Annotated in this window: 56 protein-coding genes and 1 tRNA gene (2 of these 57 cut by a window edge); 21 read left to right on the forward strand and 36 right to left on the reverse strand. The window is 58.6% G+C overall.

Going from position 1 to position 55,204, the window contains the following annotated elements; genetic code table 11:
- The 3 genes in view from QZ268_RS06120 to QZ268_RS06130 are tightly spaced (at most 3 nt apart) and all read left to right on the forward strand, a layout consistent with a single transcriptional unit that may run on beyond the window.
- A protein-coding gene (locus QZ268_RS06120) for a glycosyltransferase family 2 protein (RefSeq protein ID WP_295449625.1) crosses the window boundary here: on the forward strand, positions 1-649 show its 3' portion. Its footprint begins 338 nt before the window's first position; the window shows 649 of its 987 coding nt (coding positions 339-987); its start codon lies off the left edge, out of view; it ends in the stop codon at positions 647-649.
- Positions 646-2,349 (forward strand): beta-1,6-N-acetylglucosaminyltransferase, encoded by a 1,704-nt coding sequence (locus QZ268_RS06125; protein WP_295449628.1) that lies wholly within the window; start codon positions 646-648, stop codon positions 2,347-2,349. The genes QZ268_RS06120 and QZ268_RS06125 overlap by 4 nt, the downstream gene beginning before the upstream one ends.
- Before the next feature lie 3 nt (positions 2,350-2,352).
- A complete protein-coding gene (locus tag QZ268_RS06130) occupies positions 2,353-3,786 on the forward strand; it encodes a sulfotransferase family 2 domain-containing protein (RefSeq protein ID WP_295449632.1) in 1,434 nt (477 codons plus the stop codon).
- Positions 3,787-4,259: 473 nt separating this feature from the next.
- Here the strand turns inward: QZ268_RS06130 and QZ268_RS06135 are convergent, their stop codons facing one another.
- The 9 genes from QZ268_RS06135 to QZ268_RS06175 form a co-directional block, all read right to left on the reverse strand.
- Entirely contained in the window at positions 4,260-4,724 is a 465-nt protein-coding gene (locus tag QZ268_RS06135; RefSeq protein WP_295449635.1) for a PTS sugar transporter subunit IIA, read from the reverse strand.
- Positions 4,725-4,769: 45 nt separating this feature from the next.
- Positions 4,770-5,339 carry a ribosome-associated translation inhibitor RaiA gene (gene raiA / locus QZ268_RS06140; protein WP_295449639.1) on the reverse strand — a complete coding sequence of 190 codons (570 nt, stop codon included), beginning with the start codon at positions 5,337-5,339 and terminating at the stop codon, positions 4,770-4,772.
- A gap of 321 nt (positions 5,340-5,660) precedes the next feature.
- Positions 5,661-6,422, reverse strand: coding sequence for an LPS export ABC transporter ATP-binding protein (gene lptB, locus QZ268_RS06145; protein WP_295449642.1), 762 nt, complete (start codon positions 6,420-6,422; stop codon positions 5,661-5,663).
- Positions 6,422-6,934 (reverse strand): LptA/OstA family protein, encoded by a 513-nt coding sequence (locus QZ268_RS06150; protein ID WP_295449645.1) that lies wholly within the window; start codon positions 6,932-6,934, stop codon positions 6,422-6,424. Before QZ268_RS06150 ends, lptB begins: the two co-directional genes overlap by 1 nt.
- A 3-nt stretch (positions 6,935-6,937) precedes the next feature.
- Positions 6,938-7,534 (reverse strand): LPS export ABC transporter periplasmic protein LptC, encoded by a 597-nt coding sequence (gene lptC, locus QZ268_RS06155; protein WP_295449648.1) that lies wholly within the window; start codon positions 7,532-7,534, stop codon positions 6,938-6,940.
- A gap of 17 nt (positions 7,535-7,551) precedes the next feature.
- Positions 7,552-8,520, reverse strand: coding sequence for a KpsF/GutQ family sugar-phosphate isomerase (locus QZ268_RS06160; RefSeq protein WP_295449651.1), 969 nt, complete (start codon positions 8,518-8,520; stop codon positions 7,552-7,554).
- A complete protein-coding gene (locus tag QZ268_RS06165) occupies positions 8,517-9,131 on the reverse strand; it encodes a ribonuclease D (protein ID WP_295449654.1) in 615 nt (204 codons plus the stop codon). Before QZ268_RS06165 ends, QZ268_RS06160 begins: the two co-directional genes overlap by 4 nt.
- A 398-nt stretch (positions 9,132-9,529) precedes the next feature.
- Positions 9,530-9,616, reverse strand: a tRNA-Leu gene (locus QZ268_RS06170).
- A 121-nt stretch (positions 9,617-9,737) separates the two neighbouring features.
- On the reverse strand, positions 9,738-10,169 hold the full coding sequence (locus QZ268_RS06175; protein WP_295449659.1) for a globin: 432 nt from the start codon (positions 10,167-10,169) through the stop codon (positions 9,738-9,740).
- Positions 10,170-10,413: 244 nt separating this feature from the next.
- Here QZ268_RS06175 and QZ268_RS06180 point away from each other — a divergent pair, with 244 nt between their 5' ends.
- Positions 10,414-11,403 (forward strand): complex I NDUFA9 subunit family protein, encoded by a 990-nt coding sequence (locus QZ268_RS06180; RefSeq protein WP_295449662.1) that lies wholly within the window; start codon positions 10,414-10,416, stop codon positions 11,401-11,403.
- Positions 11,404-11,593: 190 nt separating this feature from the next.
- Here the strand turns inward: QZ268_RS06180 and QZ268_RS06185 are convergent, their stop codons facing one another.
- Together QZ268_RS06185 and QZ268_RS06190 are read right to left on the reverse strand one after the other, a co-directional pair.
- Positions 11,594-12,517: a hypothetical protein gene (locus QZ268_RS06185; protein ID WP_295449665.1), complete on the reverse strand. Its 924-nt coding sequence runs from the start codon at positions 12,515-12,517 to the stop codon at positions 11,594-11,596.
- An 826-nt stretch (positions 12,518-13,343) separates the two neighbouring features.
- Positions 13,344-14,150, reverse strand: a complete 807-nt coding sequence (locus QZ268_RS06190) for an undecaprenyl-diphosphate phosphatase (protein WP_295449668.1) — start codon at positions 14,148-14,150, stop codon at positions 13,344-13,346.
- 252 nt (positions 14,151-14,402) lie between these two features.
- On the opposite strand from QZ268_RS06190, the gene QZ268_RS06195 reads away from it, so the two are divergent.
- From QZ268_RS06195 to QZ268_RS06230, 8 genes are all read left to right on the forward strand, one after another.
- Complete coding sequence (locus tag QZ268_RS06195) at positions 14,403-15,848, forward strand: NAD(P)-dependent oxidoreductase (protein ID WP_295449673.1); 1,446 nt, start codon at positions 14,403-14,405, stop codon at positions 15,846-15,848.
- Between the two features lie 33 nt (positions 15,849-15,881).
- Positions 15,882-16,322 (forward strand): GFA family protein, encoded by a 441-nt coding sequence (locus QZ268_RS06200; protein ID WP_295449677.1) that lies wholly within the window; start codon positions 15,882-15,884, stop codon positions 16,320-16,322.
- A gap of 26 nt (positions 16,323-16,348) precedes the next feature.
- Positions 16,349-17,185 carry a hypothetical protein gene (locus QZ268_RS06205; RefSeq protein ID WP_295449680.1) on the forward strand — a complete coding sequence of 279 codons (837 nt, stop codon included), beginning with the start codon at positions 16,349-16,351 and terminating at the stop codon, positions 17,183-17,185.
- 12 nt (positions 17,186-17,197) lie between these two features.
- The gene (gene gltB, locus QZ268_RS06210) at positions 17,198-21,730 is read left to right on the forward strand and encodes a glutamate synthase large subunit (protein ID WP_295449683.1); all 4,533 of its coding nucleotides are present in this window, start codon (positions 17,198-17,200) and stop codon (positions 21,728-21,730) included.
- Between the two features lie 152 nt (positions 21,731-21,882).
- A complete protein-coding gene (gene mtgA, locus QZ268_RS06215; RefSeq protein ID WP_295449686.1) occupies positions 21,883-22,623 on the forward strand; it encodes a monofunctional biosynthetic peptidoglycan transglycosylase in 741 nt (246 codons plus the stop codon).
- A 69-nt stretch (positions 22,624-22,692) separates the two neighbouring features.
- The gene (locus QZ268_RS06220; protein ID WP_122074534.1) at positions 22,693-23,358 is read left to right on the forward strand and encodes a glutathione S-transferase family protein; all 666 of its coding nucleotides are present in this window, start codon (positions 22,693-22,695) and stop codon (positions 23,356-23,358) included.
- A 102-nt stretch (positions 23,359-23,460) separates the two neighbouring features.
- Positions 23,461-24,513, forward strand: coding sequence for a tRNA epoxyqueuosine(34) reductase QueG (gene queG, locus QZ268_RS06225; protein WP_295449694.1), 1,053 nt, complete (start codon positions 23,461-23,463; stop codon positions 24,511-24,513).
- A gap of 69 nt (positions 24,514-24,582) precedes the next feature.
- Positions 24,583-26,589, forward strand: a complete 2,007-nt coding sequence (locus QZ268_RS06230; protein WP_295449697.1) for a hydantoinase/oxoprolinase family protein — start codon at positions 24,583-24,585, stop codon at positions 26,587-26,589.
- 70 nt (positions 26,590-26,659) lie between these two features.
- On the opposite strand, the gene msrA is transcribed toward QZ268_RS06230, so the two are convergent.
- From msrA to QZ268_RS06265, 7 genes are all read right to left on the reverse strand, one after another.
- The gene (gene msrA / locus QZ268_RS06235; RefSeq protein WP_295449700.1) at positions 26,660-27,169 is read right to left on the reverse strand and encodes a peptide-methionine (S)-S-oxide reductase MsrA; all 510 of its coding nucleotides are present in this window, start codon (positions 27,167-27,169) and stop codon (positions 26,660-26,662) included.
- On the reverse strand, positions 27,166-27,615 hold the full coding sequence (msrB, locus tag QZ268_RS06240) for a peptide-methionine (R)-S-oxide reductase MsrB (protein WP_295449703.1): 450 nt from the start codon (positions 27,613-27,615) through the stop codon (positions 27,166-27,168). Before msrB ends, msrA begins: the two co-directional genes overlap by 4 nt.
- A gap of 133 nt (positions 27,616-27,748) precedes the next feature.
- On the reverse strand, positions 27,749-28,621 hold the full coding sequence (locus QZ268_RS06245; RefSeq protein WP_295449707.1) for a DMT family transporter: 873 nt from the start codon (positions 28,619-28,621) through the stop codon (positions 27,749-27,751).
- A gap of 218 nt (positions 28,622-28,839) precedes the next feature.
- Positions 28,840-29,133, reverse strand: a complete 294-nt coding sequence (locus QZ268_RS06250; RefSeq protein ID WP_295449710.1) for an HU family DNA-binding protein — start codon at positions 29,131-29,133, stop codon at positions 28,840-28,842.
- Positions 29,134-29,275: 142 nt separating this feature from the next.
- Positions 29,276-30,760 (reverse strand): AMP nucleosidase, encoded by a 1,485-nt coding sequence (locus tag QZ268_RS06255; protein WP_295449713.1) that lies wholly within the window; start codon positions 30,758-30,760, stop codon positions 29,276-29,278.
- On the reverse strand, positions 30,757-32,571 hold the full coding sequence (gene ade / locus QZ268_RS06260; protein WP_295449715.1) for an adenine deaminase: 1,815 nt from the start codon (positions 32,569-32,571) through the stop codon (positions 30,757-30,759). Before ade ends, QZ268_RS06255 begins: the two co-directional genes overlap by 4 nt.
- Before the next feature lie 127 nt (positions 32,572-32,698).
- Positions 32,699-33,628 (reverse strand): LysR substrate-binding domain-containing protein, encoded by a 930-nt coding sequence (locus QZ268_RS06265; RefSeq protein ID WP_295449718.1) that lies wholly within the window; start codon positions 33,626-33,628, stop codon positions 32,699-32,701.
- Between the two features lie 114 nt (positions 33,629-33,742).
- Here QZ268_RS06265 and QZ268_RS06270 point away from each other — a divergent pair, with 114 nt between their 5' ends.
- Positions 33,743-34,498, forward strand: a complete 756-nt coding sequence (locus QZ268_RS06270; protein ID WP_295449721.1) for a class II aldolase and adducin N-terminal domain-containing protein — start codon at positions 33,743-33,745, stop codon at positions 34,496-34,498.
- Between the two features lie 64 nt (positions 34,499-34,562).
- Here QZ268_RS06270 and QZ268_RS06275 read toward each other — a convergent pair whose 3' ends face one another.
- Positions 34,563-35,519, reverse strand: coding sequence for a helix-turn-helix domain-containing protein (locus QZ268_RS06275; RefSeq protein WP_295449730.1), 957 nt, complete (start codon positions 35,517-35,519; stop codon positions 34,563-34,565).
- Positions 35,520-35,597: 78 nt separating this feature from the next.
- On the opposite strand from QZ268_RS06275, the gene QZ268_RS06280 reads away from it, so the two are divergent.
- The 4 genes from QZ268_RS06280 to QZ268_RS06295 are packed head-to-tail and all read left to right on the forward strand — an operon-like array spanning position 35,598 to position 39,916.
- Entirely contained in the window at positions 35,598-36,761 is a 1,164-nt protein-coding gene (locus tag QZ268_RS06280) for an acyl-CoA dehydrogenase family protein (protein ID WP_295449759.1), read from the forward strand.
- A gap of 6 nt (positions 36,762-36,767) precedes the next feature.
- Complete coding sequence (locus QZ268_RS06285) at positions 36,768-37,076, forward strand: SelT/SelW/SelH family protein (protein ID WP_295449762.1); 309 nt, start codon at positions 36,768-36,770, stop codon at positions 37,074-37,076.
- A gap of 6 nt (positions 37,077-37,082) precedes the next feature.
- Positions 37,083-39,119 (forward strand): acetate--CoA ligase family protein, encoded by a 2,037-nt coding sequence (locus QZ268_RS06290; RefSeq protein ID WP_295449766.1) that lies wholly within the window; start codon positions 37,083-37,085, stop codon positions 39,117-39,119.
- An 11-nt stretch (positions 39,120-39,130) separates the two neighbouring features.
- Positions 39,131-39,916: a carnitinyl-CoA dehydratase gene (locus QZ268_RS06295; RefSeq protein WP_295449981.1), complete on the forward strand. Its 786-nt coding sequence runs from the start codon at positions 39,131-39,133 to the stop codon at positions 39,914-39,916.
- Between the two features lie 195 nt (positions 39,917-40,111).
- Here QZ268_RS06295 and QZ268_RS06300 read toward each other — a convergent pair whose 3' ends face one another.
- From QZ268_RS06300 to QZ268_RS06340, 9 genes are read right to left on the reverse strand one after another with little or no spacing between them, the layout of a single operon-like run.
- Positions 40,112-40,636, reverse strand: a complete 525-nt coding sequence (locus QZ268_RS06300) for a flagellar basal body-associated protein FliL (protein ID WP_295449771.1) — start codon at positions 40,634-40,636, stop codon at positions 40,112-40,114.
- An 8-nt stretch (positions 40,637-40,644) separates the two neighbouring features.
- Positions 40,645-41,385 (reverse strand): flagellar basal body L-ring protein FlgH, encoded by a 741-nt coding sequence (gene flgH, locus QZ268_RS06305; RefSeq protein WP_295449774.1) that lies wholly within the window; start codon positions 41,383-41,385, stop codon positions 40,645-40,647.
- Positions 41,385-41,801 carry a flagellar basal body P-ring formation chaperone FlgA gene (gene flgA / locus QZ268_RS06310; RefSeq protein WP_295449777.1) on the reverse strand — a complete coding sequence of 139 codons (417 nt, stop codon included), beginning with the start codon at positions 41,799-41,801 and terminating at the stop codon, positions 41,385-41,387. The genes flgH and flgA overlap by 1 nt, the downstream gene beginning before the upstream one ends.
- Positions 41,801-42,586, reverse strand: a complete 786-nt coding sequence (flgG, locus tag QZ268_RS06315) for a flagellar basal-body rod protein FlgG (protein WP_295449780.1) — start codon at positions 42,584-42,586, stop codon at positions 41,801-41,803. Before flgG ends, flgA begins: the two co-directional genes overlap by 1 nt.
- Positions 42,587-42,596: 10 nt before the next feature.
- A complete protein-coding gene (locus QZ268_RS06320) occupies positions 42,597-43,313 on the reverse strand; it encodes a flagellar hook-basal body complex protein (protein WP_295449783.1) in 717 nt (238 codons plus the stop codon).
- Positions 43,313-43,585: a flagellar biosynthetic protein FliQ gene (locus QZ268_RS06325; RefSeq protein WP_295449786.1), complete on the reverse strand. Its 273-nt coding sequence runs from the start codon at positions 43,583-43,585 to the stop codon at positions 43,313-43,315. The genes QZ268_RS06320 and QZ268_RS06325 overlap by 1 nt, the downstream gene beginning before the upstream one ends.
- Positions 43,586-43,589: 4 nt before the next feature.
- A complete protein-coding gene (gene fliE, locus QZ268_RS06330; protein WP_295449789.1) occupies positions 43,590-43,889 on the reverse strand; it encodes a flagellar hook-basal body complex protein FliE in 300 nt (99 codons plus the stop codon).
- Between the two features lie 23 nt (positions 43,890-43,912).
- On the reverse strand, positions 43,913-44,305 hold the full coding sequence (flgC, locus tag QZ268_RS06335; RefSeq protein WP_009810217.1) for a flagellar basal body rod protein FlgC: 393 nt from the start codon (positions 44,303-44,305) through the stop codon (positions 43,913-43,915).
- 15 nt (positions 44,306-44,320) lie between these two features.
- Positions 44,321-44,707 carry a FlgB family protein gene (locus tag QZ268_RS06340; RefSeq protein ID WP_295449984.1) on the reverse strand — a complete coding sequence of 129 codons (387 nt, stop codon included), beginning with the start codon at positions 44,705-44,707 and terminating at the stop codon, positions 44,321-44,323.
- A gap of 88 nt (positions 44,708-44,795) precedes the next feature.
- Between QZ268_RS06340 and QZ268_RS06345 the strand changes: the two genes are divergently transcribed.
- A complete protein-coding gene (locus tag QZ268_RS06345; RefSeq protein ID WP_295449794.1) occupies positions 44,796-46,124 on the forward strand; it encodes a FliI/YscN family ATPase in 1,329 nt (442 codons plus the stop codon).
- Positions 46,125-46,337: 213 nt separating this feature from the next.
- Here the strand turns inward: QZ268_RS06345 and QZ268_RS06350 are convergent, their stop codons facing one another.
- From QZ268_RS06350 to QZ268_RS06375, 6 genes are all read right to left on the reverse strand, one after another.
- A complete protein-coding gene (locus QZ268_RS06350; RefSeq protein ID WP_295449797.1) occupies positions 46,338-47,144 on the reverse strand; it encodes a DUF1217 domain-containing protein in 807 nt (268 codons plus the stop codon).
- Positions 47,141-47,545, reverse strand: a complete 405-nt coding sequence (flbT, locus tag QZ268_RS06355) for a flagellar biosynthesis repressor FlbT (protein ID WP_295449800.1) — start codon at positions 47,543-47,545, stop codon at positions 47,141-47,143. Before flbT ends, QZ268_RS06350 begins: the two co-directional genes overlap by 4 nt.
- Before the next feature lie 2 nt (positions 47,546-47,547).
- Positions 47,548-47,934 carry a flagellar biosynthesis regulator FlaF gene (gene flaF / locus QZ268_RS06360; RefSeq protein WP_295449804.1) on the reverse strand — a complete coding sequence of 129 codons (387 nt, stop codon included), beginning with the start codon at positions 47,932-47,934 and terminating at the stop codon, positions 47,548-47,550.
- An 80-nt stretch (positions 47,935-48,014) separates the two neighbouring features.
- Positions 48,015-48,839 carry a flagellin gene (locus QZ268_RS06365; protein ID WP_295449807.1) on the reverse strand — a complete coding sequence of 275 codons (825 nt, stop codon included), beginning with the start codon at positions 48,837-48,839 and terminating at the stop codon, positions 48,015-48,017.
- A gap of 227 nt (positions 48,840-49,066) precedes the next feature.
- Positions 49,067-49,447 (reverse strand): flagellar biosynthesis protein FlgN, encoded by a 381-nt coding sequence (locus QZ268_RS06370; RefSeq protein ID WP_295449810.1) that lies wholly within the window; start codon positions 49,445-49,447, stop codon positions 49,067-49,069.
- The gene (locus tag QZ268_RS06375; RefSeq protein WP_295449813.1) at positions 49,440-49,736 is read right to left on the reverse strand and encodes a rod-binding protein; all 297 of its coding nucleotides are present in this window, start codon (positions 49,734-49,736) and stop codon (positions 49,440-49,442) included. The genes QZ268_RS06370 and QZ268_RS06375 overlap by 8 nt, the downstream gene beginning before the upstream one ends.
- A 130-nt stretch (positions 49,737-49,866) precedes the next feature.
- On the opposite strand from QZ268_RS06375, the gene QZ268_RS06380 reads away from it, so the two are divergent.
- From QZ268_RS06380 to QZ268_RS06390, 3 genes are all read left to right on the forward strand, one after another.
- A complete protein-coding gene (locus QZ268_RS06380; protein WP_295449816.1) occupies positions 49,867-51,729 on the forward strand; it encodes a flagellar hook-length control protein FliK in 1,863 nt (620 codons plus the stop codon).
- A gap of 3 nt (positions 51,730-51,732) precedes the next feature.
- On the forward strand, positions 51,733-52,428 hold the full coding sequence (locus QZ268_RS06385) for a flagellar hook capping FlgD N-terminal domain-containing protein (RefSeq protein WP_295449819.1): 696 nt from the start codon (positions 51,733-51,735) through the stop codon (positions 52,426-52,428).
- A 155-nt stretch (positions 52,429-52,583) separates the two neighbouring features.
- Positions 52,584-53,375 carry an aminoglycoside phosphotransferase family protein gene (locus QZ268_RS06390; RefSeq protein ID WP_295449987.1) on the forward strand — a complete coding sequence of 264 codons (792 nt, stop codon included), beginning with the start codon at positions 52,584-52,586 and terminating at the stop codon, positions 53,373-53,375.
- Here QZ268_RS06390 and QZ268_RS06395 read toward each other — a convergent pair.
- Both QZ268_RS06395 and QZ268_RS06400 read right to left on the reverse strand, forming a co-directional pair.
- Complete coding sequence (locus tag QZ268_RS06395) at positions 53,348-54,667, reverse strand: FAD-dependent oxidoreductase (RefSeq protein WP_295449822.1); 1,320 nt, start codon at positions 54,665-54,667, stop codon at positions 53,348-53,350. The genes QZ268_RS06390 and QZ268_RS06395 overlap by 28 nt on opposite strands.
- On the reverse strand, positions 54,667-55,204 hold the 3' portion of the coding sequence (locus tag QZ268_RS06400) for an ABC transporter permease subunit (RefSeq protein WP_295449825.1). 278 nt of this gene lie beyond the right edge of the window; the window shows 538 of its 816 coding nt (coding positions 279-816); its start codon lies beyond the right edge, outside the window — the gene reads right to left on this strand; its stop codon occupies positions 54,667-54,669. The genes QZ268_RS06395 and QZ268_RS06400 overlap by 1 nt, the downstream gene beginning before the upstream one ends.

Genomic DNA, 55,204 nt, shown 5'->3' on the forward strand with positions numbered 1-55,204 from the left:
TTGGGTTCTGGTGGTCGACCCGGATGAGTTCTTTATCTACCCCTTCTGCGACACCCGCCCCATTCAGGCCCTCACGGATTGGTTGGACAATTCGGCAATCCGCAGCTTTTCAGCGATGCTGATTGATACCTATCCCAAGGGACGTTTGGGCGATGTGCCCTATCAGGCCGGTCAAAACCCGATGGAGATCGCCAATTGGTTCGACAGTGGAAATTACACCATCAGCAAGAACCTGATGTATGGCAATCTCTGGATCCAGGGCGGGCCGCGGGCGCGGGTGTTTTTTGCGGATGAACCAAAACGGGCGCCGGCGCTGAACAAGACGCCGCTGGTGAAATGGGATCGCCGCTATGCCTATGTCAGCTCAACCCATTCCTTGCTGCCGCGCGGGTTGAACCAGGTCTATGAAACAGACGGCGGTGAAAAGGCCAGTGGCGCGCTGCTGCATACCAAGTTTCTAGATACCCTGGGGGCCAAGGCGGCAGAGGAGCTGGCACGCAGCGAGCATTACGCCAATTCGCGCGAATACAAGGCCTATGCCGAAGGTCTGGAGCAGCAGCCCGAGCTTTGGTGCAAATGGAGCGAGAAATACATCAACTGGCGCCAGCTGGAGATCCTGGGGTTGATGTCCAAAGGGAACTGGGCATGAGCGCCGTTGGCATTGTCATGCTGGTGCATACCGCACTGGACCGTGCTGCTCAGGTGGCGCGCCATTGGACGGCCAGCGGCTGCCCTGTGGTGCTGCATGTGGACAAGAATGTTGATGGGGCCGTCTTTCGCAAATTTCGCCAAAGCCTGGCGCAGGATCCGCTGATCAATTTTTGCAAAAGGCATCGTTGCGAATGGGGCACCTGGGGCATTGTTGCCGCGTCGCAATCGGCCTCGGAGCTGATGCTGAAAGAGTTTCCAGCGGTGCGTCATGTCTATCTGTCCTCCGGATCCTGCCTGCCGCTGCGCCCGGTTGAGGAGCTGGTAGACTATCTTGCCGCCCGTCCGCGTACCGATTTTATCGAAAGCGCCACCACAGCGGATGTGCCCTGGATCGTTGGCGGGTTGGATTTTGAACGCTTTACCCTGCGCTTTCCCTTTTCCTGGAAAAAACACCGCTATCTGTTTGATCGCTATGTGGATCTGCAACGACGCCTCGGCATGCGCCGTCGCATTCCGGCGGGGCTGGTGCCGCATATGGGCAGCCAATGGTGGTGCCTGACGCGTCAAACCCTGTCAGCCATCCTGGAAGACCCCGAGCGGCCAACCTATGACGCCTATTTTCAAAAAGTCTGGATCCCGGACGAGAGCTATTATCAGACTTTGGCGCGGCAATACTCCACCAATATCGAAAGCCGCTCACTGACGCTGTCGAAGTTCGATTTTCAGGGCAAGCCGCATATCTTTTATGATGACCATTTGCAGCTGTTGCGACGCTCGGATTGTTTTGTTGCGCGCAAAATCTGGCCAAAAGCGGACCGGCTGTATCAGACATTTCTAACCGATAGCGCCGGGGCGATGAAGAAAACCGAACCCAACCCCGGAAAAATCGACCGCATTTTTGCCAAGGCGGTGGAGCGGCGGACCCGTGGCCGTCCGGGGCTTTATATGCAAAGCCGCTTTCCCGGGCGCTGGTCGGTCAATAGCGTCACTTCAAATCCCTATTCGGTGTTTCAGGGCTTTTCAGAGCTGTTTGAAGATTTTGAGAGCTGGTTGTCGCGGATCACCGGGGCAAGGGTGCATGGCCATCTCTTTGCCCCAGAGCGGGCCGAGCTGGCCGGGGGGGGCGCGATGATCAATGGCGCTTTGACCGACAATGCCAAAACCCGCGACTACAACGTGCAGAGCTTTTTGACCAATCTGATCTGGAACACCCGTGGCGAGCGTCAGTGTTTTCAGTTTGGTCCTGGGGACAACCAGAAGATCTGCAAGGTACTGGCGCGCGATCAAAATGCGCAGATCTCGGTCATTAGCGGTGCCTGGGCGATTCCACTGTTCCGCTCGAATCAGAATTTTACCGATCTGCGCCGCGAGGCCGCCCGGCTGCAGCAGCTTGAAGCCAAATATCTGAACCTGCTGCGTGATCAGGAAACCAAGGCACGGGTGCGGATCTGGACGATGGCCGAATTCATCGAGGCGCCGATGGAGCCTTTGCAAACCATTCTTGATGAACTGGGCCCGCAGTTGCCCCGGCATTTGAGCGAGGCCCCGACGATGGTCAACCTTGATGGTTTTGGTCAGTTCCTGCAAAATCTAAAGAACCAGGGGATGCACCCCTATCTGATGGGGGATTTCTCGGTGGAGCAAGGGCCGGTAAACATGCCAAAACCTCCCAGAAAACCCTATCTGGTGCGTAAATAGAATATGACAGCTTCTTTTGACTATTTCATTGTCTTTGCCGAAATGCGGACAGGGTCCAATTTTCTGGAAGCCAATCTCAACGCCTTTGATGGGGTAACCTGCCATGGCGAGGCGTTTAACCCACATTTCATTGGCTATCCCAACAAGGACAATATTCTGGGGATCACTCAGGACATGCGCGAAGACAACCCCGGTTGTCTGATCTCTCAGATTAAGTCCGAAGCGGGGGTATTGGGGGGGTTTCGCTACTTTCACGACCATGACCCACGGGTTTTGGATTTGGCGCTGGAGGATCCGCGCTGCGCCAAGGTAATCCTGACCCGAAATCCGTTGGACAGCTATGTCTCCTGGAAGATTGCCAAGGCCACGGGTCAGTGGAAACTGACCAATGTGAAACGTCGCAAAGAGGCCTTGGCGCAGTTTGATGGTGTTGAATTTGCCCAACATGTAGAGGCGTTGCAGGATTTTCAGATCACCCTGCTGAACCGGCTGCAGAAATCCGGACAGACGGGCTTTTACCTGGCCTATGAGGATCTTCAAAACCTTGAGGTGATGAACGGCCTGGCGCGCTGGCTGGGCGTAGACTCCCAGCTTGAGGCTTTGGATGATAGTCTGAAACGGCAAAATCCGGCGCCGGTTGTGTCAAAGGTGGAGAACCCAGGCGTGATGGCAGAGGCGCTGGCGGAGATGGACCGTTTCAACCTGAGCCGCACCCCCAATTTTGAACCCCGCAGGGGGCCGTCGGTGCCGGGTTATGTGGCTGGGGTGGTGACACCGCTGCTGTATCTGCCCATCAGGGGCGGACCAGAGACGGAAGTGACCGCCTGGATGGCCGGACTCGACAATGTGACGCCCGAGGGTTTGATCCAAAAAATGAACCAGAAACAGCTGCGCCAGTGGAAGCGGGGAAACCCGGGGTTTCGCAGCTTTACCGTCTTGCGGCATCCGGCAGCGCGGGTGCATTCCGTGTTCTGTCGCAGGATTTTGCAAAAAGGCGGCAGCAGCTATGGCAGCATTCGCGAGACACTGAGACGGCAGTTTAAGCTGCCGCTGCCCAAGGATGGCCCGGATGACAGCTATAGCAAGGCAGATCACTATGCGGCTTTCTCTCAGTTTCTGACCTTTTTGCAGGCCAATCTGGCTGGACAAACCTCGGTGCGGGTGGATGCGGAATGGGCCAGCCAATCGCTGGCCCATTCCGGACTGGCAGAGCTCGGCGCGCCAGATCTGGTGTTGCGCGAGGAAGAGTTGGCCGAGGCCCTGCCTGCTCTGGCGCAGAAACTGGGCCGTACAACACCGGGTCGGCCGACGCCTGCGCCTGAGGATTACCCCTATCGCCTAGGGGATATCTGGGATGCGGCGCTGGAGAAACAGGTGTCTTCTCTGTATCAACGTGACTACGTGATGTTTGGTTTTGCTCCGTGGCGCGCGCCCTAGGGTCTGCTCCAAATCAAAGACGAATGTCTCTCTGTTCAAACATGCAGGATCTGTCCTTTTGGGTGACGCAGCCTCTGGGTGAGAAAACTCTACAGGAGTGGCGCTGGCAAAGGGGGGCTCCCGCGCCCGTTGGTGTTTTGTAGGGCAAAACACCAAAACGGCCTTGGGCGTGGCGCCGCCTGGGGCGGCGCTGTACCGTGTACCAGCGGAGGATAGGTGACATGATTGGTGGTGGTCTGACAGGGCATCCAGAGAGGGGTGCGCAGATCGCCCCAGGTCCCATGCGCTGGCTGCCTGACCAGGCGGTGGCCCTAGGCGACGCGTGCAACCTCCATCGGAGGTGGCACGCCGGGCCCAACGGGAAGAGATCTTTGAAAAAGATCTCCTGACGGGCGGGAGCGTTTGGGGCGGGTCAAGTCGCTGACGCTCAATATCCGAGAGGCTATGGAAAAAACCGCCGGACTGGCGTGACCTTAGGCGGCCTGTACCGATTGTGCCTCAGTCAGGATGGTAAACAGCGTTGCCGGGTCGGGATTGGCGCGCAGTTTGGTGCAAAAGCTTTGCTCCCGCAGGGTGCGTGACACCAGGGCCAGGGCCTTCAGATGCTCTACCCCAGCGTCTTCGGGGGCAAAGAGAGAAAAGGCAATATCCACCGGTTGGCGATCAACCGAATCAAAATCCAGGGGTTTTTCCAGAATCAAAAACACTCCGCGCACCATATCAAGGCCGTTGAGCCGAGCATGGGGCAAGGCGACGCCGTGACCAACCCCTGTGGGGCCAAGGCTCTCCCGGTCTAGGAGAGCCTCAACCGTTGACTGGGCGGACAGCCCATAGGCGGACTGCGCCACCTCGGCGACCTCCTGAAACAGGCGTTTCTTGCTGGATACGGCTCCAATAACCCGGACTGCGCCCGGCTTAAGGATGCTTGAAATCTGCATAGTCACCTGCTCCGTTCAGATGCCGTGGTTCGGCTTTGTTACAGCCTATGCCGTGGGGTCGATCCAACCAATGTTGCCATCTTCCCGGCGATATACCACGTTCACCCCGTTTTTGCTTTCATTGCGGAACACCAGCACCGGGGCGCCTGCAAGCTCCATCTGCATCACGGCTTCACCAACAGAGAGGGATTGAATCCTGGTCTCCATCTCGGCAACGATGATTGGCTGCAGCGTTTCAGGTTCGGCTACGGTTTCCGCGTTATCAGAGGCGAGGATATACGAGCTGCCGCCGAGAATTTCAACCGGTTCGCTGCGATCGCGATGGTGATCTTTCAATCGGCGCTTGTAGCGGCGCAGCTGTTTTTCCATCTTTTCGCAGCAGGCCTCAAAAGCTGAATAAATTTCAGTGGCATGCGCCTTAGCCTGCGCGGTCAGACCGGTTGAAAGGTGGATAGTGGCTTCGCAAACATATTCATGTGCAGACTTGGAAAAGACGACATTTGCGTCTGTTGGGCGTTCTGCATATTTCGAGACGACAGTCCCCAGCTCGGTCTGAACATGGGTCTGCAGGGCTTCGCCAATGTCGATCTGTTTACCGGTGATTTTGTAACGCATGTGATCTCCTTCACAAATTTCCACCCAAAACACCCTCCGGGCCGGGCCCGCAGGGGTGTCGTCAGTTCTGGGTCGGGGGATTAGGCTGGGCACAGGATTGCAACCCTCCGGGTCTTGTTGCCAAGGCCACGCGTCGGACTACCTCATACTGCACTTTTGCCATGTCTCAATTCGATGATAATCTGGGCAGAGAGTCAATGGAGTTGCGGCAAATTGATGGTCGCTAACCCCATTGCTTGGCAAAAAATGGCTGGCGAAAAAACTCTGGATTTGAGGCAAGTTTTTGCAGCCAGCTCTATGAAGCCAGCGACTGTCAAATAGTTAAGATATGCGAAAATTGTCGCCCAGATAGACGCGGCGCACGTTCTCATTCTCGACAACTTCGGCAGGGCTGCCGGACATCAGAACCTGACCGTCATGCAGGATATAGGCGCGGTCCACGATTTCCAGTGTCTCGCGCACATTGTGGTCGGTGATCAAAACGCCAATTCCGCGTTTTTTCAGATCCGCAACCAGATGGCGGATATCGCCAACCGAAATAGGGTCCACACCGGCAAAAGGTTCATCCAGCAACAGGTATTTTGGATCGGCCGCCAGGCAGCGGGCGATTTCAACCCGGCGACGTTCGCCGCCCGACAGCGCCAGAGCAGGCGCACGGCGCAGGTGCTCGATAGAAAAGTCCGACAGCAGCTCTTCCAGGCGTTCGCGGCGGCGGTGGCTGTGTTTTACCGCAATGTCCAGCACTGCCATGATGTTGTCTTCGACAGAAAGGCCGCGAAAGATCGACATCTCCTGCGGCAGATAGCCAATGCCCAGCCGGGCGCGTCGATACATCGGCAGTGAGGTGACATTTTGCCCGTCAATGGTGACGGTGCCGGCCTCTGGGAAAATCAGCCCGGCAATGGCGTAAAAGCTGGTGGTTTTACCAGACCCGTTTGGCCCCAGCAGCGCCACCACCTCACCGCGATCCAAGGAGATCGAGACGTCGCGGATGACGACTTTCTTGCTGTAGCTTTTGCGTATCTTTTCGATATGCAGACCCGAAGAGCCTTCGGTCAGTGTGAGATCAGGAGCTGGGGACATCAGTTGTTTTCGCTCGTACCTGAGCTTGGGTTCAGGATGGTTTTGACCCGCCCGGACATGCTGGCGGTCCCGGTGGTGAGATTGACCACCATCCGCTGTGACGCCAGAGTGCCCGCGCTTTGATTCAGCAGGACATTTCCGCTCATGACGATGGTGCCTGAGTCGATGGTGTATTCTGCCCGCTGGGCTTCGGCGGCATCCGGGCCGCTCACCAAGATGACGTTTCCGGTGGCTTCGAGCCGTTCGATGGCGCGCTTGCCATCGGCGTCGGTTTTGTAAATCACCAGTACCCGATCGCCCGCCAGCCGCATTACCCCCTGCACAATCAACACGCTGCCGGTGAATTCGGCCGAGCCATCAGCCTGGTTGACGGCCAGGTTATCGGAGGTGACCTCAACCGGTAATGAAGGGTCTGCCTTGACCGCACCAAAGGCCACATTCTGCGCGGTTGCGGGCAGGGTAAACCACAGCGTGGAGATCAGGACAATGAAGAGGGCACGCAAATGAGTCACAATTTATCTTTCCAATTTTTGAGGAGCGTACACCAGCTTGACGCTATTGGTGAAGAGCAGATGCACCGGGCCACCGACAGTTTCTGAACTGATCTCCATATGTCCGGCGGTTAAATCTCCCAAATCCCCGGTGGCGCGAATGGCACCGGGGCTTTCGGCGTGCACCTTGCTCAGCTGGGTTTTCAACACCTCTGTTTCAACCACCATACCGTCGGTTGTGGTGATTTCGACATTGCCGACAAAGCGCGCGAGATCCTGATCGGGGTGCACCGTGCCACGATCCGAGGTCAGGGTGATTTGCCCGCCAGCGACCATGCGGATTTCCGCCCTGAGCGCATTGGCAATCACTGGCTGATCCGCGCTGGCGCTGGCTATTTCAGCGGTCACCCAGATTTCATCCCCTTGGGCCGTTGAACCGGAAAAAAACGGAGCGGTGACCTGCTGGCCACGCAAGCGTTCTTCTATTTCCCGGTCGGCAAAGGGAATAACCGTCTCGGTGTCAGATCCGGGCGAGATGAGAAACAGGGTCGACAACAAGGCAAGGGCTGCCAGCGGCAGAAACACCTTGAGATAGCTTACCATGCGGGAATACTGATCCATGACCGGGGTGCCTGCTCCTATCCGAGACCAGCGCGCAGACAGTCATGGATGTGCAACAGCCCCTCGGCGCGGTGTCCCTTGGCTGGATCCACCACAAACAGGCAGGTGATTTTGCGCTGGTTCATGATGGCCACGGCCTCCGCCGCAAGGGCCTCCGGCGCAATGGTTGTTGGATCTTTGGTCATAACAGCGTCGGCCTGTTTTTGCAGCAGTCCGTCCATATGGCGCCGCAGGTCACCGTCGGTGATAATGCCCAGCAGATTGCCCTCCGCATCGGTCACGCCAGAAACGCCAAATCCCTTTTGGCTGATCTCGATCAGGGCGTCTGACATTGGCGTCGCAGCGGTCACAACTGGCAGCGCGTCACCGCCGTGCATCAGGTCGGAGACCTTGCTGAGCTGGGCGCCAAGTTTGCCGCCGGGGTGGAAGTCGCGAAAATTCTCGGGGCGAAAGTCGCGGTGTTTCATAATGGCAATGGCCAGGGCGTCGCCCATGGCCAGGGTCAATGTGGTCGAATTCGACGGCACAATTCCATAGCCACAGGCCTCGCCCATGGCGGGGATCTGCAGCTGCACATCGGCTTGGGTCATCAGGGTGCTGTCGGGTTTGCTGGAGAGGCCGATCAGCGGGATATCGAACCGGCGGGTAAAGGCCAGCAGGTTTGCCAGTTCCGGGGCTTCGCCGGAGTTGGAGATCGCGACCACCACATCGCCCTTGGACAACATGCCCAGATCGCCATGGCTGGCCTCGGCGGGATGAACAAAATAGGCAGGGGTGCCGGTGCTGGCCAGGGTGGCCGCAATCTTGCGTCCGATATGGCCGGATTTGCCAATGCCGCTGATGATGATACGCCCGGTTGCCGCCAGAAGCAGATTGGCGGCTTCGACAAAGCGCTCATCAAAGCTATCGGCCAGAGCCTCCAGGGCGCGGGCCTCGTCTGTGGCCACCTGACGGGCGGTGGCGAGGAGTCTTTCAGAAGCGGTCATGAGTGCGCAAAAATATCCGTTTCGGGCCAACCGGCCAGGTCAAGTTTGGCACGCATCGGCAAAAAGTCAAAACAAGCCTGGGCCATTTCCATGCGTCCTTCGCGTTCCAGCCTCTTGTTCAGGGCTTCGCGCAGGCGATGCAGGTACAACACATCCGAGGCCGCGTAGTCCAACTGCGCATCCGACAACACCTTTGCGCCCCAGTCACTCATCTGTTGTTGCTTGGAGATATCCACACCGATCAGCTCATGGGTCAGGTTCTTCAACCCATGGCGATCCGTATAGGTGCGCACCAGGCGGCTGGCGATCTTGGTGCAATAGACCGGCGCGGTAAGGGCGCCAAAGGCATGATACATGGCGGCAATGTCAAAGCGGCCAAAGTGGAACAGCTTGAGCGTGTCTGGGTCTTCCAGCATGGCGCATAGATTGGGCGCCTTGGTTTGCCCTTTGGCAACCTGCACAATATGGGCATTGCCATCGCCGTCTGACAATTGAATGACGCAGAGCCGATCTCGATGAGGGTTCAACCCCATGGTTTCGCAGTCAATCGCCACCACCGGGCCGAGTTGTAGATCATCGGGCAGGTCGTTTTGATACAGGTGATTGGCCAATGCAGAAATCCTTTGCCGGTAGCGGACCCGTGGCGGGTCTCATCCTGGTCGCAGTCTGGGTCGTCGTTTGGGTCAGTCTTTGACGCGATGCGCCAGTGAGCTCGAAATAAGGGCAATGTGGCGCAAACTCAACTCCCAGGCTGCCGTTACCCCTCTGTTGGAGTGGGTATTTTTGCGGTGCAATCGGCTCCTCCCCATTCAGGTCTACTATAAGGTCGGCGGAAACGGACATACCGCAGGGGCGAGCACGCCCGCAGCCTGACTCTAAGGGCCTGGCCTGAAGGGGAGGTTAAGCCGACACAGGCATGCCGTTCGGCGTGATGGGTTTGGGGGGGATTTACCTTGCGCGCCTCCCTGCTGGAGCAGGGGCGGAGGTTTTCCTGAAAGGGAGAAAAGCGTGGTGCCCAGGAGAGGACTCGAACCTCCACATCGTTGCCAATACTAGCACCTGAAGCTAGCGCGTCTACCAATTCCGCCACCTGGGCAGGTGTCGTGAGGGGCGTATAGGCTGCAGCGTCGGGGGCGTCAAACGGATTTTTGACATTTTTGCAAAAACTCTGTCACGGCCTGAATGTCCCACATCTGTGCAGTGGTCCGGTCAGGGGATCAGTACACTTCGCCTGCAGGTTCGGAGGCTGCAAAGAAGCTCATTCTTTTGGCGACAAATCTTAGAAATTGTGTCCAGGCTTCTTCGGTATCCTGGCTCCACTCGGACCCCAGAATTGCGGCAAGCGTGCTGGTGAAGCTGGAAATGAATTGGCCAAAATGCGCATCGGAAATTTCCATTTTGCGATGCATATTACCCAGCTTCATGAGAATACCATCCAGTCTCTCGGTGCTCTCCAGGGCTTCGGCCAGATGGGTCAGGGAAGCGAGTATCTTTGCCTCAAGTCGTGCAGTGCCGGTTGGGAAAATGGCGCGGGCCTCGGGGCAAACCTCAAAGAGGCGCTGATAAAAAGCAGGGATGAAAGTGTCGAGGTCCATTCGGTCACTTTCAAGGCTGCGAAGCACCAGGGTTTTGCAGGCGTTGGCTTCCATCGGAGTCGTCCTCGGCTATCGTAAATAGGTATTTTAATTATATGTTTAAGTCTGTTGCGCGGTATTTTGCTGAACTTATTGCTAGTTTGGAATGTGTGACAGAGGAAACTGGATCTCAGGGCATTTTTGTTAACGTCAAATGCAGTTTCTGGCCCCATTGTACCTGTGGCTTCGCGTTTTGCGCCTTGTTTGAAAAGCGCAGGAACGGTAGATCGGAGCCATAGCTATTTGCAGGAGCCAAGAGATGTCCAAACTGGTCACGATTTATGGCGGGTCTGGTTTTGTCGGCCGCTATATCGCGCGTCGCATGGCAAAAGAGGGCTGGCGGGTACGGGTTGCCGTACGCAGACCCAATGAAGCCATGCATGTCAAACCCTACGGCGTGCCGGGCCAGGTTGAGCCGGTTCTGTGTAACATCCGTGACGATGCCTCTGTGGCTGCGGCGATGCAGGGGGCGGATGCAGTGGTAAACTGCGTTGGTGTTCTCAATGCCCATGGCAAAAACAGCTTTGAAGCGGTGCAGGTTGACGGTGCTGCGCGGGTGGCGCGGATCGCCCATGACCAAGACATTGGTCAGCTGGTACATGTCTCGGCGCTGGGGGCGGATGCAGAAGGCGACAGCGACTATGCCCGCACCAAGGCGCAGGGCGAAGAGGCTGTCCGCAGCCACTTCCCCAATGCAGTGATCCTGCGCCCTTCGGTTATCTTTGGCACCGAAGATGAATTCTTCAATCGCTTTGCAGGCATGGCGAGCCTGTCGCCGATCCTGCCGATTGCCAAGGGCAAGACTCTGTTCCAGCCGGTCTATGTCGACGATGTGGCCCGTGCCGCAGTCAAGGGGATCCTGGGGGAGGCCGCGCCCGGCACCTATGAATTGGGCGGCCCAGAGGTAAAGAGCTTTGCCGCGCTGATGCGTCAGATGTGTGATGTGATCCTGCGGCGTCGTGTGATTGTCTCGCTGCCTGGTTTTGCGGTCTGGCCGCTGGCCTTTGGCTTTGACATGCTACAGGCGATTAGCCTGCAACTGATCGAAAACAAAGTTCTGAGCCGGGATCAGCTGAAAACCCTGGGCACTGACAACGTGGTTTCTGAGGGCGCCAAGGGCTTTGCCGATCTGGGGATCACGCCAGAACGGATGGGGCCGATCCTGCCCAGCTATCTGTGGAAGTTCCGTCCCTCGGGTCAGTATGATGAGATGACCGCCTCGGCGCGCAACCTAAAGGGCGATGCCTGATCTTGAGCGGCTGATACAAAAACCATCGGTAGCGGAATGACTAAAGGGCGCGGAGGAAACCTGACGCATTCCGCTCAGTGGGACAAAGATCGTAAGAACTGGCTCGAAAAAGTGGCCGTGATGAGAGCCGTCGCGGCCATTTCTTGTGGCGGGAGATGAGACTCTTCCAAGATGATGGGCTATTGCAGGGTCAGGTCCAGCCCGTCGTCCTCTCCTCTTCGGACGGTAAGTCGGGCTGAATACCCACGATCTCAGGAAACGGCGCGACTTCCGTCTCTTGGAATCTGTATTCCGAGTGGTCTGTTGGTGGGGCAGTTGCCTCGGTCGCAGGAGGTTTCCACGATCGGTCCAGCTTGGCGCCTACCTTTGTGTCGGCAAAAAGCCAGGGCCGATAGAGCATGCAGTAGAGATCAGGCACATCATCGCCCCCGCCCTTCCGGAGCTTGCGCGCATCCATACCGTGGCGCATTGTCGGCATGCGCTGCTGCGGCGAACGGCGGGCGCGCGGAGGTAACTCGACAAACTCGTCTGTCCCCAGGATACGGAGGGCGCGTGGTATCAGCTTTCCTGCCTTCGTGAAGTCGTCGATTTCTTCGCATGGTGGCGTATAGACCCTGGGCTCGGAGAAGTTGTAGTTGATCCGGAAGATGTTGATGATCGTGATTAGCATCACAGGATTGAAGATTGCTCCCTGAACATACGATCCTCCGATCCGTGCTCCCCCGCTGCCAGCTCTGTCCGCCAGGCTGAAGCGATCTCGGAGCGAGTTCATGAAGGTGCTCGCCGGTTGCAGGGGTGCTTTGTAGACCCACGGCGCCAGTTCCCCGCGGACATCGGTATCGAGTAGGCCGTCGAACGGGATGTTCTTCACCTCACGACGCAGATGTCGCGGCAGGATCGGGGACCCGACGACCTTGTCGAGTTCTCCGCTCGCTTGCGTCGGCGCAGACACCCATAGGCGAGAAACACGCCTTCCAACCAGGCGATACGATCGTAGATCCGGGAGAAACCGATCGTCTTGCCGGTGGCTGCTGTCCCGCGTCCGCTGATGTGCGCCGTTCAGCGAGAATTCCTCCGGAGCGGCAAGGAAGCGGACGCGGGACAGCAGCCACAACCTGGACCATTGTGATTGCGGAGGTGGGCAACCTCCTCATCGAGATGCGCCGGGGATTTGATGGAGAACGCGCTGTTGCAGACCTTTCTCTCGACGGTGTGCCCCTGGCAACGCACAGTTCGCTGGTCGGCCCATACATGAGGGGCCCGCTGATACTGGAACGCGCAACTGACCCGTCGTTGCTTCTTGCCCGCTACCGAGAGCTTGTAAGCGCTTGGACCGTGCTTGGCGACCACCTCTATCTGGTCTGCCGTGAGATCTAGGCGTTTTTCTTCCCAGGTCTTCCGTCGCTCTGCAGAATCCGTAAGGTCTGCCCAAAGTTGGAGCAGTCCGGGTTGGCGCAAGTGTTGAGGTGGTATTCGCCCGCGCCTGGATAGAGCTGGGAGAGCTTGAAGTTGCAAGTCGCCAAACTTGCCATTCGGAACCTCGTTTTTCGCGGTTCCGCCTTGAGTCACTTTTCTGACCAAAGAACAGGTTTCTCGCGGGATTAGGAGGCTCACGATGTGGAAATCTCCGCGTGTCCGCTGGAGAGGACAGTCAAGCTTGCTGGACAAGAATATTGGCCCTCTATTCTGAACCAGAAGGAAAAAGAGTCAGAAGGGCTCGTTTTTTTGGTGGCGGGTGGCTGCCAGATACCTGCGAGACTTTTTTCTCGCACTTCTTTCGGCTGATGCAGTTCGGGTTGCGTTAAAAGGTATGGTAAATCAATAGATTAATGCGTTTTAGCGACAGGCTTGGTTGTGTCAATGTCCCACTGGGCGGAATGCGTCAGAGAAATCCAGCGCCCTTTTACTTTTGCCATGTGCCCATGAATAGGGGTCAGCCCCTAGGCTCCGTAAGCATAGCCGAGCAGAACCAGGCCCAGAATCACCCGGTAGATGACATAGGGGGTAAAGCTGACCGAGCGCAGCAGCCGCATCATCAGGCTCAGTGCTGCCAGCGCCGAGAGCATCGCCAGAAGGGCAGCAATGCCCGCGTCGCGGATCAGCGCCATATTGGCCTCTAGCGCCACTTCTGTGCCCAGCAGCACGCCCGAGGCGATAATGGTGGGAATTGACATCAGCATGGCGATGCGGGCGCCATCTTCACGTTTGTAGCCCAGCTGACGCGCACCGGTGATGGTTATACCAGAGCGCGAGGTGCCGGGGATGAGCGCGATCATCTGCCAAAGCCCCATGATCAGCGCATCCCGTATTCCCCAGTCACTGGCGATCTTTTGCTCGGGGCCTTTTTGATCGGCGATATACAGCACGATGCCAAAGACCAGCATGGTCCAGCCAATCACCGCTGGTGAACGCAGCGCGTCGCTGAGACCGGAAAAATGCAGGAAAGCACCAAACAGTACCGTGGGGATGGTGGCAATGATCAATCCCAGGGCCAGCCGGGCACCTTCGGTATCGGCGCGCCCGTAAGCAAGGCGGGTCAATCCAACCAGCCCCATGCGCACATCGCGCCAGAAAAAGATCACCACCGCCGCCAGAGTGCCGAGGTGGACGGCGACATCTATCACCTGGCCCTGATCTGAATAGCCGGTCAATCCAGGCAGGAGAATCAGGTGGCCGGAGGAGGAAACCGGAAGAAATTCGGTAATCCCCTGGATCAGCGCGACAAGTACAAGCTGTAAAAATGGCATAAAATAAAGTCCTGGACTGAGGTTCCCTGGCTGAGTCGGGGCAGGGCCGGGGTAGCATGTCTCTGTATAAATCTTGTTGTTGGATAGGGAAGGGAGCTTTTAGGACCGAATCGGACTCAAAATTACTGTACATTCCGGCGAGAAGCAGTATCAGGGATAGAAGCTGGTCATTTTAGGTCAGCATTGTTGACCAATATACCGCAGCGCTCTTATTCGGGCCTGTCGCAGCCAGCTAAACTAGGGAGTTCGCCCATGGCCAAGCAACCGATGCTCAAATTCGTGAAGATTGATCGCGATATGCCGCAAAAGCGTGCCGCTGACACCCGTCGCGAAGACTTTGACGAGATCTATTCGGAGTACGCTGCGGCCAAGGCAGAAGAGCAGGCCAGTCGCTGCAGCCAGTGTGGTGTGCCCTATTGCCAGTCCCATTGCCCGTTGCACAACAATATTCCTGACTGGCTGCGTCTGACCGCTACTGGCCGCCTGGAAGAGGCGTATCAGACCTCCCAGGCCACCAATACCTTCCCCGAGATCTGCGGTCGCATCTGCCCGCAGGACCGGCTGTGCGAAGGCAACTGTGTGATTGAACAGTCCGGCCATGGCACCGTCACCATTGGCGCTGTTGAGAAATACATCACCGATACTGCCTGGGACAAAGGCTGGGTCAAAGCCAACGCTCCGGCACAAGAGCGCAGCGAAAGCGTTGGCATCATCGGTGCCGGCCCTGGTGGTCTGGCGGCAGCGGACATGCTGCGCAAGGCTGGCATCCAGGTGACTGTCTATGATCGCTACGACCGCGCGGGTGGCTTGCTCACCTATGGCATTCCCGGCTTCAAGCTGGAAAAAGACGTGGTGATGCGCCGCAACCAGCTGCTGGCAGATGGCGGCGTCACCTTTGTGATGAACTGCAACATCGGCACCGACATCACCTTTGACGAGATCCGCGCCAAACATAACGCCGTGATCATTGCCACAGGCGTGTACAAATCCCGCGATCTGGAAATGCCCGGCTCGGGGGCCACTGGCATCGTCAAAGCGATTGATTTCCTGACCGCAGCCAACCGGGCCTCGAACTTTGGCGATACTGTTGCAGAGTTTGAAAACGGCACCCTGAACGCAAAGGGCAAAAAGGTTGTGGTCATTGGCGGTGGTGACACCGCGATGGATTGCCTGCGGACCTCGATCCGTCAGGGCGCGACCTCGGTCAAATGTCTCTATCGTCGTGACCGCGCCAATATGCCCGGCTCGCAGCGTGAAACCCAGAACGCCGAAGAAGAAGGCGTGCAGTTTGAATGGCTGACCGCGCCCAAGGGCTTTACCGATGACAGTGGCAAGGTTGCCGGTGTCATGGTGCAAAAGATGCGCCTGGGCCAGCCCGATGCAACGGGCCGTCAGGCTCCTGAAGTGATCGAGGGCGCGGACTACGTCGAAGAGGCCGATCTGGTGATCAAGGCACTTGGCTTTGAACCCGAAGACCTGCCCACTCTTTGGGGTCAGCCTGACCTGCCGGTGACCCGCTGGGGCACCGTCAAGGCCGCGTTCCGCACCGGAGCCACCGATCTGGACGGCGTCTATGCCATTGGTGACATCGTGCGCGGTGCCTCGCTGGTGGTCTGGGCCATCAAGGACGGTCGTGACTGCGCTGATGCTCTGGTTGAGCGTTTCAACAGTGCTGCTGCACAGGTTGCGGCCGAGTAACCTGGATAAGCCACCGCAAGGGAGCCATGGGTCATGAGTGAATTGAAGGGCAATTGCATGTGCGGCGCCGTCACTGTCTCGATGACACCGGCGCAAAATACCTTGCGTGCCTGTCACTGCGACATGTGCCGCCGCTGGACCAGTTCGGCTCTGATGACCATCCCGGCGGCCTCTGGCTATGCTGCTTTGGGGCCGGTAAAGACCTTTGTCTCATCAGACTGGGCAGAGCGCGCCTTTTGTTCTGAGTGCGGCTCGATGCTTTGGTATCGGATGACGGTCCCCGGTGAGCTCCACGGCCAAACCAATATGGCGGCTGGCCTTTTTGACAATGCAGGCGGGACCACGCTCGACCTGGAATTTTTTATCGACAAGAAACCCGAAGGCTACGCCTTTGCTGGAAACCAACGGCAAATGACCGAAGCAGATGTAATGGAAGCCTTTCGGGCGGCAGCAGAACAAGAAGGGATTAGCTAGGTCACTGTGATCTTTGCTGACTGACTATGAAAATCGGGATCCGTAAATCACTCCGTCAGGCAATGTTCCGCCTGAAGTCACGCAGCCTCTGTGATGAGGCCGGGGCGGATATTCGCGCGCTTGCGGGCCGCGAAGACGGTGTAGAAAGCGGTGGAATTGTGGTTTTCACCAGCTATCACGCCAATGCGGCGAAGCGCGGCCTGCTGGAATTTGCAGCCAGTGCTTCAAACCAGGGCGCGCGCCATTGTATTTTTGTGACCGACCGTCGTCAGGGGTGGTTTCAGGGGCGCGATTTCTCATCGGCGGTTCTGCGGGCGATTTCTGAGTATGTCGCGCGCCACCGGCTGACACGGTTGATGACAGTCGGTGTGTCCATGGGCGGCTATGGTGCAATGTCCTACGCGGCCGAGATCGGAGCCGATTGTGCCCTGGCCTTTGCGCCGCAGTATTGCCCGCGCCCGGAGACCTTTCCCGCCGATCTCCGCTGGGCTGAGGCCCGTGCACGGATCCCCGAGTTTTCCCGCCCCTCACTGAATGAGACCTTGGGGTCTCAGATACAGTATACCCTGTTGCATGGCCGCTGGAATGCAGAGGATAGCCTGCACTGGCAGGCCTTTGCTCAGGGGGCCAAAATTGACCATTTCCTGGCCGATCGTAGCAGCCATGATGTCATCGATCCTCTACGAGAGGCGGGTGTGTTGTATCCGATTGTCGATGCAGCCTGGATGAATGATCGAACGAGAATGCGCAGTCTGATGCAGAAAATCAGCGCCCTACCACGAAGGCTGGGAGAGCGCGCTGAAGACCTTAACAACAATCGGGCAACACATGCCCAGCTTGCGACAAGCTATGCCACTAATTGATCGGAGAACCTCATGACCAAATTTGATGCTGACTGGGTCCGCGCCGAGGAAACCAAGCGCAAGTGGATGGCCGACAATGGTCTTTATACTGAGGAAGAAGAACATTCCTCCTGTGGTGTGGGTCTGGTGGTTGCCGTTGATGGCAAGGCCAGCCGCAGCGTGGTTGAAGCCGGTATTGATGCGCTGAAAGCGATCTGGCACCGTGGCGCCGTTGATGCCGACGGTAAAACCGGCGATGGCGCTGGGATCCACGTGCAGATCCCGGCTCCTTTCTTTTATGATCAAATCAGACGTACCGGCCATGAGCCCCGCGAAGATCAGCTGATGGCGGTTGGTCAGGTCTTTTTGCCACGCACAAATTTTGGCGCACAGGAAACCTGCCGGACCATCGTTGAAACCGAAGTGCTGCGCATGGGCTATTACATCTATGGCTGGCGCCATGTGCCCGTTGATGTGACCTGCCTGGGCGAAAAAGCTAACGCCACCCGCCCCGAGATCGAACAGATCCTGATCTCGAACTCCAAGGGGGTGGACGAGGATACATTCGAGCGCGAGCTTTATGTGATCCGTCGCCGCATCGAAAAGGCCGCCGCCGCAGCAGGCATTGGCGAGCTCTATCTGGCGTCGCTGTCTTGTCGCTCGATCATCTACAAAGGCATGATGCTGGCGGAACAGGTTGCGGTCTTCTACCCCGACCTGATGGATGAGCGTTTCGAGAGCTCCTTTGCGATTTATCACCAGCGCTATTCCACCAATACCTTCCCGCAGTGGTGGTTGGCGCAGCCTTTCCGCATGCTGGCCCATAACGGCGAAATCAACACCCTGAAGGGCAACGTCAACTGGATGAAGAGCCATGAAATCCGCATGGCCAGCGCCACCTTTGGCGACCACGCCGAAGACATCAAACCGATCATCGCAGGCGGTGCCTCTGATTCGGCGGCTTTGGATGGCGTGTTCGAGGTGCTGGTGCGCGCCGGTCGTTCTGCGCCGATGGCCAAAACCATGCTGGTGCCCGAAAGCTGGTCGAAACAGGCGGTCGAGCTGCCACAGGCCTGGCGCGACATGTATTCCTACTGCAACTCGGTGATGGAGCCCTGGGATGGCCCTGCTGCCCTGGCGATGACCGATGGCCGCTGGGTCTGCGCTGGTCTGGACCGCAACGGGTTGCGCCCAATGCGCTATGTGGTGACCGGCGACGGCCTGCTGATTGCCGGTTCCGAGGCGGGCATGGTGCCAATCGACGAAGCATCGGTGGTGGAAAAAGGCGCGCTTGGCCCCGGCCAGATGCTGGCTGTGGATATGAAGAAGGGCAAGCTCTACCACGATACCGCGATCAAGAATAAACTCTCTGCGGCGCTGCCCTTTGGTGACTGGGTAAGCAAGATCAACGATGTGGATTCCACCCTTGCCACTGTGACCGAGGCGCCGATCTTTAGCGGTGATGAACTGCGTCGCCGTCAGGTGGCCGCTGGCTATACCATCGAAGAGCTGGAGCAGATCCTGTCTCCGATGGCCGAAGATGGCAAAGAGACCTTGGCCTCGATGGGGGATGACACGCCCTCGGCTGTGCTGTCCAAACAGTACCGTCCACTGTCGCATTTCTTCCGCCAGAACTTTAGCCAGGTGACCAACCCGCCCATCGACAGCTTGCGGGAATTCCGGGTGATGTCGCTGAAGACCCGCTTTGGCAATCTCAAGAACGTGCTGGATGAAGACAGCAGCCAGACCGAAATTGTGGTGCTGGAAAGCCCCTTTGTCGGCAATGCCCAGTGGGACAAACTGGCTGATCAGTTCAACGCGCCCCTGGTTGAGATCGACTGCTCCTTTGACCCCGCCGAAGGATCGCTGAGCAAGGCCCTGGACCGTATCCGCGCCGAGGCCGAAGACGCGGTGCGCTCGGGGGCTGGTCACCTGGTGCTGACCGATCAGTTCTCGGATGCAACCCGTGTGGCGATGCCGATGATCCTGGCGACCTCTGCGGTGCATTCGCATCTGACCCGCAAGGGGCTGCGCACCTTCTGCTCGCTCAATGTGCGGGCGGCGGAATGTGTCGACCCCCATTACTTTGCTGTGCTCATTGGCTGTGGCGCCACCGTGGTGAACGCCTATCTGGCCGAGGATTCGCTGGCGGATCGCATCGAGCGCGGATTGCTGGATGGTACTCTGACTGAAAACGTGGCGCGCTACCGCGATGCCATCGACCAGGGTCTGCTCAAGATCATGGCGAAGATGGGTATCTCGGTGATCTCTTCCTATCGCGGTGGTCTGAACTTTGAGGCCGTTGGCCTGTCCCGTGCTATGTGTGCTGAGTTCTTCCCTGGCATGACCAGCCGGATTTCCGGCATCGGTGTCAGCGGTATTCAGGTCAAGGCTGAGGAGATTCATGCCAAGGGCTGGAAGGGCGCAGAAAACATTCTGCCCATCGGTGGGTTCTACAAGGCCCGCAAGTCGAGCGAGACACATGCCTGGGAAGCAAGCTCGATGCATATGCTGCAGATGGCCTGCAACCGTGCCTCGTTTGAGATGTGGAAGCAGTATTCCGCCAAGATGAAAAGCAACCCGCCAATCCATCTGCGTGATCTCTTGGACATCAAGCCCATGGGCAAAGCCGTGCCGATTGAAGAGGTGGAAAGCATCACCTCGATCCGCAAACGGTTTGTCACGCCGGGCATGTCTTTGGGCGCCCTGTCGCCTGAGGCCCACAAGACCCTGAATGTTGCGATGAACCGCATCGGCGCCAAGTCCGATTCGGGCGAAGGCGGCGAAGATCCGGCGCATTTTGTACCGGAGCCCAATGGCGACAACCCGTCTGCCAAGATCAAACAGGTGGCCTCGGGGCGCTTTGGCGTCACTGCTGAATATCTGAACCAGTGCGAAGAGCTGGAGATCAAGGTGGCCCAGGGGGCCAAGCCCGGTGAGGGTGGCCAGTTGCCGGGGATGAAGGTCACCGATCTGATTGCCCGTCTGCGCCACTCGACCAAGGGTGTGACCCTGATCTCACCACCGCCGCACCACGATATCTATTCGATCGAGGATCTGGCGCAGCTGATTTACGATCTGAAACAGATCAACCCGCGCTGCAAGGTGACCGTGAAACTGGTGGCCTCTTCCGGGGTTGGCACCATCGCGGCTGGCGTGGCCAAGGCCAAGGCCGACATCATCCTGATCTCGGGCCACAATGGCGGTACCGGGGCCTCGCCTGCGACCTCGATCAAATACGCGGGTCTTCCCTGGGAAATGGGCCTCACCGAGGCGCATCAGGTGCTGGCGATGAACAACCTGCGTGAACGCGTCACCCTGCGGACCGATGGTGGCCTGCGCACCGGGCGCGACATCGTTATGGCGGCGATGCTGGGCGCCGAGGAATACGGCATTGGCACCGCGGCGCTGATTGCCATGGGCTGCATCATGGTGCGTCAGTGCCAATCCAACACCTGTCCTGTGGGTGTCTGTACCCAGGACGAAGCACTGCGGGGCAAGTTCACCGGCAATGCGGATAAGGTTGTCAATCTGATCACCTTCTATGCGCAGGAGGTGCGGGAAATTCTCGCCTCTATCGGCGCGCGCAGTTTGGATGACATCATCGGTCGTGCGGATCTGCTGGCGCAGGTGTCGCGTGGCTCGGCCCACCTCGATGACCTCGACCTGAACCCGCTGCTGATCACTGTCGATGGCGCGGCTGATATCGTCTACAATCGCGATAAGGAGCGCAACGCGGTGCCGGATACGCTGGACAGCGAAATTGTCCGCGATGCGGCGCGTTTCTTGCAGGATGGCGAAAAGATGCAGCTGTCCTATGCGGTGCAGAACACCCATCGTTCCGTGGGCACCCGCACCTCGAGCCATATCGTGCGCAACTTTGGCATGCGCAATGCCTTCCAGCCGGATCACCTGACGGTGAAACTGCAGGGCTCTGCCGGGCAGTCGCTGGGGGCCTTTGCGGCACCGGGGCTGAAGCTGGAAGTCTCTGGTGATGCAAACGACTATGTCGGCAAAGGCCTGTCAGGGGGGACCATTGTGGTGCGCCCGCCGATGTCCTCGCCGCTGACGGCCAGCGAGAATACCATTGTCGGCAATACCGTTCTTTATGGTGCCACCGATGGGTATCTCTTTGCGGCGGGTCGTGCCGGTGAACGCTTTGGGGTGCGCAACTCCGGTGCGTCGGTGGTGATCGAGGGCTGTGGCGCTTGCGGCTGTGAATACATGACCGGTGGTGTCGCAGTGATTTTGGGCTCGATCGGCGCCAACTTTGGCGCTGGTATGACCGGTGGCATGGCCTATCTCTATGATCCAGAAGGCAAGGCGCAGACCATGATGAATATGGAAGGTCTGGTAACCTGTGCGGTGACTGTGGCGCATTGGGAGAGCCAGCTGAAAACGTTGATCGAGCGGCATCTGGAAGAGACCGGAAGCGGCAAAGCAGCAGAGATCCTGCAGAATTGGGATCTGGAGAAGGGCAACTTCCTGCAGGTCTGCCCAACCGAGATGCTGGACAAGCTGGCGCATCCTTTGAGCCTGGAACAATCAGCGGTTCCGGCTGAATAAGCCCAGACAGATCTGCTGTTACAAAATTGTCCCGCAAGCTGGTCGCTTGCGGGGCTTTTTGTTTTTGGGCTGCGGATCCTCGCGGCGGAGAACACAAGATCGCGCCGCGATTCTTGGTTGGTTTTGGGGGCTTGGCTATCTTATAGAGAGACATGGCAAAGGCAGCGAAAAAGACCAACAAGAACAAATCAGGCCGATCCTGGATCAAAGCCCGTTTGGCGCAGCCTCTGCGTTGGTTTCGGCGGTGGATCCTGCGGGGGGTGTTTGCATTTGTCCTAGGGGCGGTGCTTTTGGTCACGCTGTTTTCTGTGGTGAACCCACCAACCACCCATACAATCTGGAGCGAAAAGCGCCGTCTTGGCGATGTCGACCAGGAATGGGTGCCCCTGGAGGACATGGCTCCGGTTTTGGCGCGGTCGGTTGTGGCGGCGGAAGACGCGCGGTTTTGTCAGCACTGGGGCATTGATGTGCGGGCGATTCGCGCAGCCCTTGCCGAGGGCGGCCAGCGTGGCGGCTCTACCCTGTCGCAGCAGGTGGTGAAAAACGTCTTTCTATGGCAGGGGCGCAGTTGGGGGCGTAAGGCGCTGGAAACCCTGCTGACACCCGTGGTGGAAGCGATCTGGAGCAAGCGGCGCATTCTGGAAGTCTATTTGAATGTGGCGGAGATGGATGAAGGCATTTTTGGTGCGGAGGCGGCGGCGCGGCACTATTTTGGAGTTGGTCCAGATGAATTGAACGCGCGTCAGGCGGCGTTGATCGCTGCGGTTTTGCCAAATCCAAAACAACGTTCTGCGGCGCGGCCGAGCCAGAATCTCAAACGGCGGGCCGCAAAAATTCGAGATGGAGCGGCCACCATCCGCGCAGATGGGCGTGCGGGCTGTTTCGAGCATTGAAGTTTTGCCGCGCACAGGGCATTGCTGGATCAGTCCCTCGCAGTCCGACCCGGAGTTCCAAAAGACCATATGGCACGTCTCTATCATGTCCCGCTTTCCCCGTTTTGTCGGAAAATCCGTCTATCCCTGGCGGAGAAGAAGATCGAAGTAGAGTTGGTTGAAGAGCGGTACTGGGAAGCAGACCCGGACTTTTTGCGCCGCAACCCGGCGGGCAAGGTGCCGGTCATCCGTCTGGATGGCAAAATGATGTCTGAGAGTGCTGCCATTTGCGAGTATCTGGAAGAGACGCGGCCGACACCTTCGCTAATGCCCAGTGACCCGGATGGCCGGTATGAGGTGCGCCGCATTGTCAGCTGGTTTGACGACAAATTTCATTCGGAAGTGACCTCAAAGCTGCTCTATGAGCGGGTCAACAAGAAGGTCACCGGTGAAGGCTACCCCGACAGCAAGAACGTCAAGGCCGGGGCCAAGGCGATCAAATACCATCTCGACTATATGACCTGGCTGTTGGACCATCGGCGCTGGCTGGCAGGGGATCAGATGAGCCTGGCAGATTTTGCCGCTGCGGCGCATCTGTCGTCATTGGACTATATCTCGGATGTGGATTGGAACCGCTCGGCTGTGGTCAAGGACTGGTATGCCAAGATCAAATCGCGTCCGGCTTTTCGGTCCATTCTGGCGGATCAGATTTCGGGCTTTCGTCCGCCCGCCCATTACGCCGATCTCGATTTCTGAGAGACTGGCGTTTTGCTGCAACGGCTGGCACAGTAAGGGGGCTGTCTGCCCTCTTTTGCCTGTTGGCGTAGGCAATTCACCCCCGAGGATATTATTGGCCAAATGAAACACGGTGCTGATCTGAAGGCGCGATTGGTGGCGCAGGCCCTTGCTGAAGGGTTTGTCGCCTGCAAGATCTGTCGCCCCTGGAATGTGCCACTGGTGCCAGATCGGCTGCAGCAGTTTCTCGACAAGGGCTATCATGGGCAGATGGGTTGGATGGCAGAGCGCAGCCATTGGCGCGGCGATCCAAGTGTGCTGTGGCCGGAGGCGCGCTCGGTCATCATGTTGGCAGAGAGCTACACCCCGGAAGAAGACCCGATGGCGGTTGTGGGCTGTGCCGACCGGGGGGCGGTTTCGGTCTATGCCCGCAACAAGGACTATCATGATCTGGTCAAAAAGCGGCTGAAGCGTTTGGCGCGTTGGCTGATAGAAGAGGCCAAGGCCCAGGATGAGGCGGCACAGGTTAAGGTTTTTGTTGATACGGCTCCGGTGCCGGAAAAGCCTTTGGGGCAGGCGGCGGGGCTTGGGTGGCAGGGCAAACATACTAACCTTGTGAGCCGAGACTGGGGAAATTGGGCCTTTTTAGGCTCTGTTTTTACCACGCTGGATCTGCCAGCAGATCCAGCTGAAGTGGACCGCTGCGGATCCTGCACCTCTTGTTTGACGGCCTGTCCGACAGAGGCCTTTACCGCGCCCTATCAGATGGATGCGCGGCGGTGCATTTCTTATCTGACGATTGAGCACAAAGGTCCAATTGACGAGGAGTTGCGCAGCAAGCTGGGCAATCGGATCTACGGCTGTGATGACTGTCTGTCGGCCTGCCCCTGGAATAAATTTGCCGTTGCCGCCAGTGATCTGCGCTATGCCGCCAGGGCCGAGCTGGAGGCGCCAAAGCTGGCAGAGCTGGCGGTATTGGATGATGCAGGGTTTCGGGCATTTTTTGCCGGTTCACCGATCAAACGGGTGGGGCGAGACCGGTTTGTGCGCAATGTGCTGTATGCCATTGGCAATTCTGATCTGCCGGCCCTGCGCAGCGTGGCAGAGGGGTTGACCCAGGATCCGGATTCAACGGTGGCCGATGCGGCACGATGGGCGGTTCAGCGGCTGTCATGACGCAAACAGGATGGACCTGTCTCAAATAGGCGTTAGACCAGTTGAGCGAACGGCTTGGAGACGATTGAAATGACGGTGCTTCTGGGGGTGGATACAGGCGGAACCTACACGGATGCGGTTTTGATCCGTGACGAGAAAGAGGTGATTGCCAGCGCCAAATCACTGACCACGCGAGCGGATCTTGCCATCGGGGTTGGTGGCGCCATTCGGGCGGTTCTCGAGCAATCCGGCTGTGCGGCTGCAGAGGTGTCGATGGCGGCGCTGTCGACCACGCTGGCAACCAATGCTCTGGTCGAAGGCCAGGGCGGTCGAGTGGCGTTGATCTATGTTGGATTTAGCGGGGCCGACCTGGATCGCCACGGGCTGCGGGATGCCTTGAAGGGCGATCCCGCATTGATTCTTGCCGGGGGGCATAATCATGCCGGGGCCGAGGCATGCGCCCTGGATGTAGATGCACTGCGCGCCTTTTTAGAGACAGATTCAGCGGGGGTTTCCGGCTTCGCCGTGGCCTCTGTATTTGCCACCCGGAACCCGGCGCATGAGCTGGAGGTGGCGCGTATCATCGCAGAGATGACCCAGGCGCCGGTTACCTGCTCGCACCAGCTGTCGGCAAAGCTGAACGGCCCCAAACGGGCGGTGACTGCGGTGCTGAATGCGCGGCTTATTGGGATGATCGACCGTCTGATTGGCCGGGCGCAGGATGTGCTGGTGGAGCTTGGGGTGACGGCTCCGATGATGGTGGTGCGCGGCGATGGCGCCCTGATGTCGGCAGCGCAGGCCCGCGAACGCCCGATCGAGACTATTCTCAGCGGGCCTGCGGCCTCCATCGTCGGGGCGCGCTGGATGACCGGGGTGGAGAATGCCCTGGTCAGCGATATCGGTGGCACCACCACGGATGTGGCCCTGATCCGCGACGGCAAGCCGGCGATTGATCCGGCTGGCGCGCGGGTGGGTGACTTTCGCACCATGGTCGAGGCAGTGGCCATGCGCACCACCGGTCTGGGCGGTGACAGCCAGGTGCACCTGCAGTCTAGTGGACTGCAGGGCGGGGTGACGCTGGGCCCGCGCCGGGTGGTGCCGGTGTCTTTGATCGCGGCAGAGGCCCCTGAGGTGGTGCATGCGGCGCTGGACAAGCAACTCAACGCGCCAGTGGTAGGGGAATATGACGGCCGATTTGTGCGTGCTGTGATTGGCCTGCCTGCTGTCGGTCTGGGTGAGCGCGAACAGGCCCTTTTGGGGCGCATTGGCACCCAAGTGCACCCTTTGGGCGCTATTCTGCGGACCCGGATGGAACAGGGCGCGCTAAGCCGCCTGCTGGATCGCGGTTTGGTGCAGGTTGCGGGCGTTACCCCATCGGATGCCAGCCATGTTTTGGGCTGGGTTCAGGCCTGGGATGCCGAGGCCGCTGAAAAGGCCCTTACCCTGTTCGCCCGGCGGCGGGTTGGCAGTGGAGAGGGGCTGGCGCCGGATGCAGAAACCCTGGCGCGGATGATTGTGGATCAGCTCACGGAACAGACCTCTTTGACCCTGTTAGAGTCGGCTTTTGCAGAGGAGGCTGCGGATTTTCCTTTGCCGCCCGCGGATCTGGCGCGGCATGTTCTCACCCAGCGGGGGCTGGCCTCGCATCGTGGAATTCTGTCGTTGGACCTGGCGGTGAATTTTGATGTGGTGGGGCTGGGGGCCTCGGCGCCGTGCTATTACCCGGCGGTTGGAGAGCGGCTGAAATGCCGAATGCTGTTGCCGGAACACGCCGGGGTGGCCAATGCCATTGGTGCCGTGGTGGGCCGTATCACCATGCGACGCAGTGGCAGTGTAACCGCGCCGGCTGAGGGCAAGTTTCGGGTTCATCTGGACAGCGCGCCGCAGGATTTTTCAGCCTCACAGGAGGCCCTGCAGGTGCTCGAGCAAGCCCTGGGGGATCAGGCCCGCGCCGCTGCCGAAGCGGCGGGAGCGGAGGATATCCATATCCATGTCACCCGCGATATCCGCATGGCTGAGGTCGAGGCGCGTGAGGTCTTTGTCGAGGCGATGCTGACGGTCGAGGCCAGTGGCCGCCCCCGTGTGGCCAAGGGTTAGGCAGGGGCGAAACCAAAAGACCCGCCCCAGAATGGCGCGGGTCTTGGTTCAATTTTGGCTCTAACTTGGGTTATTGTGCTGCTGCGCTGCGTTTGGGCAGCACCCAGTCGGGGCGGGCAAAATGGCAGGTGTAGCCATCCGGGCGGCGTTCCAGATAGTCCTGGTGCTCGGGCTCGGCCTCCCAAAAATCGCTGACGGGTTCGACTTCTGTCACCACCTTGCCGGGCCAAAGCCCGCAGGCTTCGACATCGGCGATGGTGTCCAGCGCCACGGCTTTTTGCGCCTCATCGACATAATAGATTGCCGAGCGATAGCTTAGCCCGAGATCATTGCCCTGACGGTTTTGCGTGGTGGGGTCATGGATTTGAAAGAAGAACTCCAGCAGCTCGCGGTAGGAGGTCTGGCTGGGATCAAACAGGATCTCGATGCCTTCGGCATGGGTGCCGTGGTTTTTATAGGTGGCATTGGCCACATCGCCGCCAGTGTAGCCGACACGGGTTTTCAGCACACCTTTGCGCTTGCGGATCAGATCCTGCATACCCCAGAAACAGCCCCCAGCGAGTACAGCGCGTTCGCTCATGCTTTTACCTCCACTTGATTGATGTAGTCTGCATAGCCTTCGGCCTCCATTTCAGCCAGTGGGATAAACCGTAACGAGGCAGAGTTGATGCAGTAGCGCAGGCCACCGTGTTCGACTGGCCCGTCGGGGAAGACATGGCCCAGGTGACTGTCGCCATGGGTGGAGCGCACTTCGGTGCGGATCATGCCAAGGGTCCGGTCTTCCAGCTCGCTGACATAGGCGGGTTCGATTGGTTTGGTAAAGCTGGGCCAGCCGCAGCCGGACTCGTATTTGTCCCCCGATGCAAACAGCGGCTCGCCCGAGACGATATCGACATAGATACCAACCTCTTTGTTGGCGAGCAGCTTGCCGGTGCCGGGGCGTTCGGTGCCCGCGTTCTGGGTAACGTAGAACTCCTCTTCCGAGAGGGCGGCGATGGCGGTGGGGTCTTTGGTATATTTGGTCATGCAGGTCTCCGACTTGTTGCGGTCTTGTGCCTAGGGCCGCTCTGTTCGCTATTGTGGCAAAGATGGGGTGTCGCGGGCAAAATGCAAAGAGCATTTCACCCGGCTCGCGGCTCTGTGTGCGGGAAACTGCGGGTTACTTGGGGGCGGCCTGCCGGGACAGCTGCACGGCCAGAATGCCCAGGGTCACCACCGCGACACCGATCAGATCAAGCAGGCCCAGGTGCTCCCCCAGCAGCAGGCTGGCAACCGCGACGCCAAAAACCGGGTTGAGAAAGTGAAAGGTGGCAGCGCGAATGGCGCCAATCCGGTTGAGCAACAGCACCCAGATAAAGGTCGCCATCAGGCCGGGAACAACGGTGGTATAGGCAAAGGCCAGCCCCAACCGGAGGGTCGGGTGTACAAAGATATCTTCGCTCAGCGGGGCGGCGACAAACAAAATGGCGGATCCAATCAGCATCTGCAGGCCGACAACCATCATGAAGTTGCCGCCAGAGGTGGCGCCGCGCAGGGCCAGTGTGGCTACGGTCAAGGCCGCGACCCCGACAAAGCAGAGGATAAGGCCAAAGAGATCAACCCCGGCATTGATCCGGGTGCCCATGATCAGCGCCACACCGGCCACCCCCGCCATCAGGCCAAGAAGGCCCAGTGGTTTGATCCGGTCGCCAAAGATCATCCAAGAGGCCAGCGCCACACAGAGCGGCATGGTGGAGGCGATAATGGCCGCGAGGGAGGCTTCGATCCACTGCATGGCGACAAAGTTCAGCCCCAAATACAGCGCATTCTGGCAGAGACCAAAGATCATGGTGGCCCGCCACTGGCTGCGGGTCAGCCGCCAGGTCTGTCCCAGAGCCAGGGCAATACCGACGCCGATCAATCCTGAAATCAAAAACCGCACCGCCAGCGAAAACAGCGGTGAGGCATCCATCACGATGATCCGGGCGGAGGTAAAAGCTGAAGACCACATGAGGGCAAAGGTGAGCCCCATGGCAACTGCGCGTAGATCCATAACGATGTCTCCAGAGGGCTGGTGGTGTCTTCAGGTCTTTAGCAAGGCAAGTACCTACTGGGAATGCCCATTCGATGTGCGCTCACGCGATTGGCATCCGGGTCCAGTCCGCGCATGACGGGGAGGCGTGAAAAGGGCAGGCAAGCTAGGGGCAGGCATGAAAAAAGGGCCGCCAAAGGCGACCCGATCTCGATAGCAGTAATCCGGAAATTCCTGGATTAGGCTTCGCCGTTGACGCTGTCTTTCAGGGCTTTGGCAATGGTCATTTTCACAACCTTGTCCGCTTCCTTCATGAACTTTTCGCCTGTGGCAGGGTTGCGCACTTCGCGCTCGGGGCGCTCGCGGCAATAGATTTTGCCGACGCCAGGCAGAGTGACGGCTCCGCCTTCGGAAACTTCGCGCGTGATCAAGGCACAGACGGCTTCAAGAGCAACGCCTGCGGTCTTTTTATCTTCGCCCATTTCCTCAGCCAGAGCGGCAACAAGCTGGGTTTTTGTCATCGGTTTGGACATTCTCAGATCTCCTTAAAACTGCCCGAACTGTGGGGCCTCATCGCGCAACATTATCGTTATGTTGTGTAGGAACACAACGCGTTGTGGAACAAAAGACTATAGAAACCAGCGGTTTTTTGCAGAAAACAGTGGAAAACTCGGCCTAAAGGAAGGCGGTTTCGTCAAAGGAGCGCAGTTTTCGGCTGTGCAACCGTTCCAGCGGCATCGATCTGAGCTGTTCCATCGCCTTTATGCCGATCTGCAAATGACGCGCAACCTGTGTTTGATAAAAGTCAGAGGCCATGCCTGGCAGCTTCAGCTCCCCATGCAGTGGTTTGTCGGACACACAGAGCAGGGTGCCGTAGGGAACGCGAAAGCGATAGCCATTGGCGGCGATGGTGGCGCTTTCCATATCCAGGGCGATGGCGCGGGACTGGCTGAGCCGCTGCACCGGGCCGGATTGGTCGCGCAATTCCCAATTGCGGTTGTCGATGGTGGCGACGGTGCCGGTGCGCATGATCCGCTTCAGATCATAGCCTTCAAATTTGGTGACTTCGGCCACGGCCTGTTCCAAAGCGATCTGGATTTCTGCCAGGGCCGGAATCGGCGTCCAGACCGGCAGGTCATCGTCCAGCACGTGATCTTCGCGCAGGTAAGCATGGGCCAGCACAAAATCCCCCAGCGCCTGGGTATTGCGCAGGCCGGCACAGTGGCCAACCATCATCCAGGCATGTGGGCGCAGCACCGCTATATGGTCGGTGGCGGTTTTGGCGTTTGACGGTCCGACACCGATATTGACCAGGGTGATGCCTTTGCCGTCGGCACGCTTCAGATGGTAGGTCGGCATCTGCGGCAGCTTGGCGATGGCGGGGATCTCTGCCTCTGGGGCGGTGATCTCGTGGTTTCCGGTGCTGACAAAGCTGGTGTAGCCGGAGGTCGGATCTGCCAGCTGGGCGCGGGCGTAGGCCTCGAACTCGGCCACATAGAACTGATAGTTGGTAAACAGAACGTGGTTCTGGAAATGCTCAGGTGCGGTGGCGGTGTAATGAGACAGCCGCGCCAACGAGTAGTCAATACGTTGCGCGGTGAACAGCGACAGTGGGCCGATGCCGTCTTCGGGTTGGTAGGTGCCATTGACGATATCGTCATTGGTGGTGGCCAGATCCGGGACATCAAAGATATCGCGCAGGGTGAAACCGGCAGCGCCGTCCTGCGGTACGGTAAGATCAGGCCGGGAACCAACGGCAAAATGCACCGGGATTGGCGTGGTTGAGGCACCAATGGTGACGGGTTGACCGTGGTTTTTGATCAGCAGGGCGATTTGCTGGGTCAGATAGTGGCGAAACAGATCCGGCCGCGTCACCGTGGTGGCATAGGTGCCCGGCGCCGAGACATGGCCAAAGCTGAGGCGGCTGTCCACCTGGGCAAAGCTGGAGGTGGTAAAGCGGATCTCGGGATAAAAGGCGCGAATGCGCTGGGTGCCTTTTGTCCCTGTCGCCATACTGGCGATGAACTCATCACATAAGAATGTAGTGGCCTGGGCGTAAAGCTCTTCCAGCCGGGCCACGGCGGCGCTGGCGTCGGAAAAGCTCTCGGGGGCGGGGGCCTGGGGCTGTTTGATCTGGGTGATCGGTGTTGCTGGCGTCATGTGAGCGGCTCAATCACGGGGATCATTTCAAAGGTGCGCACGTCCACCAGCCCGAGGTCCGAGATCCTGAGTTCAGGGATCACCACCAGAGCCAACAAGGAGTGCTGCATATAGGCGTTGTTGAGCGAGCAGTCGCAGGCCTCCATCGCTTCGCCCAGTTTTTGCGCCTTGGCGGCAACCTCGGTGGCGGGGCTGTCGGACATCAGCCCTGCAATGGGCAGCTCGACCAGGGCCAGCTCTGCGCCATCGCGGAAGATGGTGACACCGCCTCCGACCTCGGCCAGGCGATTGGCGGCCAGCGCCATCTGGTCCCGGTCGGTGCCCACCACAATCATGTGGTGGCTGTCATGGGCCACGGTTGAAGCCATGGCCATTTTGCCCTGATAGCCAAAGCCCGAAACAAAGGCATTGGTGACGCCGCCAGTGGCCTGATGGCGCTCTACCAATGCGATCTGGCAGGTCTCGCCCTCGGCGGCCATGGTGGCCTCTACCAGCCCGTCATGCACCGGCAGCTCGGCCTTCAGCGCCTTGGTTGGGGCCTGGTTTTCCACCATGCCAATGACATTGGCGGTGACCGCATTGGCACCCTCGGGGGCCTGGATTTCAAAATCTTTTGCCGTCAGAACATGGCCCAGATGGATGGTGCCACGGGCGCTGTCAGGCCAGTCAAGATGCGGACAATCCACCGTAATAGAGCCTGATTCAGCAACGATCTGCCCGCGTGCTATGACCAGCTCGATCGGCAGCTCGGTCAGATCCGAGGTGAGGATCACATCGGCGCGCCGTCCCGGCGTGATCGAGCCGATATCGCGCTCCAGCCCAAAATGAGTGGCGGTGTTGATCGTTGCCATCTGCAGCGCGATCAGCGGATCACAGCCGCAGGCAATGGCATGGCGCACCACCCGGTTCATGTGGCCGTCATTCACCAGCGTGCCAGAGTGGCAATCATCGGTGCAGAGGATAAAGTTGCGTGGATCCAGGCCTTTTTCGGTGATGGCAGTGATCTGTGCCTCAACGTCGTACCAGGCAGAGCCCAGCCGCACCATGGCGCGCATACCCTGGCGCATTCGGGCGATGGCGTCTGCTTCGCAGGTGCCCTCGTGGTCATCCGCCGGGCCACCGGCGACATAGGCGGCAAAGTCCCGTCCCAGATCCGGCGAGGCATAATGCCCGCCAACGGTTTTGCCTGCCCGCTGGGTGGCGGCGATTTCGGACAGCATCTTGGGGTCAGCATTGGCCACACCGGGGAAGTTCATCATCTCGCCGAGGCCAACAATACCGGGCCAGTGCATGGCTTCGGCGACGTCTTCGGCAGTGATTTCAAACCCGGTGGTTTCCAGCCCCGGCGCCGAGGGCGCACAGGAGGGCATCTGGGTGAAGATATTGACGGGCTGTAGCAGCGCCTCGTCATGCATCAGCCGCACGCCCTCAAGCCCCAGAACATTGGCGATCTCATGGGGGTCGGTGAACATCGAGGTGGTGCCATGGGGGATTACCGCGCGGGCAAATTCCGCCGGGGTCAACATGCCGGATTCGATATGCATATGGGCATCACAGAGGCCGGGAATCATATAGCGTCCCTGTGCCTCGATCACCTGGGTATCCGGCCCGGTGCAATAGCTGGCATCGGGGCCAACATAGGCGATACGACCGGATTTGATGGCAATGTCGTGATTGTCCAGCACCTCGCGGGTGTGGACATTGACCCATTTGCCCTGACGAATGACCGTATCGGCAGGCGCGCGGCCTGCGGCGACATGGATCAGATCTGGGGCGATATCGGGCCAGCTGGGGAATGCTTTATCTGTCATGTGCCAATTGTTCTGATTGCGCGCGTAAGTGCAAGCCCTGGGATCTGTGCTTGGCCTAGAAACACCTATAGACAGGACAAGAGGATGTTTTGTGACAGCTCTCCCGGAGGAGATCGCAGGGCGGGTGCTAATTGTCTGGGTGGGCTTGGGGTGTGCGCTTGAACGCGTTTGGCCACGCCTTACCGCCGCAGTGGTCCTGCGCCATCTCGGCCCGCAGCCAGTTGGCAAAAGCCTGGGCGCCCGGGGCGTGTTCTGCCTGGGGAGAGAGCAGGAGATAGTAGGCCTCTGGCACTGGGGCACGGTGGTCAAACGGGGCAATCAGCTGCCCCTGCCGGATCAAGTCGCTGACCAGGATGTCATGGGCCAGACCCAGGCCGGCCCCCGCAGCCACTGCGGGCAGGCAGGCCATATAGGTGGTGGCATAGCTCACCGGTGGGTTGGGCCAGGGCAGGCCCTGATCCTCGGCCCAGGCGGGGAAATTGGCCATCAGATTGGAACAGTCAAACAGTCGGTGCTGATGCAACTCTGACAGGGTCACCGCATAGTCCGGGGCGCAGACCGGATAATAATGATCGCGGTGCAACAGCTCACCCCGCACCGTATCCGCCAGCCCCAGGGAAAAGCGGATCTCGACATCGGCGCCTTCGGCCATGTCGCGGGGCTCCCAGATCTCGGTAGAGATGTTCAGTAAAACATCCGGGTGCGCATCATAAAACCTGCCCAGCCGGGGCGACAGCCATTGCACCGCAAAGGACATATTGCACTGCACCTGCACCACATTCTTTTGTGATCCGGAAATGGCGCGGGTGCCATTGGTTAGGGTGCGAAAGGCCTCGCGCACCACTGGCAAGTAGGTGGTTCCGGTTGGGGTCAGCTCCAGGGCGCGGGGGCGGCGATGAAACAGGGTTTTGCCCAGATGTGATTCTAGCCCCTTGATCTGCTGACTGACCGCGCTTTGGGTCATGTTCAGATCATTGGCGGCGCCAGTAAAGGACAGATGCCGGGCTGCGGCCTCAAAGGTCCGTAGCCAGCCGAGCGGAGGCAGGGAGGTTTTCATTGCATAAGTTTGGCATAAGCTGAGCTAATGGCAAGGTGCCATTTTTTTCGCTGGTCAAACAGACCTCTGCGGCACAGGTTCTGGGCAATCAGAAATTGTTTCAGGAGCATCAAAATGAGCGTTGCAGAATTGCGCCCCAATATGGACCATTGGCAGGAACGCGTGGACATGGCGGCAAGCTTTCGCTGGGTGGAGCGGCTTAATATGCACGAAGGTGTCGCCAATCATTTCAGCCTGGCGGTGAACGCAGAGGGCAGCCAGTTTTTGATGAATGCCAATCAGATGCATTTTGCCCGGATTACCGCATCAAACCTATTGCTGCTGGACTCCAATGATCCCGAAACCATGACCAAACCCGGTGCGCCGGATCCCACCGCATGGGGGCTGCATGGCTCGATCCATCGCCTCTGTCCGCAGGCGCGTTGCGTGATGCATGTGCATTCGATTTTTGCCACGGTTCTGGCCTCTTTGGCCGACAGCAGCCTGCCGCCGATTGATCAAAACACCGCCACCTTTTTCAACCGCTATGTCATCGACGATGGTTATGGCGGTTTGGCCTTTGAGGACGAAGGCGCGCGTTGTGCGGCGATGCTGACCGACCCCAAACAGAAGGTGATGATCATGGGCAACCACGGGGTGCTGGTGATCGGCTCTGACCCGGCGGATACCCTTAATAGGCTCTATTATTTTGAACGCGCCGCCGAGACCTATATTCGGGCCTTGCAGACCGGGCAGCCCCTGCGCCTGTTGTCGGATGAGATCGCCGAGAAAACCGCGCGCGAGCTGGAGGACTACCCCTCCCAGGCCGAGGCACACCTGCGCGAGATCAAACTGATCCTGGATGGTGAAGGCTCGACCTACGCCAGCTAAAGCCGGTTTGTCAGGCTATTGGTCTTGCCGCTGGTAAGGCCTCTGGCCAGGCCACTAGATCGTGTCACCCCGTGCTGTTGCGCATCTGGCGCGGGGGGACGCCAAATTCGGCGCGATAGGCGCGGGTCATGGCGCTGGGGTCTTCATAGCCGCTGCGCAGGGCGATCTCTGCGATGGACAAGTCAGTCTCTAATACAAGCTTTCGTGCCTGTATGAGGCGCAGATGTCGGTAGATCGCCTGCGGGGTGGCCCCCAGTTGTGCCTTCATGCGCTGTTCCAGATCTTTGCGGTTGCGGCCAATCTGGCGGGCGATTTCCATCACTGAAAGCGGAGCCTCGATATTGGCCTGCATCAGCGCCAGGGCCCTGGCGACAGAGCGGCTGCGCGCAGAGCCTATGGCGAGAGGGGCAGGCTCTGCCTCGGTGACTTCGGGGCTCATGAACAGGGCGGCGACCTCCAGCCGCAGGGCCTGACCGTGGGCCTGACCGATAAGATCCATCATCAGGTCAAAGGCCGCCAAGGCCCCGGTACAGGTGATGCGATTGCCGTCCTGCACATGGCGTAGGCGCTGGGCCTCGATCTGGGGGAAATCCTCGGCAAAGCCTGCCAGTTCCTCCCAGTGAATGGTGGCGCGGCGTCCATCAAGCAGGCCGGCTGCGGCCAAAAGCCAGGCCCCGGCATCAAAGCCTGCCATCACCTCGTAGCGACCTGCAGCCGCGCGCAAAGACTTTTTCGCGGCCTCTGTTGCCAGCGGGCGATAACGATACGAGGGCATGGCAATCAACATGTCGCCGCGACACTTGGCCAGCTGGTCATGGGGGTTCACCTCCATCCCGGCGGAGGAGGTGACAGGCGTACCTTCCAGGGTGAGAAACCGCCAGGCATAGATCTGCCGCCCCGCCAATGTATTGGCCGCGCGCAAAGGTTCGACTGTATTGGCAAGGCAATGGCCGGAAAAATCATCAAACAACAGCAAATCAACCTGCTGCGCTGCGGCGTCTTCTTTTACCCAACTCTGCATGATTTATTCCACCTCTGCATGAAGTAACCCTAGCTCGGCGCTAGACTGTTGGGCAAGTCAAAGAGAAGGATGCGCGCGATGCAGTTTGGCATGACAGAAGAGCAGGCAATGATCGTCGAGACGACTCGTGCCTTTGTGGAGAACGAGCTTTACCCCCACGAGCAGGAAGTCGAACGCTCTGGGCATCTGGACATGGATGTCATCAAGGACATCCAGGCAAAGGCGATGGCGGCAGGGCTTTATGCCGCAAATATGCCCGAAGAGGTGGGCGGCGCCGGGCTCGATACGCTCAGCTGGCTGATGTATGAAAAGGAGCTGGGCCGCGCCAACTATGCGCTGCACTGGACCGGGGTCGCGCGCCCGTCAAATATTCTACTGGCCGGCACCGAAGAGCAGAAAGAGAAGTACCTGTTCCCCTGCATGAAGGGCGAAAAATGGGATTGTCTTGCTATGACGGAGCCAGACGCGGGCTCTGACCTGCGCGGCATGAAGGCCACGGCGCGCAAAGATGGCGATGACTGGATCCTGAACGGCACCAAACATTTTATCAGCCACGCCGATATCGCGGATTTTGCCATCTGCTTTATGGCAACGGGTGTCGAAGACACCCCGCGCGGGCCAAAGAAAAAGATCACCGCCTTTTTTGTCGACAAGGGCACACCGGGATTTGCGGTGCGCGATGGCTACGGCAATGTTTCGCACCGGGGCTATACCAATGCTGTGTTGGAATTTGACGACTGTCGCCTGCCATCCTCGGCCATCCTGGGCGAGGTCGACAAGGGCTTTGACGTGGCCAACACCTGGCTGGGGGCGACCCGTTTGCAGGTGGCGGCAACCTGCCTGGGTAGGGCTGATCGCGCCTTGCAACACTCGGTTGAATATGCTGCTGAACGCAAACAATTTGGCCAGCAGATCGGCAAATTTCAGGGGGTCTCCTTTAAGTTGGCCGATATGGCGCTGGAGCTGAAGGCGGCAAATTTGCTGACCTGGGAAGCCGGTTGGAAATTTGATCAGGGCACGGTCACCGAGTCTGACATGTCGATGGCCAAGCTGAAAGCGACCGAAATGCTGGCCATGGTTGCGGATGAGGCAATCCAGATCCATGGCGGCATGGGCCTGATGGATGAGCTGCCGCTGGAACGCATTTGGCGTGATGCCCGGGTTGAGCGCATTTGGGAGGGGACGAGCGAGATCCAACGGCATATCATCAGCCGTGAAATGTTACGCGCCCACGGAGCCTGATGAACCATGCCAACGACCTCTCCTTTGAAGCCCAAGATCACCATCACCTATTGTATCGGCTGCAACTGGATGCTGCGCGCCGCCTGGATGGCGCAGGAACTCCTGTCGACCTTTCAGGATCAATTGGCAGCGGTGACCCTGGTGCCGGGGGAAGTCGGAGGCATCTTTGAGATCGCGCTCAATGAAGAGCTGATCTGGGAGCGTAAGCGCGACGGCGGATTTCCCGATGTGAAAGAGCTGAAGACCCGCGTACGCGACCGGATCAACCCGCAACAGGACCTTGGCCATCTGGACCGGGCCACAAGGGATGAATAAATCAAAATGAAGTCTCTAAACAGGCTGTTTAGGCCCAAAACCATCGCCGTTGTGGGCGGTGGAGCCTGGTGCCGTCTGGTGATTGAACAGTGTCAGAAGATGGGGTTCGACGGCGAGATCTGGCCGGTTCACCCCAAGGCAGAAGAGCTGGCAGGCCTGCCGGTCTATCGAGATGTTGCCAGTCTGCCGCAGGCGCCGGATGCTACCTTTGTCGGGGTAAACCGCTTTGCCACAATCGAGGTGGTGCGGGATCTGGCGGCGCGCGATGCGGGCGGTGCGGTGTGCTTTGCCTCTGGCTTCCTGGAGGCCCAGGCCGAGGATGCTGAGGGCGCAGATCTTCAGGCGCAGCTGTTGCAAGCGGCAGGTGAGATGCCTTTCCTCGGGCCCAATTGCTATGGCTTTATCAATTACCTGGATGGTGCCCTGTTGTGGCCGGACCAACACGGTGGAGCGCGGGTAGAGAGGGGCGTGGCTCTGATCACCCAAAGCTCCAACATTGCCATCAATCTGACCATGCAGACCCGGGGCCTGCCCATCGCCTATGTGGTGGCGGCGGGCAATCAGGCGCAATCCGGCATTGCCGCCATCGGAGAGGCGCTGCTGGACGATGATCGCGTCACCGCGCTGGGCCTGCATATCGAAGGCTTTGGCGATCTGCGCGCCTTTGAGGCACTGGCAGCCAAGGCGCGCGCCTTGGGCAAGCCAATTATCGCGCTTAAGGTGGGCAAATCCGATGAGGCACAGGCGGCGACCATTTCGCATACGGCCTCACTTGCGGGTGGTGATGCGGGGGCTCAGGCTTTGCTTTCGCGTCTGGGGATTGCGCGGCTTGACGATCTGCCAGCGTTTCTGGAAACGCTGAAACTGCTGCATGTGACAGGGCCATTGGCCAACAACCGGTTGGGATCAATCAGCTGTTCGGGGGGCGAGGCAAGCCTTGCTGCCGATACCGCGCATGATCTTCCGGTGGTGTTTCCGCCTTTGAATGACACCCAGACAGCCGACCTGCGTGCGGCCCTGGGGCCGATGGTGGCGCTGGCCAATCCGCTGGACTACCACACCTATATCTGGCGCGACACGCCGGCGATGACGCGGGCCTGGTCTGCGATGATGGATCCCTCCCTGGCGATGACCCTGCTGATCGTTGATTTTCCGCGCCCCGATCGCTGCTCTGCCAGTGACTGGGACTGTGCCATTGAGGCCGCCATCGGCGCGCGTCAGGCCACAGGGGCAAATGTTGCGCTGGTGGCCACCCTGCCGGAACTGTTGCCTGAGGCGGTCTCCGACCAGCTGATGGCAGCTGGCGTGGTGCCCTTTTGTGGGCTGCGCGAGGCCCTGGTGGCCTGTGCGGCCTCCGCTGCGCCAGAACCAGAAATCGCAGAGCCTGTGTTACTGGCGACCACCGTGGTAGAGCCTAGTCTGGTCTCTGAGGCGGAAGCCAAGTTTCGCTTGGCGCAGTATGGCCTGCGGGTTCCCAAATCCATCCGGGCCAAATCCCCCGGCATGGCGCGGGCGGCAGCGGCGGATATTGGCTATCCGGTGGTGCTGAAAGGCGAAGGGGTTGCCCATAAAACCGAAGCCGGGGCGGTGGTGCTGGGGTTAAATTGTGGCGGCGACGTCAGCGCGGCGGCAGCTGCGATGCCGACAGAGCGGTTCTTGGTTGAGGAAATGGTTGGCGGCACCGTGGCAGAACTGCTGATCGGGGTGGTGAAAGACCCGGCGCATGGCTTTGTTCTGACACTGGCGGCGGGCGGCACTTTGACTGAAATCCTGCAAGACAGGTGCTCGCTTTTGCTGCCCGCCAGCGACGCGGCAATTGATGCGGCCTTGGATGGCTTGAAAATCGCAAAACTACTGGCAGGCTATCGCGGCAAACCAGCCGCGGATCGCGGCGCTATTTTACGCGCGGTGCGATCGGTACAGGACTATGTGCTGGCCGAGGCCGAAGGTCTGGAAGAAATTGAAATCAACCCGCTGCTGTGTACGCCCGAGGATGCGGTGGCGGCAGATGCGCTGATGCGACGAAAGGATATGATGAGATGAGTGGACAGGACATGACGGATGGACCGGTAAAAACCCGGCGCGACGGCGCCATTCTGGAGGTCACGCTGGACCGGCCCAAGGCCAATGCCATTGATTTGGCAACCAGCAAGGTGATGGGAGAGGTGTTTCGCGATTTTCGCGATGATCCGGATTTGCGGGTGGCGATCCTGACGGGTGGCGGCGACAAGTTCTTTTGCCCCGGCTGGGACCTAAAGGCGGCGGCTGATGGTGATGCGGTCGATGGCGATTATGGTGTCGGCGGTTTTGGCGGCTTGCAAGAATTGCGCGACATGAACAAGCCAGTGATTGCTGCGGTGAACGGCATCGCCTGTGGCGGTGGGTTGGAGCTGGCCATTTCGGCCGATATGATCCTGGCCGCAGATCACGCAACATTTGCCCTGCCCGAAATCCGCTCAGGCACCGTGGCCGATGCGGCGTCGATCAAGCTGCCCAAACGCATTCCCTATCATATTGCCATGGAGCTTTTGCTCACCGGGCGCTGGTTTGACGCTGAAGAAGCCAACCGCTGGGGGCTGGTGAACGAGATTGTGCCCGGCGACCAGTTGATGGATCGCGCCTGGGAGCTGGCGCGCTTGCTCGCCTCTGGGCCGCCGCTGGTCTATGCGGCGATCAAAGAGGTGGTGCGCGACGCGGAAGATTGCAAATTCCAGGATGCGATGAACCATATCACCCAGCGCCAGTTGCGCGCGGTGGATGTGCTTTATTCCAGTGAGGATCAGCTGGAAGGTGCCCGTGCCTTTGCCGAGAAACGCGACCCGGTCTGGAAAGGCCGCTAAGTAACAGCGCTAAGAAGAGGCAGGGGGGAGCTCTCGCCCCTGCCGCAGCAGTCAAAGACTGCCGCTTTAGCGTTGACCCTATTCGGAGTGTGCAGGCCGCGCGCGCTACCGACCGGGCGCATACCCCATACATGTTGAAACGGGCCCGCTGGAGAGAGCAGGCCCGCTGAAGCATTTGGAATTTTCAGTCAGTTCCTAGACGTCCTGGCGCGAGATTTCCACGATCAATACATCATAGACGCCCTTGCCCAGCTCCCGTTGTGCGGCCTCGCGTAGGGCGGTGCGCAGCGGGTTGAGAACATCTGAGCGGGTAAAGGCACCACGAAAGCCGCCCATATTGGCATGATCAAACAGCACCTGCAGGAAGGCATCGCGCAGCTTGGGCTCATAGAGGTGGACCTTGTCACTCATGCCGGTTTTGACCTCAAGGCTGAGCGCGATGACCACAAGCGAGGACAGGTTTTCGCGCTCCACCACCGGGATAACAAACTGGTTGTCGATCTTGATGTATTCCCGGTTTGGATCCGGCCCCAGCCCATCTTCGCCAGCCTCTTGGGCGTGCTCAGCCTCTTCGCCATCAGCGTGATCAATGTCATCGCCCATGTCGCCTGCGGCCTGTTCCGCCTTGGGCTCTGGGGAAGGGGCCAGCATGATACCGGCTCCAATCCCAGCAGCAGTGCCGACAATCAGCAATATGACAGGAAGTAATTTAGCGATCATGTGTCACCTCAGAATGGTAGGATCGCGTCCAGCACTTGCTGGCCGTATCGCGGTTGTTGCACATCGGTGATCTGACCACGGCCACCATATGAGATCCGCGCCGAGGCGATTTTGTCATAGGTGATCTGGTTCTGACGGCTGATATCTTGGGGACGCACATAGCCCGAGACCAAAAGCTCACGCAGTTCGAAGTTGACCCGAACCTCCTGTTTGCCGCTGATGGCAAGCACCCCATTGGGCAGCACATCAACCACGGTTGCAGCAACACGCATTTCCAGCTTTTCGTTGCGCTTTACCGATCCGTTGCCCTTGGAGCTGCTGGCCCCGGTCAGATCAACGGCGTTTGCCATCGAGGCACCTTCGGGAAGTTTGCCATCAATGCGCTGCGGCAGGCCAAAGAGCTGCGGAACCCCCATGCTTTCTGCGCTAGAGCGCGAGCGGCTGGTGCCGTTGGAAATTTCGGCCTCTTCGTCGAATTCAATGACAACAGTCAGGATGTCGCCGCGGTTCACGGCACGACGATCCCCCAACAGCGAGTTTTGCGAGCCGCTCCACAAAGAAGCTCCATCCACCGCGCGCTGGTTCTGGACCTCTGTCGGTAGCCCCTGCCACAGCATGGCAACATGTTCCGGCGACTCGGTGGTTTCGGACAGGGTTGGTGGTTTGCCAAGATGATCCATGCGGCCACAGGCCCCCAGCAAGACCAGACCAGTCAGCGCAAGTTTGGTGGCAATTGATTTCGTGTTCATTATTTTACCTCTACTGACCCGTCTGCGTTTACACGCCCGGTCACGGTGCTCCGTGATGCCAAGTTCATAACCTTGATCCATTCCCCTTCGGATCCTCGTCCCAGGGCGCGGCCCTCTGCCATGATGGTCAGCCCATTGCGGCGAAAGGCGAGTGTGACAAGGTCGTTTCGGTCGACGATGGCGGGTGGGCCGATATCGCTGGGCCGCATGGGGCGACCAGGATAAAGCGGCACACGTGCTTCCATTCCCACCACTTCGTTTGCATCTGACAATGCCCCAGCCACATTGACCGGTTTGAAGGTCAGATCGGTGGCAAGGATGATCTCTTTGGCCCGAATGGTCCGTAGGGGCACCAGAATTTCGGCCCAGGCGGTCTGAGCTGTCAGGGCGATGAGAAGGGCGAGAATGTGTTTCATTAGCGGATCTGTGTCGTCGCAGACATCATCTGATCGACTGCAGAGATGACTTTGGAGTTCATTTCATAGCCACGCTGTGCCTCGATCAACTCGGTGACCTCGCGGACTGAATCGACAGAGCTGCCTTCGAGATAGCCCTGGCGGAAGGTGCCAAGTCCGTTTTCGCCGGCGGTTGACACATTTGGAGCGCCCGAGGCCTCGGTTTCGGAAAAGAGATTGCTACCAATGGCTTCCAGACCCTTGGGGTTGGTAAAGCTGGCAAGGTTGAACTGGCCCAGAAGCTGGCCTTCGGCGGTCTCTTCAAAATAGGCGTAAACTTCGCCGGAGCCATTGATCGAGATGCTGATTGCGTCGTCAGGAACGGTCACATCTGGGGCTACCGTATAGCCGTCAGAGGTGACAATCAGCCCCTCGGCCGAGCGTTTCAGCGAGCCATCGCGGGTATAGCCGCTTTGACCCGACGGCAGGGTGACTTCCAGGTAGCCCTTACCCTCGATGGCAACATCCAGGTCATTGCCTGTCTGCTCCGGGGCACCCTGTTGCAGATGCACGGAAATGGCGGCGGGACGAACACCCAGACCCACCTGAACACCGGTGGGCAGGATGGTCCCATCAGAGGCATTCACGGTGCCGGCACGGGTGACTTGCTGGTAGTGCAAATCGGCAAATTCGGCGCGGCGTGGATTGTAGGCCGTGGTGTTCATGTTGGCCAAGTTGTTCGCGATGGTTTCAACACGCAGCTGCTGCGCGCTCATACCTGTTGCGGCGATTTTTAGGGCACGCATGGGTGGTCTCCTATGACTTGATCAGTTTTTCAATGGCGTTGCGGATGCGCTGGTCTTCTGTTTCCAGAAAACTTTGGCCCATTTCATAGGCGCGCTGGATTTCAATCATTCGGCTCACCTGGGTGATGGCATTGACGTTGGATCCCTCCAGAAATCCCTGCACCACTTTGGCGGTTTCGGACTCTACAATTTCGCCCTCGGCGCGGAACATCACGCCATCCTCGCGCATCAAGGTGGTTTCTTCGTCTGGCTGGAACAGGCCAATCTGACCGACGGTATTGCCATCGGCGGTAATGGTGCCATCGGCCCCGACGTGAATGGATTCAGCGGTGCCCGGAATAAAGACCGGCGCGCGGCCTGCATCCAGAACCTTGTGGCCGTCCATGGTCACCAGATCGCCGGCCGCATTGGGAGAAAAAGCGCCTGAGCGGGTCAGCCGTTCCCCAAGCGGGGTTTCGATCATGAAATAGGCGTCGCCCTCGATTGCAAAATCAAAGGAGCCCCCGGTCTGGGTCAGCTGGCCCTGTTCCATGGAGGTGTTGAAAATATTCGCCCGCGCCATCGATAGGGATTGCTGGCCCGGAGAGGATTGGACAAATTCGGAAAAAATCAGCCCTTCAGAGCGGTAGCCCGTGGTGGCAGCGTTTGCGATGTTATTCGCCACCACACGCATTTCGCGCATCAAACCGGTCTGCCGGGAGAGGGTTGCGTAGCCTACGTTTCCCATCAAGAAACTCCTGCGATCAAAGGAATGATATGGCCGTTAAAAAAGGCCACGAGTGTTTGAGTCATGAACCCCATGGACATCCAGAACACGACGACAATCGCCGCCAGTTTGGGGACAAAGGTGAGGGTCATTTCCTGTACGGATGTCAGAGCCTGAAACAGACCAATGGCGAGACCGACGACCAGGGCCACCGCCAGGATCGGCGATGACATGGTGACCCCGGCCCAAAGAGCCTGTCGTAGGGTGTCGTAGAATTGGCCTTCGCTCATCATTGGCTTAGACCGGCATCCGCAGGATTTCTTGATAGGCTTCGACCACCTTGTTGCGCACGGTCACTGCGGTCTCAACCGCCAGCTCGGTCTGGGCCAGAGCCTGAACCAGCGCGTGGGGATCACCACCGCCAGTCATTGACTGAACGGCGGTCTGTTCACCAACCTGCATGGTGTTAGCAAAATTGGCAAAGCTTGAGCGCAGCTGATCGGTGGGGCTGGGGCCAGCAAATTCCGGGTCCGCTTTGGTGGCGGGACGGGCTGCGGCATAGCCTCCAGCGGCGGCAGTGATAGAGCGAATATCCATTCTGGATCTCCTCGGGTGTTAGATTATTTTCTCAGAAGGTCCATCAGCGAAGCTGACATTCCACGGGTTTGTTCGAACATTTTCAGGTTTGCGTCATAGCTGCGTTGCGCCTCGCGGGCGTCGGCGATCTCGATCATCAGATCTACGTTTGATCCCTCGTAGTGACCGCTTTCATCCGCCAGGGGATGCGAAGGGTCATAGACATTTTCCAGGTCACTGCGATCGAGGACGACGCGACCAGTCTTGACCCGTTCCACATCGTTCTCCAGGTCGCGCGCTGCCTCAAACGGCACGCTCTTGCGGCGATACCCAGGGGTGTCGGCGTTGGAGATGTTTTCAGAGACGTGACGCAACCGGGTGGCCTGTGCTTTCAGGCCGCTGGCAGTCACACTCAGGGAATTGGAAAATTCACTCATGGCTCATGTTCCCCTTTAGCGCCCCAAACTGGTGCGCAGAATGTTCATTGATGATTTATAGATGGCAAGCGCCCGGCTATGCTGGCGCTTGACCTCAACCCCATTAAGGATTTCGGTCTCAAGCGAGACGGAGTTGTCGTTGGGGTCGGCGCCGCTGGGCGACGTGGTCACGGCCCAATTCATGTTGGAGCCGTTGATGCCATTCAGATGCGAGCCGCGTGAGGCCACCATATCGCCCGGGCGCGGCCCGGCGGCATAGACCTCTTTAAAAGGTTTGATATCCTTGGCGTGATATCCAGGCGTATCCGCATTGGCGATGTTTTCCGCCACCAGCGCCTGACGCTTACCTGCGTGGCTGGCCATCGAATATGCAATTTTAAAAACGTTCAGTTCGGTGAACACCGGGGCTTCTCCCTCGATCAATTTCAATCAAGGCTTAACCCTGATTCCTTTAGAAATTGTTTCAGGAACTAGTTGGAGGCCTCAGGCCATGATTCCAGAGCTGAAAGCTTTGACCGAACAAATCGCCAGTAAGAAATTGGCAACTTCCATGGGGCGCGTCAGCGGAATTTCCGGGGGAGAAATCGAAATATCCGGCCTGGAACGCGAAGCGCGAATCGGCGATCGCCTGGTGCTTGTGCGGGGGCCGGGTGATGAATTGCACGGCGAAGTCCTGAAGATTAGTGATAGCAAAATCAGCATGTTACCTGATCGTGCGCCAGATCGCGTCGCAATGAACGATCGTGTGATGCTGCGCCCGGCGCCAGCATTTGCCCCGGGTGATAACTGGATCGGCCGAGTGATTGATCCCTTTGGCGAACCCCTGGATGGCAGGCCCATGCTGCGCGGAGAACAGGCGCGGGATCTGATGGCGCCGCCTCCAAAAGCGGCAGGACGGCGTCATATGGGGGCGCGTTTGGAGACCGGGCTGTCGGTGTTCAATACGATTCTCCCCATCGTACAGGGCCAGCGTATTGGTCTTTTTTCGGGCTCTGGTGTTGGTAAATCGACTTTGCTCGCAAAAATGGCGCAATTTATGCAGGCCGATGTCGTGGTCATGGCGCTGATTGGTGAACGTGGACGCGAAGTGAATCACTTTGTCGAAGAGGTTCTGGGGCCAGAAGGCATGAAACGGGCGGTTGTTGTGGCTGCCACCTCTGATCAGTCGGCGCTGGTGCGCCGTCGCAGTGCCTGGGCTGCTATGACCATCGCTGAACATTTCCGCGATCAGGGTAAAAACGTTCTGTTCATGGCCGACTCGGTGACGCGTTTTGCCGAGGCCCACCGGGAGATTTCCGCGGCTTCGGGCGAGGCCCCATCGTTGCGCGGCTACCCGCCCTCTGTGACGCCTCTGATCACCGGGCTCTGCGAACGGGCTGGTCCTGGCGCTGATGGCCAGGGTGACATCACGGCGGTGTTCAGCGTTCTGGTGGCGGGCTCTGACATGGATGAACCCATCGCGGATATCCTGCGTGGTGTTCTGGACGGGCATATCGTGCTGAACCGGGAGATCGCCGAGCGCGGACGGTTCCCGGCGGTTGATGTCTCGCGCTCGGTCTCGCGGAGTTTGCCAGCGGCGGCAACAGAAGAAGAGAACGCTGCCATTCTGGAGGTCCGCAAATTCCTTGGATCTTATGAGCAATCCGAAGTGATGATCCGCGCGGGCCTGTATTCCGAAGGCAATGATGCAGTTTTGGATCAGGCGGTGAAGATCTGGCCGGAACTGGATGCCTTCTTTGGCAAAGAAGATCCTAGCGGGATTTCCAACAGCTTTAACCGCCTGCAGCTGATGCTGCGCCGCGCCACCAGAGGCCGCTAGGGGCAGGTCCCTAGAGAGGGCTGATGTCGAAGGGCAAGAAGTTGAACAGCTTTTTGCCCTTTATGCGGGCGCAAAGCCCTGCATTATTGAGCGTCATGTCGGCCAAAACGGGCTGAAAACAGAAAGAAATGGCGGAAAAAGAAAAAAGGGCGTGTTCCAGTCTACCTGGATCGCCCTCAATTCAGTTTGACCTATCGGTTTCGGAGGCTTTGCTCAGGCTTGCAGCAGCGAAAGCGCCAGGGCTCCAGAGGATGCGGCGCCTGAGTAAGCGTTTAGTTCGGTCCGTGCCAGATAGGTATTGACCAGTTTTTCCAACTGTTCCGGATCCGAAAACATGGTGAGATCGTCAGACCCAAACCGTTTTTTTGCAGCGTCCTGCATGATGCCGACCTGTTGGTCGATATCAAGCTGTGCCAGATCACTTGGCAATCCAAGTGCGGTCTGCATCATGGTTTGAAGCTGCGGCTGACCAATGATGTTGAGCCATTGTCCGGTGATTGACAGTTCTTCGCCTTCGTCATCGAAGGTGACCAGATCCACCAGTTCCCGTTCAGCATAAAGAGCGATCTGCATGGAAACGTCCTGCTGCCCAACCGCGTCTTCAAAAGACTGCACCACATTTTTGTCGGCGACTTCCTGCATTTTGTAGGTCAGGCCGGTCACGGGAGCGAGGCCGGGGCCAAACTTGAATGCATTTGTGAAGTCGATCCAGCGGTCGTCGCCTAGCTTGTTGGCCAAGGCATCATCCGCTTCGCTCCCATCTTCAAGCACTTTCTGAATCATCGCCTTTGAATTGATCTCACTGGCGAGACCAAATGCATTCAAGGCCACTTCCAGCAGGCGATAGTCAGAAACCAGATCCTCTGCGGTTTTGACCTTTTTGATGTTTTCCATGAAGTACTCGTTGTCGCGCTCCAGGACCGGGTCCTTGTTGAAGTGCTCAAACTGGCGGTCGTAGGTAGACTGCAAAAAGGCCCAACCAGTCAATCCGGTCGAAGGGATGGTGGGTGCAAAGCTCATGACGGACGGATCGCCATCAAGCGTTCTTCCCGTGGCAGCAAAGTGCGCAGGGACTTCAGACACCTGTAATGATTGTCTTCCAACAGGGCTTCTGTTGCTTCGGCCAGGGCCGAGCGGCTATCGGCGTCGACAAAGACCTGGCTCAGCTCTTCGATCCGACGCAGCATAGGCAGGCGATCTTCTTCGGGGTCACTATCGCCGGTCAGAACCAGCTGCGCTGCATAGCACACGCGGCGGACAGGTGTATTGGCGTTTTCGGGATGGATGGCATCCCGTAGACGCAGGATATTGGCATCCGGGGTAACGATAGACAGACGGCTCCGTCGGTCACCATTTTCGATGACAGCACCATTTACCAAAACCCGCTCTTTAGGGGCAAGTTTAAGAACAAGTCCACTCATATTTAGGTTGCTCCGCTACGGAGGCCGCGCAGGACGGCCATGTTGACTTCAATCAGCGCTCTCACATTCGCTTTACGCGATAGGACCTTGCTGGTGTGTTGGCGGGTGAACTCGGCTAGGTAAAACAGATTCTCTTTAACATCTTGCGGCAATTGGTTCTCTTTTGCAGCAAGATCAACTGCGAAGATGGTCCACATCTTGCGATTTTTATGCAGTGCCTCGGCTAATACAGCAAAGCCTTCGGCGCCCTTCTTCGTACTAGCGGTCTTGTGGGCGGCAAGTAGGTTTTGGGTCGCACGAGCAACGATATCATACTCATAGTCTGTGGTTGTCTTGGTCGAGGCATTCGCCGCGGTATAGGCACTCTTCGCTTTCAGAAGTGCGTTCACGTGTTTTCCTAACGTATTATTTCTTCAGATTCTCTGAGAAGGGACCCAGGGCGTGAAAGACACGCCCTGGGTTAGGTCTTTTAACGGAACAGCTGCTGCAGAGTTTCCGGAGCCGAGTTGGCAATGGACAGCGCCTGAACACCAAGCTGCTGCTGTGTCTGCAGAGCTTTCAGTCGGGCGGATGCTTCTTCCATGTTGGTGTCGACAAGCGAACCAATGCCGGACTTCATGGCGTCGGTCACTTTGGTGACAAACTCGTTCTGACGCTCGATACGTGCAGCCGAGGCACCCAGAGCCGCAGCGCCATCAACGGCAGCCTGGATCAGGGCTTCGATGTCGTCAATCGAGGCTTCAGCAGTTGTTGAATCAGTCATGTCAACGGTGGTCAGGTCGAGGCCGGCTTCAAAATCAACCGACGCAACGGTGATGTTGGAGGCGGTCACAGCACCAGCTGCATCACGGTCCAGCGAAGACAGAACAGTGATGTCGCCACCGGCGGTGTTCAGCAGGTTAGCGCCGTTGAACTGAGACGCACCAATTACCGAAGTAATCTGGTTTTTCAGCTCATTTACGTCAGCTTCGAGTTTGCTGTTATCAACGTTTTCACCAGTTGCCGCAACAACTTTTTCCTTCATCTCTTTCAGAAGATCGGTGATCTGCTCAGCGCCCGCAGTTGCAACAGCAACAGTGGATTCACCCAGCGACAGCGAGTCGGATACCGCTTCAAAACCCGCAACGTCCGATTCCATAACTTTGGAAATCGCCCAGATGGCAGAGTTGTCTTTGGCAGCGCCGATTTCTTTACCAGTAGAGATCTGGTTCTGGGTGTCTGTCAGGTCGCTGTTGATGGAGGACAACGTCTGCAGAGCAACCATTGCGCCATTGTTTGTCAGAATGCTGGTCATAGCTTTATTCCTTTAGCGAGTGAGACACTTTGGTCTCAGTAGTTTTCCCTGCCCCGAAGGGCGTTTTGGCGTCTTTCTGACAATGCGTTCAGCCTGTCGGCTTTCGCGCCACCTCAGTCGTGAGATGCAAGGAGACATTGCCGCGAAAGGTGCTAAGGGAGTGCTAATGCCGAAATCTACAATCCGTAGAATTTTACTAAACCCTGGCGCGACTTAGCTCGCCTGGCTTAGCTGCGTTTCTCCAGACGTTGACCCGTTATGGTGCCATAGCTTTCCTTGCGCCCGGCGCGGTCATATACATCAAGTCCCTTTTTGACCCGGCGCAGCTCAGCCATACGTGTAGCGACACTGCGGATGCCTTCCATGGCACTGTTGAGCAGTTCCTGGTTTCGTGACACCTTTGTCTGCACCTGCGCGAGGTCCGCGCGTTCGAGTGTGCCGATCTCATTGAGCTGCGCGATGATTGTTTCTTTGCGGGTCAACAGTTCCTGGATCTGGTTCAGTTCACCGCGCACCAGGGCGCTGCGTTCCTGGTCCAGAATTTCGTCCAGCTCATCAATAAGGCTTTGAGGAGTCTGGTGGGTCAGTTGTGCGTTTAGATCAGTCATTCGAGGAATCCTTCATTGCGTGATACAGCGATTCGGCGAGGCCAATGCCGCCGGCTTCGGTAATTTGTTCGGCCTGGGCGCGGATCAGAAAACTGCTGAACTGATCTTCGCCCTCGCCGCCACCGCCAAGTCCTTCGCGGCTTTTTCCAAGCCCGGCAGATTTCAGCATTTCTGTAAGAAAAGAAGCTTCTAGCTGTTTTGCAGCATCGCGAATCGCAGCATCCTGTGATGCCGCCTGAAGCTTAGGCGGCGGTGGGGGCGCCGGATGAACTGTTGTTAGATTGGGCATTCTGCACCTCGTCTCTAGGTTTAATTCAGATTTGCTTGATTTTTTAGAGACTGCCCCAAGAGCGGTTAAAATTACCGTAACTCCTTTGGCCTAAAGCTGGGGATCTCGAGATAGAACGTCTGGAATCCTAATGCTTACAAATCTACTCTTTGGTCAGGTGCGCTCAGGCGCTGCAGACCCAGTTGGCGCCAAGGCGGCAGAAGGCCCGCAGCGGCAGCAAGCAAATCGCAGCTTTTCCGACCACCTGGACGATCGTGCCAGACAGCAAGAGACGAGATCGGCGGCGGAAAGAGATCGCTCGGTTCGGGCGGAGAAGGCAGAAGAGCAGCGGGAAGCAAAAGAGCGATCCAAAGCAGTTGACCAGAACGGCTCCAATGCCGGTAAATCAACTGCAGCTGAGAGCGCGGATGCACCTGACCCCAAAGACGGGGTGAAAACCGCCGAAACCGCTGTAGATTCGGACGCGATCGAAGGCAATATTCCCCAGCAAACTGAAGAATTTACCGAAGGCGCTGCTGCAGAGGGCTCTGAGGCTGATGCAACAGACGGTGACACTGAAGCTGAGACTGCAATGGTGGCTGGTGAAACAGAGAGCGCGGCGCAGGGGGCAGAGGTGCCGCCTTTGGGCCTGCGCCAAGACGCTGACCTGAAACCAACCACTGCAAGCGCCTCAGCAGATCCTGAGACGGCTGGAAAGACCGGCAAGACTGCACCTGTTGCCAATGCGCCTGTTACCAATGCAGCGGCCGCTATCGCGGGTGGTGAAGGCGATGATGTCACCGCGCAGGTGACACTGGCAGAGGCCGCTCCCGAATCGATGACTGAGGCTGTTGAGGGCGAGGCGGTAAATGTTAGCCGCACGTCTGCTCAGCCAGCCGCCGCCGGCCTGGCTGCTGCGACGACAGCACAGACATCGACTGCCGCACAGAAAAGCTCCACCCAGGCGGTAGCGGCACAGACCCAAAGCCCAGCCGATGCTGTGGACGCGGGTCAGGCTGCAAAACCGGACCAGGCGCAGAGTGATACGCCAGAGGTCGCATCCACAGTACTGGCCGGTGCCCGGTCTCAGGATGGCGCTCTTCGTCCAGGCGATTCGCGTACCACCACAGGCAAATCGACACCTATGCCACAAACCGCCGGGGCGAAGGAGGCCAAGGCCGCGCAGGTGGATGAGCCCGCCGCAGAGACCAAAGCCGAGACTTCGCAGCGGGAAACAACTGGAAAATCCGCGAGCTCCGGTGAGGTTCTGGCAGCCGTTGCGGGGCAAACCCGCACCGCAGCTCCCACTGAACCGGGCCGCCGCGCAGAAGGCCGCGCACGCGAATCACGTGAAGCGCAGGCCGTGGTTTCTGGAAATGCGAGTGCCACTCCAGCCACCAAACCGACAGCCGCAGCTGTGCAGATCAGCGCTGTTCAACAGGCCTTTACGGCCCAGATGCTTGCCGGGGATGCCGCAGCTAAGGGCGGGCAGAGTGCTGATTCGCCACTGCTGAGCTTTGAAACCCCGTCGAATTTGCCGGGCCTGTCACAGCTGCTGACCGAAGCCGTTTTTCAGCCCGGAACTGTGCATCGACCTGAAACCCCACGCCTGGTTGCGGCGCAGCTGGCCCAGGCTTTTGTTGCCAAGGGGGAGCGCAACGTTGATGTGGCGCTGAACCCAGAGGAACTGGGTCGGGTCAAGATGCGGGTCTCCACCAGCGAAACTGGCATTACCGTGGTCATCCAGACCGAGCGTGCTGAAACTGGCGACCTGATGCGCCGCCATATCAACGAGCTGGCGGATGAGTTCCGAAAAATGGGTTTTGAAACGGTTTCCTTCGAATTCAACGGTGGTGGCGCCTCGGGCGGTCACACCAGTAGCGAAGGCGATAGCAAATCCGGGCCGGGCGGATCCGGTACAACTGAAATGGACGACCTGTCTGCAACTGAGCTTGCAGAAAAACAGGTACAACATCTCCGGCTGGGAAATGCCGGCGTGGACATGAGGGTCTAACTGATGACAACCGAAGTTTCCGGCAACAACTATAACACCGCAACAACAAACAGTTCCGCCGCTGGTAGCGGTACCAACCTGACATCTGATTTTGACACCTTTATCAAGCTGTTGACGGCGCAGGCCAAATATCAGGATCCGACAGAGCCGATGGACAACACGGAATACGCCTCACAGCTTGCGGAATTCTCGATGGTTGAGCAGCAGGTTCTGACGAATGACAACCTTGGCTCGGCGCTGGAGCAGTTGGGACTGGGCAATATGGCGGCGCTGACCGGCTGGGTGGGCATGCAAGTGCGCGCAGCCACGGCGGCGAGTTTTGATGGCGTCAACTCGGTCAATGTGTCGCCCAACCCCGCAGCTGCGGCGGATGAGGTCACGCTGGTGGTGCGAAATGCCGATGGTGACGAGGTCAACCGCATTGAGCTGCCGGTGAGCGCGGAGCCCTATGATTGGGATGGAACCGATTTCAGCGGTGATATGGCCCCGGCCGGGGACTATACCTTTATCGTTGAGAGCTCGGTGGATGGTGAGGTTGTCCTGTCAGAGATGGCGGAAGTTTACACCACCGTTCAGGAAACCCAACTGGCAGGCAGTGATGTGGTCTTGATCAACGAGACCGGGTTTGCGATTCTGGCAACCTCTGTGACCGCGTTGCGGGATCCAAGCGCAGAAACACCTGCGCCAGAAGAGGCTTGATTCAGCGGGCGTCGCGAGGTCTAGAGAGGGTGCCCTGCGGTTAAACGGGGCACCGACCGGAGTATGATGCCCTGCAAGGCCTGGATATAGATTTTGACCAGCGGTTTTTTCGATCGCTCACGGCGCAGGGGCTAGATGTCTCTGCGCCCTTGCCGTTGCAGGGGGGGCGCTCTAACCGGGTCTGGCGCTGTGGCGACAGGGTGGTAAAGCTCTATCAGCGTCAGCATGACAATCCGCTGTTTGCCAATGATCCCGCTCGGGAAGCCGCCGCGCTTGTGGCTCTTGCCGGAACTGGCATGGTGCCTGTCCTGTTGGGGGCGGGGCGCTTTGAAGGCCATGACTGGCTGATCTATGGTCATATCACCGGAGCGCCCTGGCAGCGCGACAGCGGCCATGCTGCCCAGCTTTTGGGTCGGTTGCATGACCAACCTGAATTCAGCGGCTTGCCGCGCGGCGTCAATGGCAGCGCCGCGCTGGAGGCGCAGGGGGATGCGATTCTCAACCGGTGCACCGCAGACCCCGATCGTGTGGCAGAGCTGCGGGCACTGCGCCCCATCGGTCAGGTGCCACCTTTGCCGCTGCTGTCGCTGATCCACGGGGATCCGGTGCCGGGAAACCTATTGGCGCATGATGGCACGCTGACCCTGATCGACTGGCAATGCCCGCAAATGGGCGACCCAAGCGAGGATCTGGCGCTGTTTTTGTCACCAGCCATGCAGGTGCTGTACCGGGGCGCTGCGCTGTCACCGGCTGAAGAGGAGGCCTTTCTTGCGGCCTATCCTGATACCGGGGTCGTGGGGCGCTACCTGTCGTTAAAGCCTTGGTTTCACTGGCGTATGGCGGCGTATTGCCTGTGGCGCTGCGCGGATGGAAACCCGGTGGACCAGCACGCGTTTGAGCTGGAACGGGCGGCCATGGATCAATCCTGCATTCCCAACAGAGCATAGGCTGGTGGCATGACGATGCGGCGGGCGCGGCCAAAGGGAAACCGGGCCATGCCCTGCATAACCGGCGAATAGGGCAGATCAGGCGCGCGGCCCTGTACCAGATCCGCCAGCAACCGCCCGGCATAACTGCCCATGGCGACGCCATTACCGTGATAGCACAGCCCCGCAAACATCCCCGGAGTATCGGGAACCGGCCCAACAAAGGGCACAAGGTTGCGCGACATGCAGACCATCCCGGACCAGAAATGGGTGCCTTCTACGCCACGCCAGGCCGGAAACATGGTCTCAAAATGCTTGCGCAGAAGTCGGCGAATAGAGGCCTCTGCACGGGGCGAGGCAAACAGCCCGCCGCGCATACCAAACAGGAACCTACGGTCCGGCATCAGGCGGAAATAGTGCAGCAGGTTGCGGGTGTCATAGGCCATCTGATCGCTGAACCAACCCTGTGCCTGCAACTCGTCATCCGTCAAAGGGCGGGTGACCATGACGCTTGATTGCGCGGGCAGATACCGACCTGACAGCCATTTTGGCAGACCGTCCCAAGAGTAGCCATTGGTGGCAATGATCACTTGTTTGGCGCGAACTTGCCCACCAGGGGTGGTTAGGAGATGCCCGTCGGACGCGGCGGTCAGGCGGGTTACGGGGCTGTTTTGGAAAAGACTGGCACCTGCGTTTTCAGCGGCGCGGGCAATGCCAAACAGATACTTGCGCGGGTTGAGGCCAAACCCAACAGGTGCTGTCAGGGCGCCAAAGAAGGTTCCGTTCAGACCCTGATCTGCGAGCGCGTCTTGTTCCAGAAGATGCGCGGTGCCGCCCGCCGCGGTGATTTCCTCGGCTTCGCGACGCAGGGCGGCCATGGCGCGCGGGCTGTGCGCCATCCGGGTTTCCCCCTTGGAATGGGTGTCTGCGGCGATCTCGTGGCGGTCCAGCAGGCCGCGTACCAGATCAATGGCGGCCAGCTCTGCCTCCATATAGGTTCTGGTGGCTTCATCGCCGAACTTGCGCTGCATGGCGCTGCCCGACAGCATGGTACCGCCCAGGCAACAAAAGCCGCCGTTGCGCCCGGAGGCGCCCCAGCCGGGGGTTTCCGCCTCCAGTACGGCCACGCGGGTGCCACTTTCTGCCAGATGCAGCGCAGCTGACATTCCGGTAAAGCCACCACCGATGACTGCCACGTCAACCTGCATCTCTCCGGCCTGCTGAGGCCAGAGAGGGGCGGCTATGGTCTCATCCCACCAGCAATTTTCGCGGGGGCCGGGACCATAGGCATAGGCGGAAAAGATTCGCCGCATCAGCTGCGCTCCGCGGCATTTTCATCGCGTTTTTGCCGCACGATCTGGCGTTTGTTCACCAGCGAGGCGGTAAGGACGCCAATGGTGACAATCGCGATCATCAGGGTCGAAAGCGCATTGATTTCAGGAGACACCCCAAGGCGCACCGCCGAGTAGATCTTGATCGGCAGGGTTGTGGCCGCAGGTCCCGAGGTGAAGGAGGCGATAACCAGATCGTCCAGCGACAGGGTAAAGGCCAGGAGCCAGCCCGACACCACCGCAGGCGCGATAATTGGCAGGGTGACCAAGCGAAAGGCCTCGGCGGGGGAACAGCCCAGATCCAGCGCGGCCTCTTCCAGCGACCTGTCAAAGGTCACCAGCCGTGAAGAGACCACCACTGAGACATAGCACATGGAAAATGTCGTATGGGCCAGCACGATGGTCAGCACACCGCGATCCAACCCAATGCCGATGAACAGCAAAAGCAGCGATAGGCCGGTGATGACTTCGGGCATCACCAGGGGGGCGTAGATCATCCCTGAAAACAGGGTACGCCCC

The sequence above is a fragment of the uncultured Pseudophaeobacter sp. genome (genome assembly GCA_905479575.1).
Classification (GTDB): domain Bacteria; phylum Pseudomonadota; class Alphaproteobacteria; order Rhodobacterales; family Rhodobacteraceae; genus Pseudophaeobacter.

What these genes read in the sequence shown, in the direction of transcription:
- QZ268_RS06280 (WP_295449759.1), top strand. Translation starts at nt 35,598, where the DNA reads ATGCAGTTTGGCATGACAGAAGAGCAGGCAATGATCGTCGAGACGACT.
- QZ268_RS06255 (WP_295449713.1), bottom strand. Translation starts at nt 30,760, where the DNA reads ATGACGCCAGCAACACCGATCACCCAGATCAAACAGCCCCAGGCCCCC.
- lptC (WP_295449648.1), bottom strand. Translation starts at nt 7,534, where the DNA reads ATGGATCAGTATTCCCGCATGGTAAGCTATCTCAAGGTGTTTCTGCCG.
- QZ268_RS06220 (WP_122074534.1), top strand. Translation starts at nt 22,693, where the DNA reads ATGGCACGTCTCTATCATGTCCCGCTTTCCCCGTTTTGTCGGAAAATC.
- QZ268_RS06375 (WP_295449813.1), bottom strand. Translation starts at nt 49,736, where the DNA reads ATGCCCAATCTAACAACAGTTCATCCGGCGCCCCCACCGCCGCCTAAG.
- QZ268_RS06275 (WP_295449730.1), bottom strand. Translation starts at nt 35,519, where the DNA reads ATGCAGAGTTGGGTAAAAGAAGACGCCGCAGCGCAGCAGGTTGATTTG.
- QZ268_RS06290 (WP_295449766.1), top strand. Translation starts at nt 37,083, where the DNA reads ATGAAGTCTCTAAACAGGCTGTTTAGGCCCAAAACCATCGCCGTTGTG.
- flgA (WP_295449777.1), bottom strand. Translation starts at nt 41,801, where the DNA reads ATGAAACACATTCTCGCCCTTCTCATCGCCCTGACAGCTCAGACCGCC.
- QZ268_RS06175 (WP_295449659.1), bottom strand. Translation starts at nt 10,169, where the DNA reads ATGGAAGCCAACGCCTGCAAAACCCTGGTGCTTCGCAGCCTTGAAAGT.
- QZ268_RS06380 (WP_295449816.1), top strand. Translation starts at nt 49,867, where the DNA reads ATGCTTACAAATCTACTCTTTGGTCAGGTGCGCTCAGGCGCTGCAGAC.
- QZ268_RS06195 (WP_295449673.1), top strand. Translation starts at nt 14,403, where the DNA reads ATGGCCAAGCAACCGATGCTCAAATTCGTGAAGATTGATCGCGATATG.
- QZ268_RS06130 (WP_295449632.1), top strand. Translation starts at nt 2,353, where the DNA reads ATGACAGCTTCTTTTGACTATTTCATTGTCTTTGCCGAAATGCGGACA.
- QZ268_RS06190 (WP_295449668.1), bottom strand. Translation starts at nt 14,150, where the DNA reads ATGCCATTTTTACAGCTTGTACTTGTCGCGCTGATCCAGGGGATTACC.
- QZ268_RS06205 (WP_295449680.1), top strand. Translation starts at nt 16,349, where the DNA reads ATGAAAATCGGGATCCGTAAATCACTCCGTCAGGCAATGTTCCGCCTG.
- QZ268_RS06265 (WP_295449718.1), bottom strand. Translation starts at nt 33,628, where the DNA reads ATGAAAACCTCCCTGCCTCCGCTCGGCTGGCTACGGACCTTTGAGGCC.
- flgC (WP_009810217.1), bottom strand. Translation starts at nt 44,305, where the DNA reads ATGAGTGAATTTTCCAATTCCCTGAGTGTGACTGCCAGCGGCCTGAAA.
- msrA (WP_295449700.1), bottom strand. Translation starts at nt 27,169, where the DNA reads ATGAGCGAACGCGCTGTACTCGCTGGGGGCTGTTTCTGGGGTATGCAG.
- QZ268_RS06270 (WP_295449721.1), top strand. Translation starts at nt 33,743, where the DNA reads ATGAGCGTTGCAGAATTGCGCCCCAATATGGACCATTGGCAGGAACGC.
- mtgA (WP_295449686.1), top strand. Translation starts at nt 21,883, where the DNA reads ATGGCAAAGGCAGCGAAAAAGACCAACAAGAACAAATCAGGCCGATCC.
- msrB (WP_295449703.1), bottom strand. Translation starts at nt 27,615, where the DNA reads ATGACCAAATATACCAAAGACCCCACCGCCATCGCCGCCCTCTCGGAA.
- QZ268_RS06320 (WP_295449783.1), bottom strand. Translation starts at nt 43,313, where the DNA reads ATGGGAAACGTAGGCTACGCAACCCTCTCCCGGCAGACCGGTTTGATG.
- QZ268_RS06160 (WP_295449651.1), bottom strand. Translation starts at nt 8,520, where the DNA reads ATGACCGCTTCTGAAAGACTCCTCGCCACCGCCCGTCAGGTGGCCACA.
- gltB (WP_295449683.1), top strand. Translation starts at nt 17,198, where the DNA reads ATGACCAAATTTGATGCTGACTGGGTCCGCGCCGAGGAAACCAAGCGC.
- QZ268_RS06295 (WP_295449981.1), top strand. Translation starts at nt 39,131, where the DNA reads ATGACGGATGGACCGGTAAAAACCCGGCGCGACGGCGCCATTCTGGAG.
- raiA (WP_295449639.1), bottom strand. Translation starts at nt 5,339, where the DNA reads ATGCGTTACAAAATCACCGGTAAACAGATCGACATTGGCGAAGCCCTG.
- flgH (WP_295449774.1), bottom strand. Translation starts at nt 41,385, where the DNA reads ATGAACACGAAATCAATTGCCACCAAACTTGCGCTGACTGGTCTGGTC.
- queG (WP_295449694.1), top strand. Translation starts at nt 23,461, where the DNA reads ATGAAACACGGTGCTGATCTGAAGGCGCGATTGGTGGCGCAGGCCCTT.
- QZ268_RS06180 (WP_295449662.1), top strand. Translation starts at nt 10,414, where the DNA reads ATGTCCAAACTGGTCACGATTTATGGCGGGTCTGGTTTTGTCGGCCGC.
- QZ268_RS06200 (WP_295449677.1), top strand. Translation starts at nt 15,882, where the DNA reads ATGAGTGAATTGAAGGGCAATTGCATGTGCGGCGCCGTCACTGTCTCG.
- flgG (WP_295449780.1), bottom strand. Translation starts at nt 42,586, where the DNA reads ATGCGTGCCCTAAAAATCGCCGCAACAGGTATGAGCGCGCAGCAGCTG.
- QZ268_RS06385 (WP_295449819.1), top strand. Translation starts at nt 51,733, where the DNA reads ATGACAACCGAAGTTTCCGGCAACAACTATAACACCGCAACAACAAAC.
- QZ268_RS06370 (WP_295449810.1), bottom strand. Translation starts at nt 49,447, where the DNA reads ATGACTGATCTAAACGCACAACTGACCCACCAGACTCCTCAAAGCCTT.
- ade (WP_295449715.1), bottom strand. Translation starts at nt 32,571, where the DNA reads ATGACAGATAAAGCATTCCCCAGCTGGCCCGATATCGCCCCAGATCTG.
- fliE (WP_295449789.1), bottom strand. Translation starts at nt 43,889, where the DNA reads ATGGATATTCGCTCTATCACTGCCGCCGCTGGAGGCTATGCCGCAGCC.
- QZ268_RS06230 (WP_295449697.1), top strand. Translation starts at nt 24,583, where the DNA reads ATGACGGTGCTTCTGGGGGTGGATACAGGCGGAACCTACACGGATGCG.
- QZ268_RS06300 (WP_295449771.1), bottom strand. Translation starts at nt 40,636, where the DNA reads ATGATCGCTAAATTACTTCCTGTCATATTGCTGATTGTCGGCACTGCT.
- QZ268_RS06285 (WP_295449762.1), top strand. Translation starts at nt 36,768, where the DNA reads ATGCCAACGACCTCTCCTTTGAAGCCCAAGATCACCATCACCTATTGT.
- QZ268_RS06395 (WP_295449822.1), bottom strand. Translation starts at nt 54,667, where the DNA reads ATGCGGCGAATCTTTTCCGCCTATGCCTATGGTCCCGGCCCCCGCGAA.
- lptB (WP_295449642.1), bottom strand. Translation starts at nt 6,422, where the DNA reads ATGTCCCCAGCTCCTGATCTCACACTGACCGAAGGCTCTTCGGGTCTG.
- QZ268_RS06365 (WP_295449807.1), bottom strand. Translation starts at nt 48,839, where the DNA reads ATGACCAGCATTCTGACAAACAATGGCGCAATGGTTGCTCTGCAGACG.
- QZ268_RS06345 (WP_295449794.1), top strand. Translation starts at nt 44,796, where the DNA reads ATGATTCCAGAGCTGAAAGCTTTGACCGAACAAATCGCCAGTAAGAAA.
- flbT (WP_295449800.1), bottom strand. Translation starts at nt 47,545, where the DNA reads ATGAGTGGACTTGTTCTTAAACTTGCCCCTAAAGAGCGGGTTTTGGTA.
- QZ268_RS06125 (WP_295449628.1), top strand. Translation starts at nt 646, where the DNA reads ATGAGCGCCGTTGGCATTGTCATGCTGGTGCATACCGCACTGGACCGT.
- QZ268_RS06245 (WP_295449707.1), bottom strand. Translation starts at nt 28,621, where the DNA reads ATGGATCTACGCGCAGTTGCCATGGGGCTCACCTTTGCCCTCATGTGG.
- QZ268_RS06135 (WP_295449635.1), bottom strand. Translation starts at nt 4,724, where the DNA reads ATGCAGATTTCAAGCATCCTTAAGCCGGGCGCAGTCCGGGTTATTGGA.
- QZ268_RS06325 (WP_295449786.1), bottom strand. Translation starts at nt 43,585, where the DNA reads ATGATGAGCGAAGGCCAATTCTACGACACCCTACGACAGGCTCTTTGG.
- QZ268_RS06250 (WP_295449710.1), bottom strand. Translation starts at nt 29,133, where the DNA reads ATGTCCAAACCGATGACAAAAACCCAGCTTGTTGCCGCTCTGGCTGAG.
- QZ268_RS06350 (WP_295449797.1), bottom strand. Translation starts at nt 47,144, where the DNA reads ATGAGCTTTGCACCCACCATCCCTTCGACCGGATTGACTGGTTGGGCC.